General features: G+C 69.5%; 54 protein-coding genes. 21 read left to right on the forward strand and 33 right to left on the reverse strand.

Going from position 1 to position 53,743, the window contains the following annotated elements; translation table 11 throughout:
* The coding region (locus tag K6T84_RS20440; protein WP_526025543.1) for a DUF7159 family protein at positions 1–766 on the reverse strand (766 nt) is incomplete at its 3' end.
* Positions 767–883: 117 nt separating this feature from the next.
* On the opposite strand from K6T84_RS20440, the gene K6T84_RS20445 reads away from it, so the two are divergent.
* A complete protein-coding gene (locus tag K6T84_RS20445; RefSeq protein WP_225401316.1) occupies positions 884–2,323 on the forward strand; it encodes a DUF7937 domain-containing protein in 1,440 nt (479 codons plus the stop codon).
* Here K6T84_RS20445 and K6T84_RS20450 read toward each other — a convergent pair.
* The gene (locus K6T84_RS20450; RefSeq protein ID WP_225401954.1) at positions 2,299–3,075 is read right to left on the reverse strand and encodes an S-methyl-5'-thioadenosine phosphorylase; all 777 of its coding nucleotides are present in this window, start codon (positions 3,073–3,075) and stop codon (positions 2,299–2,301) included. The two genes, K6T84_RS20445 and K6T84_RS20450, sit on opposite strands and share 25 nt — an antisense overlap.
* A gap of 119 nt (positions 3,076–3,194) precedes the next feature.
* On the opposite strand from K6T84_RS20450, the gene K6T84_RS20455 reads away from it, so the two are divergent.
* Positions 3,195–4,073 carry a 1,4-dihydroxy-2-naphthoate polyprenyltransferase gene (locus tag K6T84_RS20455; protein WP_225401315.1) on the forward strand — a complete coding sequence of 293 codons (879 nt, stop codon included), beginning with the start codon at positions 3,195–3,197 and terminating at the stop codon, positions 4,071–4,073.
* A gap of 45 nt (positions 4,074–4,118) precedes the next feature.
* Here the strand turns inward: K6T84_RS20455 and K6T84_RS20460 are convergent, their stop codons facing one another.
* Positions 4,119–4,415: a DUF4229 domain-containing protein gene (locus K6T84_RS20460; RefSeq protein ID WP_225401314.1), complete on the reverse strand. Its 297-nt coding sequence runs from the start codon at positions 4,413–4,415 to the stop codon at positions 4,119–4,121.
* Between the two features lie 79 nt (positions 4,416–4,494).
* Here K6T84_RS20460 and K6T84_RS20465 point away from each other — a divergent pair, with 79 nt between their 5' ends.
* A complete protein-coding gene (locus tag K6T84_RS20465) occupies positions 4,495–4,647 on the forward strand; it encodes a hypothetical protein (RefSeq protein WP_225398370.1) in 153 nt (50 codons plus the stop codon).
* Positions 4,648–4,653: 6 nt separating this feature from the next.
* Here K6T84_RS20465 and K6T84_RS20470 read toward each other — a convergent pair whose 3' ends face one another.
* The 7 genes from K6T84_RS20470 to hemL all read right to left on the reverse strand — a co-directional run bounded on the left by K6T84_RS20470 (position 4,654) and on the right by hemL (position 11,850).
* The gene (locus K6T84_RS20470) at positions 4,654–5,964 is read right to left on the reverse strand and encodes a MinD/ParA family ATP-binding protein (RefSeq protein ID WP_225401313.1); all 1,311 of its coding nucleotides are present in this window, start codon (positions 5,962–5,964) and stop codon (positions 4,654–4,656) included.
* A 91-nt stretch (positions 5,965–6,055) separates the two neighbouring features.
* On the reverse strand, positions 6,056–7,027 hold the full coding sequence (ccsB, locus tag K6T84_RS20475) for a c-type cytochrome biogenesis protein CcsB (protein ID WP_224864362.1): 972 nt from the start codon (positions 7,025–7,027) through the stop codon (positions 6,056–6,058).
* A complete protein-coding gene (resB, locus tag K6T84_RS20480) occupies positions 7,028–8,578 on the reverse strand; it encodes a cytochrome c biogenesis protein ResB (protein WP_225401312.1) in 1,551 nt (516 codons plus the stop codon).
* On the reverse strand, positions 8,578–9,345 hold the full coding sequence (locus K6T84_RS20485) for a cytochrome c biogenesis CcdA family protein (protein WP_224864360.1): 768 nt from the start codon (positions 9,343–9,345) through the stop codon (positions 8,578–8,580). The genes resB and K6T84_RS20485 overlap by 1 nt, the downstream gene beginning before the upstream one ends.
* The gene (locus tag K6T84_RS20490; RefSeq protein ID WP_224864359.1) at positions 9,342–9,926 is read right to left on the reverse strand and encodes a TlpA disulfide reductase family protein; all 585 of its coding nucleotides are present in this window, start codon (positions 9,924–9,926) and stop codon (positions 9,342–9,344) included. The genes K6T84_RS20485 and K6T84_RS20490 overlap by 4 nt, the downstream gene beginning before the upstream one ends.
* A 2-nt stretch (positions 9,927–9,928) precedes the next feature.
* Positions 9,929–10,537, reverse strand: coding sequence for a histidine phosphatase family protein (locus tag K6T84_RS20495; RefSeq protein WP_225401311.1), 609 nt, complete (start codon positions 10,535–10,537; stop codon positions 9,929–9,931).
* Positions 10,537–11,850 carry a glutamate-1-semialdehyde 2,1-aminomutase gene (gene hemL, locus K6T84_RS20500; protein ID WP_225401310.1) on the reverse strand — a complete coding sequence of 438 codons (1,314 nt, stop codon included), beginning with the start codon at positions 11,848–11,850 and terminating at the stop codon, positions 10,537–10,539. The genes K6T84_RS20495 and hemL overlap by 1 nt, the downstream gene beginning before the upstream one ends.
* A 97-nt stretch (positions 11,851–11,947) precedes the next feature.
* Between hemL and K6T84_RS20505 the strand changes: the two genes are divergently transcribed.
* Positions 11,948–12,331, forward strand: coding sequence for a nitroreductase family deazaflavin-dependent oxidoreductase (locus K6T84_RS20505; protein WP_224864356.1), 384 nt, complete (start codon positions 11,948–11,950; stop codon positions 12,329–12,331).
* A gap of 3 nt (positions 12,332–12,334) precedes the next feature.
* On the forward strand, positions 12,335–12,727 hold the full coding sequence (locus K6T84_RS20510) for a nitroreductase family deazaflavin-dependent oxidoreductase (protein ID WP_224864355.1): 393 nt from the start codon (positions 12,335–12,337) through the stop codon (positions 12,725–12,727).
* Here the strand turns inward: K6T84_RS20510 and K6T84_RS20515 are convergent.
* Entirely contained in the window at positions 12,724–14,256 is a 1,533-nt protein-coding gene (locus K6T84_RS20515) for a PGRS repeat-containing protein (protein WP_225402096.1), read from the reverse strand. The two genes, K6T84_RS20510 and K6T84_RS20515, sit on opposite strands and share 4 nt — an antisense overlap.
* Before the next feature lie 142 nt (positions 14,257–14,398).
* Between K6T84_RS20515 and K6T84_RS20520 the strand changes: the two genes are divergently transcribed.
* Positions 14,399–15,607, forward strand: a complete 1,209-nt coding sequence (locus K6T84_RS20520) for a JmjC domain-containing protein (RefSeq protein ID WP_225401309.1) — start codon at positions 14,399–14,401, stop codon at positions 15,605–15,607.
* A gap of 89 nt (positions 15,608–15,696) precedes the next feature.
* The gene (locus K6T84_RS20525) at positions 15,697–17,130 is read left to right on the forward strand and encodes a PPE domain-containing protein (RefSeq protein WP_225401308.1); all 1,434 of its coding nucleotides are present in this window, start codon (positions 15,697–15,699) and stop codon (positions 17,128–17,130) included.
* On the opposite strand, the gene K6T84_RS20530 is transcribed toward K6T84_RS20525, so the two are convergent.
* Both K6T84_RS20530 and K6T84_RS20535 read right to left on the reverse strand, forming a co-directional pair.
* Positions 17,127–18,635 (reverse strand): PGRS repeat-containing protein, encoded by a 1,509-nt coding sequence (locus K6T84_RS20530; protein ID WP_304621319.1) that lies wholly within the window; start codon positions 18,633–18,635, stop codon positions 17,127–17,129. The two genes, K6T84_RS20525 and K6T84_RS20530, sit on opposite strands and share 4 nt — an antisense overlap.
* Positions 18,636–18,746: 111 nt before the next feature.
* Positions 18,747–20,123 (reverse strand): PPE family protein, SVP subgroup, encoded by a 1,377-nt coding sequence (locus K6T84_RS20535; protein ID WP_225401307.1) that lies wholly within the window; start codon positions 20,121–20,123, stop codon positions 18,747–18,749.
* Positions 20,124–20,296: 173 nt separating this feature from the next.
* Here K6T84_RS20535 and K6T84_RS20540 point away from each other — a divergent pair, with 173 nt between their 5' ends.
* The 3 genes from K6T84_RS20540 (at position 20,297) to K6T84_RS20550 (ending at position 23,217) form a co-directional block, all read left to right on the forward strand.
* Complete coding sequence (locus tag K6T84_RS20540; RefSeq protein ID WP_224865661.1) at positions 20,297–21,340, forward strand: ABC transporter permease; 1,044 nt, start codon at positions 20,297–20,299, stop codon at positions 21,338–21,340.
* A 3-nt stretch (positions 21,341–21,343) separates the two neighbouring features.
* A complete protein-coding gene (locus K6T84_RS20545) occupies positions 21,344–22,330 on the forward strand; it encodes an ABC transporter ATP-binding protein (protein WP_224864351.1) in 987 nt (328 codons plus the stop codon).
* 65 nt (positions 22,331–22,395) lie between these two features.
* Positions 22,396–23,217 carry an alpha/beta hydrolase gene (locus K6T84_RS20550; protein ID WP_304621318.1) on the forward strand — a complete coding sequence of 274 codons (822 nt, stop codon included), beginning with the start codon at positions 22,396–22,398 and terminating at the stop codon, positions 23,215–23,217.
* A 20-nt stretch (positions 23,218–23,237) separates the two neighbouring features.
* Here K6T84_RS20550 and K6T84_RS20555 read toward each other — a convergent pair whose 3' ends face one another.
* From K6T84_RS20555 to mce1N, 4 genes are read right to left on the reverse strand one after another with little or no spacing between them, the layout of a single operon-like run.
* The gene (locus K6T84_RS20555; protein WP_224864349.1) at positions 23,238–23,564 is read right to left on the reverse strand and encodes a hypothetical protein; all 327 of its coding nucleotides are present in this window, start codon (positions 23,562–23,564) and stop codon (positions 23,238–23,240) included.
* Positions 23,565–23,600: 36 nt separating this feature from the next.
* Positions 23,601–25,676 carry a heavy metal translocating P-type ATPase gene (locus tag K6T84_RS20560; protein ID WP_225401953.1) on the reverse strand — a complete coding sequence of 692 codons (2,076 nt, stop codon included), beginning with the start codon at positions 25,674–25,676 and terminating at the stop codon, positions 23,601–23,603.
* A 26-nt stretch (positions 25,677–25,702) separates the two neighbouring features.
* On the reverse strand, positions 25,703–25,975 hold the full coding sequence (locus K6T84_RS20565; protein WP_224864348.1) for a hypothetical protein: 273 nt from the start codon (positions 25,973–25,975) through the stop codon (positions 25,703–25,705).
* Complete coding sequence (mce1N, locus tag K6T84_RS20570) at positions 25,972–26,514, reverse strand: transport-regulating membrane protein Mce1N (RefSeq protein ID WP_224864347.1); 543 nt, start codon at positions 26,512–26,514, stop codon at positions 25,972–25,974. The genes K6T84_RS20565 and mce1N overlap by 4 nt, the downstream gene beginning before the upstream one ends.
* A gap of 161 nt (positions 26,515–26,675) precedes the next feature.
* Between mce1N and K6T84_RS20575 the strand changes: the two genes are divergently transcribed.
* Complete coding sequence (locus K6T84_RS20575; protein WP_304621317.1) at positions 26,676–28,829, forward strand: cellulase family glycosylhydrolase; 2,154 nt, start codon at positions 26,676–26,678, stop codon at positions 28,827–28,829.
* A gap of 6 nt (positions 28,830–28,835) precedes the next feature.
* On the opposite strand, the gene K6T84_RS20580 is transcribed toward K6T84_RS20575, so the two are convergent.
* The 6 genes from K6T84_RS20580 to K6T84_RS20605 all read right to left on the reverse strand — a co-directional run bounded on the left by K6T84_RS20580 (position 28,836) and on the right by K6T84_RS20605 (position 34,649).
* Positions 28,836–29,252 (reverse strand): hypothetical protein, encoded by a 417-nt coding sequence (locus tag K6T84_RS20580; protein ID WP_224864346.1) that lies wholly within the window; start codon positions 29,250–29,252, stop codon positions 28,836–28,838.
* A complete protein-coding gene (hemB, locus tag K6T84_RS20585) occupies positions 29,249–30,232 on the reverse strand; it encodes a porphobilinogen synthase (protein ID WP_225401306.1) in 984 nt (327 codons plus the stop codon). The genes K6T84_RS20580 and hemB overlap by 4 nt, the downstream gene beginning before the upstream one ends.
* A gap of 7 nt (positions 30,233–30,239) precedes the next feature.
* Positions 30,240–31,964: a bifunctional uroporphyrinogen-III C-methyltransferase/uroporphyrinogen-III synthase gene (locus tag K6T84_RS20590; protein WP_224864344.1), complete on the reverse strand. Its 1,725-nt coding sequence runs from the start codon at positions 31,962–31,964 to the stop codon at positions 30,240–30,242.
* A gap of 21 nt (positions 31,965–31,985) precedes the next feature.
* Positions 31,986–32,915, reverse strand: coding sequence for a hydroxymethylbilane synthase (hemC, locus tag K6T84_RS20595; protein ID WP_224865658.1), 930 nt, complete (start codon positions 32,913–32,915; stop codon positions 31,986–31,988).
* 15 nt (positions 32,916–32,930) lie between these two features.
* Positions 32,931–34,310, reverse strand: a complete 1,380-nt coding sequence (locus tag K6T84_RS20600) for a glutamyl-tRNA reductase (protein ID WP_224864343.1) — start codon at positions 34,308–34,310, stop codon at positions 32,931–32,933.
* Between the two features lie 63 nt (positions 34,311–34,373).
* Complete coding sequence (locus K6T84_RS20605) at positions 34,374–34,649, reverse strand: glutaredoxin family protein (RefSeq protein ID WP_225401305.1); 276 nt, start codon at positions 34,647–34,649, stop codon at positions 34,374–34,376.
* Between the two features lie 16 nt (positions 34,650–34,665).
* Here K6T84_RS20605 and K6T84_RS20610 point away from each other — a divergent pair, with 16 nt between their 5' ends.
* The 5 genes from K6T84_RS20610 (at position 34,666) to K6T84_RS20630 (ending at position 38,268) form a co-directional block, all read left to right on the forward strand.
* Positions 34,666–35,691 carry a DUF4226 domain-containing protein gene (locus K6T84_RS20610; RefSeq protein ID WP_329786817.1) on the forward strand — a complete coding sequence of 342 codons (1,026 nt, stop codon included), beginning with the start codon at positions 34,666–34,668 and terminating at the stop codon, positions 35,689–35,691.
* Between the two features lie 11 nt (positions 35,692–35,702).
* Positions 35,703–36,230 (forward strand): hypothetical protein, encoded by a 528-nt coding sequence (locus K6T84_RS20615; RefSeq protein WP_225401303.1) that lies wholly within the window; start codon positions 35,703–35,705, stop codon positions 36,228–36,230.
* Positions 36,227–36,682 (forward strand): nuclear transport factor 2 family protein, encoded by a 456-nt coding sequence (locus K6T84_RS20620; protein ID WP_224864339.1) that lies wholly within the window; start codon positions 36,227–36,229, stop codon positions 36,680–36,682. The genes K6T84_RS20615 and K6T84_RS20620 overlap by 4 nt, the downstream gene beginning before the upstream one ends.
* A gap of 54 nt (positions 36,683–36,736) precedes the next feature.
* On the forward strand, positions 36,737–37,612 hold the full coding sequence (locus K6T84_RS20625; protein WP_408066155.1) for an HAD family hydrolase: 876 nt from the start codon (positions 36,737–36,739) through the stop codon (positions 37,610–37,612).
* Between the two features lie 128 nt (positions 37,613–37,740).
* Positions 37,741–38,268 carry an FAS1-like dehydratase domain-containing protein gene (locus K6T84_RS20630; protein ID WP_224864338.1) on the forward strand — a complete coding sequence of 176 codons (528 nt, stop codon included), beginning with the start codon at positions 37,741–37,743 and terminating at the stop codon, positions 38,266–38,268.
* 90 nt (positions 38,269–38,358) lie between these two features.
* On the opposite strand, the gene K6T84_RS20635 is transcribed toward K6T84_RS20630, so the two are convergent.
* From K6T84_RS20635 to K6T84_RS20675, 9 genes are all read right to left on the reverse strand, one after another.
* Positions 38,359–39,384 (reverse strand): lysophospholipid acyltransferase family protein, encoded by a 1,026-nt coding sequence (locus tag K6T84_RS20635; RefSeq protein ID WP_224864337.1) that lies wholly within the window; start codon positions 39,382–39,384, stop codon positions 38,359–38,361.
* A complete protein-coding gene (locus K6T84_RS20640; protein WP_224864336.1) occupies positions 39,374–40,504 on the reverse strand; it encodes an SDR family oxidoreductase in 1,131 nt (376 codons plus the stop codon). Before K6T84_RS20640 ends, K6T84_RS20635 begins: the two co-directional genes overlap by 11 nt.
* 60 nt (positions 40,505–40,564) lie before the next feature.
* Positions 40,565–40,666, reverse strand: a complete 102-nt coding sequence (locus K6T84_RS20645) for a 30S ribosomal protein bS22 (protein WP_003402602.1) — start codon at positions 40,664–40,666, stop codon at positions 40,565–40,567.
* 188 nt (positions 40,667–40,854) lie between these two features.
* A complete protein-coding gene (locus tag K6T84_RS20650) occupies positions 40,855–41,064 on the reverse strand; it encodes a helix-turn-helix domain-containing protein (RefSeq protein ID WP_224864335.1) in 210 nt (69 codons plus the stop codon).
* A 140-nt stretch (positions 41,065–41,204) separates the two neighbouring features.
* On the reverse strand, positions 41,205–42,065 hold the full coding sequence (proC, locus tag K6T84_RS20655) for a pyrroline-5-carboxylate reductase (protein WP_224864334.1): 861 nt from the start codon (positions 42,063–42,065) through the stop codon (positions 41,205–41,207).
* A 24-nt stretch (positions 42,066–42,089) separates the two neighbouring features.
* The gene (locus tag K6T84_RS20660; protein ID WP_224864333.1) at positions 42,090–42,911 is read right to left on the reverse strand and encodes a thioesterase family protein; all 822 of its coding nucleotides are present in this window, start codon (positions 42,909–42,911) and stop codon (positions 42,090–42,092) included.
* 16 nt (positions 42,912–42,927) lie between these two features.
* Positions 42,928–43,770 (reverse strand): sugar phosphate isomerase/epimerase family protein, encoded by an 843-nt coding sequence (locus tag K6T84_RS20665; protein ID WP_224864332.1) that lies wholly within the window; start codon positions 43,768–43,770, stop codon positions 42,928–42,930.
* 17 nt (positions 43,771–43,787) lie between these two features.
* Complete coding sequence (locus K6T84_RS20670) at positions 43,788–44,948, reverse strand: Rv0497 family membrane protein (protein WP_225401302.1); 1,161 nt, start codon at positions 44,946–44,948, stop codon at positions 43,788–43,790.
* Entirely contained in the window at positions 44,945–45,937 is a 993-nt protein-coding gene (locus tag K6T84_RS20675; RefSeq protein ID WP_224864330.1) for a Ppx/GppA family phosphatase, read from the reverse strand. Before K6T84_RS20675 ends, K6T84_RS20670 begins: the two co-directional genes overlap by 4 nt.
* A 61-nt stretch (positions 45,938–45,998) precedes the next feature.
* On the opposite strand from K6T84_RS20675, the gene K6T84_RS20680 reads away from it, so the two are divergent.
* The 5 genes from K6T84_RS20680 (at position 45,999) to K6T84_RS20700 (ending at position 53,287) form a co-directional block, all read left to right on the forward strand.
* A complete protein-coding gene (locus K6T84_RS20680; protein ID WP_225401301.1) occupies positions 45,999–46,799 on the forward strand; it encodes a DUF3109 family protein in 801 nt (266 codons plus the stop codon).
* A gap of 247 nt (positions 46,800–47,046) precedes the next feature.
* Entirely contained in the window at positions 47,047–47,844 is a 798-nt protein-coding gene (locus K6T84_RS20685) for an ABC transporter ATP-binding protein (RefSeq protein ID WP_224864328.1), read from the forward strand.
* Positions 47,826–50,357, forward strand: a complete 2,532-nt coding sequence (locus K6T84_RS20690) for an FtsX-like permease family protein (protein ID WP_225401300.1) — start codon at positions 47,826–47,828, stop codon at positions 50,355–50,357. The genes K6T84_RS20685 and K6T84_RS20690 overlap by 19 nt, the downstream gene beginning before the upstream one ends.
* 36 nt (positions 50,358–50,393) lie before the next feature.
* Positions 50,394–51,758, forward strand: a complete 1,365-nt coding sequence (locus K6T84_RS20695) for an FAD-binding oxidoreductase (RefSeq protein WP_225401299.1) — start codon at positions 50,394–50,396, stop codon at positions 51,756–51,758.
* Between the two features lie 83 nt (positions 51,759–51,841).
* Complete coding sequence (locus K6T84_RS20700; RefSeq protein ID WP_225401298.1) at positions 51,842–53,287, forward strand: amidase family protein; 1,446 nt, start codon at positions 51,842–51,844, stop codon at positions 53,285–53,287.
* A 68-nt stretch (positions 53,288–53,355) separates the two neighbouring features.
* Here the strand turns inward: K6T84_RS20700 and K6T84_RS20705 are convergent.
* Positions 53,356–53,743: hypothetical protein (locus K6T84_RS20705; RefSeq protein ID WP_329786816.1), on the reverse strand; the 388-nt coding region annotated here is incomplete at its 5' end.

Here is a 53,743-nt window from a genome sequence, read left to right on the forward strand (position 1 = left end):
CCCCCCCCCCCCCCCCCCCCCCCCCCCCCCCCCCCCCCCCCCCCCCCCCCCCCACCGCCGGCTCGGACTGGGTGACCGCGGCCGTCGGGCGAATGCCGATCGTCACCGCCACCGCCAGCGCCGCGCATCCGGCGACCAGGATGCCGCCGACCGAGCTTCCCACCAGCAGGACACGACCCACCGGCGGCGGCAGCACCTCAGGTTCGCCGGCCACCTCGGTTTCGTCGTATTCGTCGTAGTCGTAGTCCTCGTCGGCGTACTCCACCGGCAGCGGCTCCGAGTCGTCGCCGGTCAAGGAGTAGGCCAGTTGCTGATCGGGTTCCACACTCTCGGCGGTGGGCGCCGCCGCGGTGGCCGTCGCGTCCGCCGGCTCCACTCCGACCGCCACTGGCGCCGCCATGGTCGCGTCGGCAGTCGGCAGAAACGCCGTCTCACCGTCCTCGCCAGAGACATTGCGCGCCAGCGCCACTGCCGAGCGCGCCTGATCCGACTCGGACACGTTCTCCACACCGGCTTCGTCGAGCGCCTGCCGAAGCCGGCTCAGCAGGTCCGCATCTGACCAGCACAGCCGGGTGGCCGCAAGCCGGTGCCCCTCGTCGGCCAGCATCCGGTCGGTGCCGGTAATGGTCTCGATGAGGGTTGCGACCGGATCCTGGGTCAGGTCGAGCATCGACTCGTCAAGCACGGCATCGCCGTAGGCATCGGATTCGACCAGAGCCAGACGGGCGAGCGCGCCGGTTACCGACACACCGAGCGCAACGTCCATGCGAAAACTCCTCCTTACGCCCACTGATTTGCCAGTCTAACCGCGCACACCGACAGCCGACCGGCACGATCTTCGCTGTTCAGCGGCGTAGCCGGGCCACGCTGTTATGGTGAGCAAATGACCGGCGAGTCGACCAGAAGCTGGAATATCGGCCGCGATGTGACCGCAGCGGTACTGCTGTGCGCCGCGTCGGTGTTGCCGTGGAACCTGTTTTTCGGTGTCGGGATTCCCACCGCCGACCCCCGACTGCAGGCGGCCGGCACGACGGCTACCGTCCTGGCACTCGGTTCGCTGGCCGCCACCTATGTAGGACCCTGGCGGATCACCGGCGCGCACCCCAATCCGCGCCTTCTCGGACTACTCCGGTTGACGCTCGCCGCGCCCTATCTGGCGCTGGTTCTCGGCGTGGTCGCCTTCGACGCGGTGCAGACCATCCGCTACGGAGGCAGCGCGCAGCCGCCCGGCGGGGTTGGCCCCGGAGCCTGGCTGGGGGCCGCCGGGGCGCTGCTGGCCGCGCAGCCTGTGCTGGCCGGCCCGGCCCGATACTGGAAGCGTGCGGTGCGCGCCGTGGGCTACGCCTCGATCATCGGCGCTGCACTCAGTGTGGGGTTCAACCTCTACTGGCGGGTGCACTACGCGCTACCCGACGGAGCCGGTGAGTACCGTAGCCAGCAGGTCGCGATCATCGTCACCGCAGTCGTCTACGGGGCGGTGGCATGGATCACCCTCGTCGTGGCGTCGCGCTGGATCCTGCGACGAGACAAGGCATCCCAGCTCGCAGTCGTCATAGTCGGCGGCGCGACGCTGGTGGCCGGAGCGTTGGTCTGGGTGATGCCGGCGGGCCGGTTCGTCGACGGGTTTCACGGCATCGCCCAGAACACCTCCACCATGGGCGTCGGATTCGAGGGCTATTTGGCGTGGGTTGCCGCCGCGGCGATCTTCGCCGTGGTCGCACTGCGTGACGCCCCGGGCGCAACCTGGCTGCTCGCCACGCGAAACATCTTGCTGCTCATCATCGTCTGGTGTGTGGGTTCGGCCATCATGCGTCTCGACGACATCGTGGTGGCCGCGACATTGGGCTTGCCCTATTCGCCGTACGACAGCGCGGCGATGGCGGCCTTCGACGTGGTGACCGCGGTGGTCGCGATCTGGCTGCGGATCAACCTGGGCAATCGGTCGCTACCGGTGGCCGCCGTCTGGTCGGTGGCCGCGGTGTTGTTCGGGTTCACCATCGCGCGCCTGGTGGTCGGTGTCGGCCTGGCGCCACGGCTGGCGCAGGCCCAGCAGGAGGCAGCGCTGGCCAATCCGGTCTACGGCAATGGCCTGGCGCAGCAGATCACCAGCACCTTCGATCTGGTGCTGTGCGGATTGGCTTGGTGCGCAATGGTGGTCGCGATAATCTCCGCCCGATTCGCCCGGGCGGAGCGTCCCCGCCCAGGTGACCCCGGTTCACCGAGCATCTTCCGGTCACAGAACGCCACTGCGAAGGCGCCCGGAGACGGGCCGAAGATCTATCGGGGAACCGACGAGCCTCAGGGCAGCTCGAACGGCAACTGAACGCCCTCGTGCGGCAGGCAGTGCGTACAGCTGCGGCGCTCGTCGATCTGCTCGATACCCTGCAACACCAGCTTCTTGAACGGCTCGATGTTCCTCTTGAACTCCGCGAACACATCGACTGTCCGCACGCCGCTGCCGACGTCGATGCCGGCATCCAGGTCGGTGACCAACGCCACTGCGGCGTAACAGATCTCAAGCTCGCGCGCCAGCACCGCCTCGGGATAACCGGTCATGTTGATCAGCCGGAAGCCTGCTGAGGCGAACCATTGGCTCTCGGCACGGGTGGAGAACCGCGGGCCCTGGATCACCACCATCGTGCTGCCGTCGACGATGTCGGGCAGACTGGTCATCACTGCCCGCAGCGTCGGGCAGTACGGGTCGGCGAACTCGACGTGCACACCGCCGTCGTCGAAGTAGGTGTCGGCGCGGGCCCGGGTGCGGTCCACCAGCTGATCGGGCACCACCACCGTTCCCGGCGGCAGCTCCGGAGTCAGGCTGCCCACCGCACACGGCGCCAGGATGCGCCGCACCCCCAGCGCCCGCAGCGCCCACATATTGGCCCGATAGGGCACGGTGTGCGCGGAGAATTCGTGCTGCTCGCCGTGCCGTGGCAGGAACGCGACCTCGTGGCCGCCGACGGTGCCCACGGTGATCTCCGCGCTGGGCCGCCCATAGGGGGTGTCACATTCCAGCCGGCGCGCGTTGTCGCCGAACAACGAGTAGAACCCGCTGCCACCGATCACTCCGAGCATGTCGCGCCTCTTCCTCCTCATCGCTTCGTCCCCCTCGCCGCTGCGCGGCTGGGGCACCCCCACTGCATCGTCATCGCCGGGCAAGGTGAGCTTCCCTCTGGCGTGTAAGGATCGTGCCCATGTCGCAGAAGGCCAGCTTTGCACAATGGATCTCCGGGGCCCGGCCCCGTACCCTGCCCAACGCGATTGCCCCGGTGATCGCCGGAACCGGCGCGGCGGCCTGGCTCGGCGCGGCCGTGTGGTGGAGGGCACTGCTGGCGCTGACGGTCGCGGTGGCGCTGATCATCGGGGTGAACTTCGCCAACGACTACTCCGACGGCATCCGCGGCACCGACGACGTCCGAACCGGGCCGCTGCGGCTGGTGGGCTCACGGCTGGCCTCCCCACGGGCGGTGCTGAGCGCAGCGGTGGTGGCGCTGTCGATCGGTGCGCTGGCCGGACTGGCGCTGGCCCTGGTCAGCGCCCCGTGGCTGGTGGCCGTCGGGGCGGCCTGCATCGCCGGGGCGTGGCTGTACACCGGCGGGGCCAAGCCGTACGGCTACTCCGGGTTCGGCGAGGTGGCGGTGTTCGTGTTCTTCGGCCTGGTGGCCGTCCTGGGCACCCAGTACACCCAGGCGCTGCGGGTGGACTGGGTCGGGGCGGCGTTGGCCGTCGGTGTCGGGGCGCTGTCGTCGGCGGTGCTGGTGGCCAACAATCTGCGCGACATCGACACCGACGAGCCGGCGGGCAAGATCACCCTGGCGGTGCGACTCGGCGACGCCCGCACCCGGGTGCTGTTTCAGCTGCTGGTGGCGCTGACCGGGGCGATGACGCTGGCGCTGATGCGGGCCACCCCGTGGGCTGCGATCGGCCTGATCGCCACCCCGCTGGCGGTGCGGGCGATAGCGCCGGTGCGGTCGCGGCGGGGCGGGGCGCAGTTGATTCCGGTGCTGCGCGACACCGGGCTGACCATGCTGGTGTGGGCCGCCGTGGAGGCGGTCGCGCTGGCCTACGCTTGATTTCGGCGCGGTTTTACCCGCTGAGCGGTAAGTATCGCGCCGAAATCACTGCTCCCCGCGCAGCTTGGCCTGCAACTCCGCGCGTTCGCGCCGACGCCGCTCACCGGCCACCGACAGGCTTTCGTTGGCGCGCTTGCGCAGCGGCGTGAAGACCCACATGCCCAGCGGCAGCGCCACGATCAGCGCCAGCAGCATCGCCATGATGGGCGGGAAGTCGCTGAGTCCGAGCAGCCGCGCCACCCCGTAGACCACCGCACTGAGCACGACCACCAGCCCCAGCCGGGCGAGCGTGTACGCCACAACATCCAAAACCGCACGCCCCAACGGGGCTCGACCTGCCATCACGGTCGCCCAGCCTACTGCCGGGCCTGACCTGCCCAGACGGCGCTAGCGGTATATTCGGCCCCAGGAGGTGTCCGCCGTGCCGCTCTACGTGCTCCTCGCAGTGACCTTGGGGGCCTTGATCTATATCGCGCTGCGAACCGCGCGCAGCCGGCCGAGGACCCGCGTCATCGGCCCGGACGACGACCCGGATTTCCTGCGTCGGATCGGCCAGGGCGACAACAAGCCGTAGGGCCCGCTAGACGAAGTGCTGATTGGAGCGGTCGTCGCCCGGGAACGCTTCGGCGACGACGGCGGCCAGCTCGACCAGCGCCTCCTTGGTCTCGCGCTTAAGCCGCATCAGATCGATCTCGGCGCCCTCTTCCAGATGCGGGTCGAACGGCACCAGACGCACCGCACGGCAGCGCCGGGAGAAGTGGTCGACCACCTTCTGCATGTCGACCTTGCCCGAGCGGGGACGCACCGCGTTGATCACCGCGATGGAGTTGCGCACCAACTCCTCGTGACCGTGCGCGTCCAGCCAGTCCAGCGTCGCCGAGGCACTGCGCGCGCCATCAACTGAGCCCGAGCTCACCACGATCATGGTGTCGGCCTTGGACAGCACCGCCGACATCGCCGAGTGCATCAGGCCGGTGCCGCAGTCGGTGAGCACCAGGCTGTAGAACCGCTCCAGCACCTGCAGGGTGCGGGCGTAGTCCTCGGCGCTGAACGCCTCCGACACCGCCGGGTCGCTCTCCGAGGCCAGCACCTCAAGCCGGCTGGGGCCCTGGTTGGTGTAGCTGCGGACGTCGCTGTAGCGCTGGATGCCGTCGGCGTCGCGCAGCAGGTGGCGCACCGTCGCCGGTGTCTCCATCGGCACCTTCTGGCTCAACGTGCCCCGGTCCGGGTTCGCGTCGACGGCCACCACCCGGTCGCCGCGGATCGAGGCGAACGTGGCACCCAGAGTCGCGGTGATGGTGGTCTTGCCGACGCCGCCCTTCAGTGACAGCACCGCGATCCGGTGACAGCCCTGCAGCGGGCGGTTGACCTGCACCACCAGGTCGTTGTAGCGGGTGGTGCGGGGGCTCTCGCCGACGTTGATCAGCTGGCCGGAGATCACATACAGCAGGCGGCGCCAGCCCGCGGTGGGCGGCGGCTTGACCTGCCGCAGCAGCGACGTGGTCGACAGGTCCGAGAACGGCGCGATGGTGCCGGCCGGCCGGTACGGGGCGCTGGCGCCCTGGGGGATGCCGTTGGGGGCACCACCGTGGTAGACCGGCGGCGGGCTGTCCATCGGCTGCGGAACCCAGGTCGCCTGACCGGGGTTCCAGCTCTGCTGGGCCGCGACATCTACGGGTGGCGTCGGCCACGGGTCCAGCGGCTCGGAGAACCGGCGCTCGGTGCGAAATCCGCCGAACGACCTCGTCTCACTGTCCTCGGACGGCTCCGCGAAGCCTCCGGTGGCCGGGTCGGAATCGCCCTCGACCTGCTGATACGGCCGAAATTGCGTGGTGGGGTGATCGGTCACCTCATTGCGCTCAGTCGAATCACCCGGTGCATGGTCGGACACTGGAATCTCTCCCGTCACAGTGGTTACGTCAGCCGATTGGCCTGTGTCCGCAGGGTAGCGCAGCAGCCCTAAGGCCAGCTGACAACTCCCATCAGCCGACCCCGGCATAAGAGTGCAGACCCACGGTCACCAGGTTGACGAAGAACAGGTTGAAGATCATCGCCACGAATCCCGCGACGTTGATCCACGCGGCCTTGTAGTCGCGCCATCCGGCCGTCGATCTGGCGTGCAGATAGGCGGCGTAGATGATCCAGGCGACGAAGGAGACCGTCTCCTTGGGGTCCCAGCCCCAATAGCGTCCCCACGCCCCTTCGGCCCAGATCGCGCCGAAGATCACGCCGAAGCCGAAGATCGGGAACGCGAAGATCGTCGTCCGGTAGGCGATCCGGTCCAGGGTCTGCGCGTCGGGCAGCCGGCGGACCATGCGCGCCAGTGCGCCCGGGGCGTCGGCGTCGCTCAACGGCGAGGAGCGCAGCAGAAACAGGATGCTGGCCACCCCGGCCACCAGGAACACCCCGGAGCCGATGCTGACCACCGAGACGTGAATCGGCAGCCAGTAGGACTGCAACGCGGGCATCACCGGGGCCGCGGTGGCATACAGCCAGCGCTGCGAGATCGTCAGCAGGATCAGCAGCGGCAGCAGCACGAACACCCACAGGCTGCGGTGCTGCGGCCGGCGCAGCGCCAGCGCGGCGGCCACCATCCCGGAGAAGCAGGTCAGGTTGATGAACTCGTACATGTTGCCCCACGGCGGGCGCAGGGTGGCGGCGCCGCGGAACACGATGCAGGCCAGCAGCAGCGCGATGCCCAGGTAGACCAGGGCCAGACCGGCGCGACCGGCCCGCTCGCCCAGGGAGCGTCGTTGCGCGGGGAGCACCACCCCCGGCGTCGCACTGTCGGCGCGCACCCCGCCGGCCGCCACCAGCTCGGACTCGACGGGCGCGCGGCCGGCGGCCAGTTCGACGGCCAGCAGCAGCAGGGCGATCACCAGCACGATCAGCGCCGAGGTGAACGCCCAGTCGGAGTAGCGGGCCAAGCCGATGTCGATGTGGCTCGTATTCATTCAGGCCTCCTTGCCGAGCAGACGCTTGGTCAACCGTTCGAACTCGTCACCCCAGCCGGAGTTGTCGGTGCGGGCCAGCCCGCCCAGCTCGACGTTCACCGTACCGCTGGACTGCCCGGGCTCCGCAGGCGTGATCCGGATCCAGACCCGACGACGACGCACCGCCAGCGACACGACCAGGCCCGCCATCATCGTCATCGCAAACACCAGCACCCACAGGGCGGCCGGATCATGCGAGACCTGGACGTTGATGAACGGCACCGCCCCGTCGAATCGCACCCGGGTTCCGTCGTCGAGGCGGATCTCCTCACCGAGCTTGAGGTTGGACCGGGCCACCTTGGCCAGCCGGCCCTGGTGGATCAGCCGGGAATCCAGGGTGAACAGGCCCTGCGGCCGGCCGGTGTCCAGGCCGGTGTCACCCCGGTAGACGTCGATGGCCACAGCCGGGTCGTGCAGCGCCGGGAACGACGAGGACAGCAGCTGGTCGTCGAGCTGCTCGGTCGGGGCGAACAATCCCTGGATACCGATCTGGTGTTTGCGGCGCTCGTCGGCGTCCGGATAGACCCCGGCCGGCGGGTCGATGCGCACCGCACCCGAGGACAACAGGGTCAGCGGATTGTCCGGGCGGAACTGCACTGTCTGACTGCGGGTCTGGCCGTCGGGGAAGATCACCGTGAAAGTGGGCGCGTAACCGTGGCCCTGCAGGTAGGCGCGCACGCCCTCGATCCGCAGCGGGTGGTTCACCTCCAGCAGGTAGGGGCGCCAGTGGTCGGCGGCCAGATCCTCGCCGCTCTGGTAGTCGATGTGCGCGGCAAAGGAGGTGGCCAGCCCGGAGTCCAGGTAGTTCGCGGTGAAGTCGTTGACCCGGATACACATCGGGTGCAGCCGGGTGCCGTCCACGGTGGCTCCGGCGCGAAACGAGTCGAAGGCGGCCGGCGAGGCGGAGCAGAATCCGGGCCCGCCGTCGGCGATCACCATCACGTTGCCCTCATAGCCGAACAGCCGACCGACCGCGACCGACGCCAGCAGCCCCAACAGCGCGAAATGGAAGACCAGGTTGCCGAATTCGCGCAGATACCCCTTTTCCGCCGACACCTCGACGACGCCGCCCTGCGCGCGGACGGTCCGCCGCCAGCCGCGTAGCCGGTCGCTGAGTTCGTTTCCGAGTTGCGTTGCGTCACCAGTCAACTCGCCCTCGGCGTGCTTGGGCAGCCGGCTCAGGTTGCGGGGAGCGGCGACCGGGACGGCCCGCAGGTTGCGCAGGTGCTCGACGGTCCGCGGGGTCAGGCAGCCGATCAGTGACACGCACAGCAGCACGTAGATGGCGGTGAACCAGAAGCTGGAGAAGACGTCAAAACCCTGGAGCCGCTCCAATATCGGGCCGAGCACCGGGTGCAGTGCCTGGTACTCCTCGACCTTGGCGGCGTTGAGATTTCGTTGCGGCAGCAGGGCACCGGGGATGGCGGCCAGAGCGAGCAGCACCAGCAGAACCAGCGCGGTGCCCATCGACGTCAGCGCCCGCCAGGCGTTACGGATCTTCGCGATCAGCATCAGATCGGCAGCCTGACATCGGAGACCAGGGTGTCGCGCACGGCGGCCACGAAGTGGCCCCACACGCCGGTCACCAGCGCAAGACCGACGGCAATCAGCAGCACCCCGCCCAGGATCTGAATGGTCCGGGTGTGGCGGCGCAGCCAGCCGAGCCCAGCCACCGCACTGGCCGACCCGAAGGCCAGCGCCACGAACGGGACGCCCAGACCCAGACAGTAGGCGATCACCAGCAGCACACCGCGGGCCACGCTCGAACCGTCGGTGGCCGAGGCGACGGCGATCACCCCGGTCAGGGTGGGCCCCAGGCACGGAGTCCAGCCCAGCGCGAACACCGCACCCAGCAACGGGGCGCCCAGCACGCTCGACAGCTGCTGCGGAGTGAACCGCAGCGAACGTTGCATCACCGGAACGAATCCCACGAAAACCAGTCCCATCACGATGGTGATCGCACCGCCGACCCGCTGCAGCAGAACCTGATTGGTGATCAAGGTGGTGGTCATGCCGAGCACCGCGATCGAGCCGAGCAGGAACACCGCGGTGAACCCGGCCACGAACAGCAGCGCCGAGAACGCCACCCGCCACCGGGCACCGGAGGCGGGTCGCTCGGCACGCTCCTCGACACCCACCACGGCCGCCAGATACGACAGGTAGCCCGGCACCAGGGGAACCACGCACGGCGAGGCGAACGACACCATCCCGGCCAGCGCCGAGACCGCAACGGCCAGCAGCAGCGGGCCGGTGGCGGCGGTGGCGGTCAGGCCGCTCATGGCCCCTCCTCGGCCGCCAGTCGCTGCACGACGGGCTGCAGGTCCCCGGCGAGCACCTCCCGCAGGAACACCGCCGCCACCCGGTGCTGCCGGTCGAGCACCATGGTCGCCGGGATCACCGACGACGGGTAGCGGCCGCCGAACGCGATCATGGTGCGCATCGCCGGGTCGTAGATCGACGGGTAGCTGATGCGCCGGTCTTTGACGAAGTCCCGGGACGCCTGCGGTTCGGGGTCGCGCACGTCGATGCCCAGAAATGCCACACCCTCGGCCTTGGTGTCGTCGTAAACCTTTTGCAGTTCCGTGATTTCGCTGCGGCACGGCCCGCACCACTGCCCCCACACGTTGAGTACGACGACCTTGCCGGCGAAGTCATCGACGCCGATGGTGCGCGACGGGTCCATCAGGTCGGGCCCGGAGATCGGGCCGGGCCGGCCACGCTCGGCCGGCGGGTCATAGGTGATGTCGGTCTTGCCGCCGGGCGAGACGAACTCGAAGGTGCCACCCTGGGTTACCGCGTCGTCGCCGACCGAGCAGCCGCCGATCAGGGCGGCCGCCAGGACGATCAGCACCGCCCGCATGTTCAGCCGCCGGCCGGGACGCGGTATTCGACGTCGGCCAGCTGGTCACCGTCGTAGACCAGGGTGGTGACCGAGCCGACGTCGCACTGGCGGCGACGCGGGTCGTGCCAGAGCTTCTCGCCGCTGAGGTACTGCCGCACCGTCCACACCGGCAGCTGGTGACTGACGCACACCACCTCGTGGCCGGCGGCGCGGGCGCGGGCCTTGTCGACCGCGGTGACCATCCGGGCAGCGATCTGGTCGTAGGGCTCACCCCAGGACGGGCGAATCGGGTTACGCAGATGCCACCATAACCGCGGGCTGCGCCAGACGCCGTCACCGGGCGAAACTCGTTTGCCCTCAAAAATATTGGTCGATTCGATTAGATTGTCATCGACGTCGACCGGCAGGTCGTGGCGCGCGGCGATGGGCGCCGCGGTCTCCTGCGCGCGCTGCAGCGGCGAGGCGATCACCGCGACGATGTCACGGTCGGCCAGCATCTCCGCGGCGGCGAATGCCTGCCCGCGACCGGTCTCGGAGAGCCGGAAGCCCGGGATGCGGCCGTAGAGGATGCCGTCGGGGTTGTAGACCTCACCGTGGCGGACCAGGTGCACGCGGGTGGTTTCGGCCATCAGGGTTTCGACTCCTCGGTTGCGTCGCGGGCCGCTCGAGCCGCCCTGGGCAGGGCATCGGCAATACGCTCGAAGGCTTCGTCGGTCAGTGCCGCCGAGACGAACCAGGCTTCGAACGGGCTGCACGGCAGGTAGACGCCGGCGTCGAGCAGCGCGTGGAAGAACGGCGGGAAACGCCAGGTGTCACTGGCGCGAGCGGCGGCGAAGTCGGTGACGGGCTGGTCGGTGAAGAAGACGCTGAACATGCTGCCGGCTCGCGGAATCTGGTGGGCCACACCGGCTTCGGAAAGCGCATCGGACACCCATGCGGTCAGCCGGTCAGCGTTGGCGTCCAGGGCGGCGTAGACCCCGGCGTCGGCGGCGCGCAGCGTGGCCAGCCCGGCGGCGGTGGCCACCGGATTGCCCGACAGTGTGCCGGCCTGATACACCGGCCCCAGCGGCGCGAGCCGGTCCATCACCTCGGCGCGGCCGCCGAAGGCCGCCGCGGGCAGCCCGCCGCTCATCACCTTGCCGAAGGTGAACAGGTCGGCGTCGACGGGATCGATGCCGTACCAACCGCTTGCGCTGACCCGGAAGCCGGTCATCACCTCGTCGATGATCAGCAGCGCCCCGTGTGCGCTCGTGATCGCCCGCAGTTCGGCGTTGAAGCCCGCCGCCGGCGGAACCACACCCATGTTGCCGGGGCTGGCCTCGGTGATGACGGCCGCGATCTGGTCGCCGGATTCGGCGAAGGCCGCGCGTACCGCAGCGATGTCGTTGTAGGGCAACACGATCGTGTCCGCGGCGGTGGCGCCGGTGACCCCCGGCGAGGACGGCAGCGCCAGGGTCGCCACCCCGGAGCCGGCGTCGGCGAGCAGCGCGTCGACGTGACCGTGGTAGCAGCCGGAGAACTTGACCACCTTGGCCCGGCCGGTGAAGCCGCGGGCCAGCCGCAGCGCACTCATGGTGGCCTCGGTGCCGGAGTTGACCAGCCGGACCTTGTCCACCGCGGGCACCCGGTCGATGATCTCGACCGCCAGGTCGGTCTCGGTGCTCGTCGGCGCCCCGAACGACAGCCCGTCGACGACCGCCTCGCGGACGGCGGCGACCACCGCCGGGTGGGCGTGGCCGAGGATCATCGGGCCCCACGAGCAGACCAGGTCCACGTACCGGTGGCCGTCGGCGTCGGTAAGCCAGCAGCCCTGGGCACTGGTGATGAAGCGGGGCGTGCCGCCCACCGAGGCGAACGCGCGGGCCGGCGAGTTGACCCCGCCGGGTATCACCGCGCAGGCGTCGTCGAAGAGTTTCGCCGAGGCGGGCACGGAGCTGGGCATAGCGTTCAGTGTCCCAGCTCGCGCGATACAGCCGACTACAGGGTGTAGTTGTTTGAGGGGTTGAGGTGACCTACGTCTGGAGAGTTGGATGGCAGGCATGCAACTACCGCAACGGCTGGCCCGCTTCAACCGGCACGTCACCAACCCGATCCAACGGCTCTGGGCGGGCTGGGCACCGTCCTTCGGCATCCTCGAACACGTCGGCCGGCGCTCCGGCAAGGCGTATCGCACGCCGCTGAGCGTGTTCAGCACGGACGACGGCGTGGCGATCCTGCTCACCTACGGCCCGGACCGGGACTGGCTGAAGAACATCACCGCCACCGGCCGCGCCACCATGCGCCGGCACGGCAAGACCTTCACCGTCACCGACCCGCGGGTGGTGAGCAGAGACGAGGCCGCGGCGCACGTGACCGGTGCGGCCCGCCGCGCGTTCGGGCGGCTGCCGTTCGAGCAGGCGGTCCTGCTGCGCCGGGCGAGCTGAGCGATGCAGTTCTCCGACCGCCGCGCCCGGTTCAACCGGGTGGTGACCAATCCGCTGTTTCGGCCGGTCTCCGGGTGGGTGCCGCTGTGGTCGATAGTCGAGCACACCGGCCGGCGCTCCGGGAAGCTCTACCGCACCCCGGTCTCGGTGTTCCACACCGCCGACGGCGTGGCCGTGCTGCTGCCCTACGGCACTGACCGGGACTGGGTGCGCAACGTGCTGTCGGCCGGCGGAGGCCGGGTCAAGGTGGGCGGCAAGACATTCGATGTCACCAGCCCGCGGGTGGTGCCGACCGGCGAGGCCGTCGGGCTGCTGCGGGCGCCCTGGGACCGGCTGCTCGGGCATGCCGGCGTGGCGCACACCCTGCTGCTGGACCGCGCCGGCCGAGCTACCTAGCGCGTCTCCGTGCCGGCCGTGCCGGCCTTGCCCGGCGTTCCGGTCGGCGTGCCCGCGCCGCCGGCTCCGGCCGCACCCGCCTTGCCGGCCTCGGCACCGTCACCGCCGTCACCGCCATTGCCACCCCCGCCGCCGGGGCCGGTCGATCCGCCCGCGGCCGCCGCACCACCGGCACCGCCGGAACCGCCGGCACCACCGGCCGCTGCCGCGGCGCCGTCCCCGGCGTCACCGCCGTTGCCCCCGGCGCCCCCGACGCCGCCGTCGGGATGGGCCGCCGTACCGGCACCACCGGCACCACCGGTGCCGCCCTTGCCGCCGCCACCGCTCTCGCCGCTGTCCGGGTGCCCGACCATGCCGTCCTTGCCGTTCCCGCCGTCACCACCGTTGCCGGCGGTGCCGGCCCACGACCCCGCCGCCCCACCGTTGCCGCCGGCGCCGGCCGCCCGGCCGTGGCTGGGGACGCCCCCATAGCCGCCCGACCCGCCGTCGCCGCCGCGGCCGCCGTTGCCGCCGTTGCCATCCGAACCAGCGAAGGCGTTGCCGCCGTTACCGCCCGGGGCGCTGAACCCGCCGGGCCCGGCGTTGCCCATGAACACCAGGTCGCCGGCGTTGCCGGCCGCACCGGCATCCCCGCCGTTGCCGCCGTCCGGGTGCTCGGCGGTGCCGTCACCGCCGTTGCCGCCGTAGCCCGCCGAACCGCCCGGGCCGCCGAAGCCGGCCACCGCGTGACCGCCGTCGCCGGCGTTGCCACCGTTGCCGCCGTCACCGCCGGCGTTGCCCCAGCCGCCGTCGCCACCGTCACCGCCGCGACCGCCCGCACCGAACAGCGAGATGGCGTCGCCGCCCAGCCCACCGTTGCCGCCGTCGCCCGCGACGCCGGAGATGCTGTCCAGGCCGTCGCCGCCCCAGCCGCCCTCGCCGCCGTTGCCCAGCAGCCAGCCGCCGGTCCCGCCGTCACCGCCGTCGCCGCTGGATCCGCCGTCGCCGCCCCAGCCGCCGTTGCCGATCATCTTGGCGTCGCCGCCGTGGCCGCCGGTCACGCCCGCCGCGATGTTCTCGTCGACACCCGAGCCGTAGCCGTTGCCGCCGTCACCGAACAACCAGCCGCCGTCGCCGCCGTCGGGGTGATCCACGGTGCCGTCGACGCCGTCACAGATCAGCCCGCACGATCCATCAAAGGCGAAGAGCGGGTTGATGATCGGGTCGATGAGGACACCCGGTCCCATCATCCACAGGTTGCCCAGGTCGTGCAGGGTGGCGTAGAGCTGGTTCTGGACCAGCCCGGCGAAGACCACCTCGGCCACCGACGTCCAGGTGTAGATGTCGGTGCCCACCTGCGACAGGTCCAGGGCGTCGCCGTCGGCCGAGCCGGGTCCGGCCGGCGTCGCGGCGTCGAAGAACTGGTCGAGCGAGAACATGTCGTCGAAGTCGGCCTGCGCCGGCGCGGCGGACAACGGGCTCAACCCGATTGCCAGGAACGCCCCGACGGAAGTGAGTTGGACCGGTTTCACAGCGCGGCGACCAGACATTCACCGAACCTAAACCAGTTGAATGCCGATCCACAACTACGGGCGTTTAGGCGCAGTCACTCATCATCTGCGGGTTTCAGGACCGATAACACCCGCACATGGCAACAATTCCGGGCGCCCGGGCCGGGTGTATTTTGTGCCGATGCCGGCCAGCAGCGACACCCCCGCGTCCTCGCTCGCCTGGCTGCTGGCCCCGGTGACGGTGCCGACCTTCCTCGACCGGCTGTGGGGCACCGCGCCGCATCACATCGCCCGGGACCGCGGCGACTACTTCGACCGGCTGGCCGGACCGGACGCGGCCGAGCAGATCCTGGCGGCGCTGCGCGTCGACCCGTCTGCGGTGAAGCTGGTGCGCGGGCCCGACCACCTGCCGCCCGAGCAGTACACCCTGGCCGACGGCACAGTGGACCTGGCCCGGGTCCGCGCCGAACTGGACAACGGCTACACGATCATCTGCAACAACATCGAGAAGTACCTGCGCTCCTACTCGACGCTGACCCAGGGCATCGAAGTCGAACTGAACTTCCCGACCCACGTCAACGCCTACATCACCCCGCCCGGGTCGACGGGATTCCTGCCGCACTACGACCACCACGACGTGCTGGTGCTGCAGACCCACGGCGCCAAGACCTGGTACTTCTACGGCGACGAAGTACCGGCGCATCTGATGCAGCAGATGCACGACGTGGACCCGGCCGGCCTGCCCGAACCGACCAGCCTGCATCTGGCCGCCGGCGACACGCTCTACCTGCCCCGGGGCCGGGTGCACTCGGCCGAGACCACCGAGCAGACGTCGATGCACCTGACCGTCGGGATCCACGTGCCGACGGTGCTGACCCTGCTGACCCACAGCCTGCACATGCTGAGCCTGCGCGACGATGTCGTGCACACCCGGCTTCCCGCAAGACATCTCGACGACCCGGCGGTGCGGGAAAGCCTCGGCGCGTTGATCCACGACGGCCTGGCCGCCATCGCGGATCCCGATTCGCTCGCCGAGGGCCTCGACGCCATGCAGGACTTCCTGGTACGACGGGGCCGCGGCCCGATCGTCGGGCAGGTCTGCGACACCGTCGGGATCGGCGCCGACACGCTGGTGTGCAAGCAGCAGCCGCTGTACTCGCGGGTGGCCGCGACGGCCGACGGTGTCGGTCTGCAGTTCGCCCAGTTGGTGGTCAGCGCACGCCCCGATCACGAAGCCGCGATGCGTTTCCTGTCGGGCAGCACCGAGTCGTTCCGGGTCGGCGACCTACCCGGCCTGACCGCCCCGCAGCAGATCGAGCTGACCCGAAGTCTGATCATCAGCGGCTTCCTGACCCTCGCCGACACAGATATACGGACGAATACGTCCTAGAACTCCGTATTCCCAGGAGTCTTCCAGCTATACCCCTGATTTTGAGGATAAGCTACGTCCTTTCATCGTCCGTTCATCGGAAGGCGGCAATGACGGAGCCGATCTGGATGGCCTCACCACCGGAAGTGCACTCGACATTGCTGAGCGCCGGACCGGGAGCCGGGCCGCTGTTGGCGGCCGCTGGCATGTGGGCCGCACTCAGCACCGAATACGCCGCGATCGCCGAAGAACTGTCCGGCCTGCTCTCCACCGTGCAGGCCGGCGCCTGGCAGGGCCCGAGCGCGGAATCCTATGTGGCGGCCAATGTTCCGTACCTGGCCTGGCTGACCCAAGCCGGCGCTGACAGCACCACGCTGGCCACCGGACACCAGACCGCGGCGGCCGCCTACACCGCCGCACTCGCGGCGATGCCCACCCTGGCCGAGCTGGCCGCCAACCACACCATTCACGGGATTCTGGAGGCGACGAACTTCTTCGGGGTCAACGCCATTCCGATCGCCGTCAACGAAGCCGACTACACCCGGATGTGGGTGCAGGCGGCGACGACGATGGCGACCTACCAGGCGGTGGCCGGCGCCGCGGTGGCGTCCTCGCCGGCCGCGTCGACGGCGCCCACGGTGCTCAACCCCGACACCCCGACGCACCGCGATCACGAACACCGGACCGATCAGGCGCCCACCCAGGACTTCGGCAACATCTACCAGGAGAGTTGGTGGACCACCCGGATCGCCGAGATCAACGAAGCGCTCCAGGCCGATCTTTCCGGCAATAATCCGCTCACCAGCATCATCAGCGACCCGATCCTGATGACGATCGCCCCGCACTACGCCGGTGAGATCGTGCTCGGGATGGCACCGGCCGTGACGGGGCTGACCGAGGCGATGATCGCCTTGGTGGCACCCACCACGCCGCTGGCGGGGTTCGCCGGCGTCACCGGCCTGGCCGGATTGGGCGCCATCGACATTCCGGCCGCACCCCCTGCGCTGCCCAACCCGGTTCCGGCGCCCGCGCCGGCCGCGGCTGCCGCCTCGGTTCCCACCGCGGCCCCGCCGGCTCCCGCTGCGGCGGCACCCCCGGCGATGGCCCCGCCCGCTCTGACACCGACCCCGACCGTGGCAGGTGGTGTCTCGGTGATGCCACCGGTGATCACCGGCGTGGAAGCTGCGGCCTTCCCGTACCTGATCGGGGGCGGTCCGGCCGCGGGTATGCGGGCGAAGGCGACTGCGTCGGCACCGGCCGAAGCCCGGCGCAGTTCGGCGCCCGCCGCCGCAGCTGCCGTGGGCACCGCGACCAAGCAGGCCCGCCGACGCCGGCACCGCGACAGCCTGGTCGACCCCGGCTATCGCTACGAGTACCTCGACGCCACGGCCACGGCCTCTGCCAGCGGCGCCGGTCCGGTGGGCTTTCCGGGAACTGGACCACATGAAACGCGTTCTGCGGTAACGGGATTGACAAGCCTTTCCGACGATTCGGCCGTCCCGATGCTGCCCCAGACCTGGGACAGTCCGGAGCCCCCCGGCTAGCCGGACGTGCCCGGCGCCCCAGCAGTGCCGGCGCCACCGGCCGGGTCACCGGCCCCGCCGCTGCCGGCCTTGCCCCCCGCACCCGGCGTAGGCGCCTGACCGCCGGTACCACCATTTCCGCCGTGCCCGCCGGGTCCCACCGACCCGCCGGGCCCGGCCGCGCCCCCGGCACCGCCGGTGCCACCGGCCCCGGCCGCGTCGGCGATCGCACCGTTGCCCGCGTTTCCGCCGTTACCGCCGGTTCCCCCGGTGCCGCCGGTGGGCGCAGCGACCGTTCCGGCGCCACCGGCACCACCCGTGCCGCCCTTACCTCCGCCGCCGCTCTCACCGCTGCCCGGCGCACCGACCATGCCGTTGCCGCCACTGCCACCGTCGCCGCCGTTGCCGGCCGTGCCGGCGGGCGAACCGGCCGCACCGCCGTTGCCACCGGCGCCGCCGGCCCGGCCGTGGCTGGGGTCGCCGCCGAAGCCGCCGGATCCGCCCACGCCGCCGTGCCCGCCGTTGCCGCCGCTGCCGTCGGAACCGGCCAGCGCGTCACCGCCGTTACCGCCCGGAGCGCTGAAACCACCGGCGCCGGGGTCGCCCATGAACTGCAGCGTGCCGCCGTTGCCGGCCGCTCCGCCGTCACCGCCGTTGCCGCCGCTCGGGTGGTCCGCGGTGCCGGCCCCGCCGTTGCCGCCGTAGCCGCCCGAACCACCGGCACCGCTGAAGCCCAGCACCCCGTCGCCGCCGTCGGCCGCGTTACCGCCGTTGCCGCCGTCACCGCCGTCGTTGCCCCAGCCGCCGTCACCGCCGTCACCGCCGCGCCCGCCCGCACCGAACAGCGAGATGGCGTTGCCGCCGAGCGCGCCGTCACCGCCGTTGCCCGCCGGACCCGAGACGCTGTCCAGTCCGTCACCGCCCCAGCCGCCGTCGCCGCCGTTGCCCATCAGCCAGCCGCCGACACCGCCGACACCGCCGTCGGCGCTGGCACCGCCGTCGCCGCCGAAGCCGCCGTTGCCGACCATCTCGGCGTCACCGCCCGCGCCGCCCACGACACCCACTGCGGCGTCTTCGTCAGATCCCGGGTCATAACCGTTGCCGCCGTCGCCGAACAGCCAGCCGCCGTTGCCGCCGTCGGGGTCGGTTGCGGTGCCGTCGACGCCGTTGCAGATCAGGCCACACGAGCCGTCAAAAGCGAAGAGCGGGTTGATGATCGGGTCGATCAAGGCACCCGGGCCCTGGATCCACAACTCACCGAGGTCGTGGATCGAGGCATAGACCTGGTCCTGGAATAGTCCGGCGACCACCGATTCCCCCGCCGAGGTCCAGGCGTAGATGTCCGCGGCTATCTGCGAGAAGTCCATCGTGTCGGTGGCCGCGGCCGGGTCGGGCAACGCCGTCGCGCCCAGTCCGTCGAGAAGCTGATCGAACAGGTCGTCGACCTCGGCGTACGCCGGTGCGGCGGGAACCATCCCTAGTGCCAGCAATGCTCCGATCGTGATACGACTCCCGCGTCCGGTCACTGCCCGCCCCTTCATGAATCACTGTTGACTGGGCTCGCAGGCTATCCACCGAGTCTTGGATCCACAAGAGCGGAATTCTGGGATCAGATCAGACGCAGATGCGGCATGGCATCACCTGCCCAGCAGGCGCATCTTCTGCTCGTTGTACTCGTCGTTGGTGATCAGGCCGCGGTCCCGCAGATCGGCGAATTCGCGGATCTCCGCGGCGATTCCGGTGACCGTGGGACCGAGCGCACCGTCGCCGCCGTCACTGCCGTCACCCGTCGGGGAACTCGCAGCAACCGGGCGTTGCGGCTGCTGCACCTTCGGATCGTCGGCGGCCCCGCGCCCGCGGCTGACCGACCCCGCCAGCGCGCTGCCGCCCATCCCGGCCAGCGCCATCTGGCTGAACGCGCTGCCCGCCCCGCTGAGCGAGGCGGCCGGCGCCGCACCGACGCTCGGCCCGGCCAAAGGTGTTGTGTAGGAAAGCGATCGGATCTCCGGAGCGTTGGCAGCCCAGCTGATCGGGACCGACAGCCGCCCAGCGGTGACCGCGTCGCCGATCGCTGCCGTCGGAAACGCGGAGGTCAGCGGAATCGCGCCGGCCGGCCGCGACGGGGTCAACGGGGAGAACAGATCGATGTTGTGCAGGATCTGGTACTCCACCTCCCGCAACTGGTCCTGTTCGGACAGGATCTCCCGGGTGCTGGCGTCGGCCGCCGTCCAGGCACCGGCCGATACCCCGACACCGACCGCCGAAGCGCCCAGGGAAGTCACCGCGATCAGGTTCAATCCGATCAGGTCGGGTATCACCGGGGCGTCCTGGGCCACCCCTGCCGCGGCCACTCCCGCCTGCAGGGCGGTGTTCTGCGGCGCGCCGAAGATCCCCGAGGCCAACTGCCCCAGCAATGACTGGACGTTCGACGACGACGAGGTGGCCTGGGCCGCGCCCGCGGCGGCGGTCTGGCTGGCGGGCCCGGCCGGATTGGCGGCCTGCGGCGGCGCCTGGAACGGCGTCAACCCCGTTGCGGCCGCCGAGGCTCCGGCGTAGGTGTACATGGCGACGGCGTCCTGCGCCCACATCTCGGCGTAGACGGCCTCGTTGGCGGCGATCGCAGCGGTGTTCTGCCCCAGCACGTTCGTGGCGACCAGCAGCTGCAACTGGGTCCGGTTGGCGGTCACCACCGACGGCGGGACCGTGGCGGTGAACGCCGCCTCGTAGGCGCCCGCCGCCGCGTTGGCCTGCGCGGTGGTCTGATCCACCAGCCCCGCGGTCGTCGCCATCCAGGACGCATACAGGCTCGCCGCCCGGGTCAGCGCCACTGACGCCGGCCCGCGAAACGCCTGAGCGGTCAGCTCACTGATCACCGATTCGTACGACGCGACCGCCGAGTGCAGTTCCGCCGACAGCGCGCCCCAGGCCGCCGCGGCCGCCCGCATGGGCGCCGAACCCGGGCCGGTGTAGATGCGCACCGAATTGACCTCCGGAGGCAGCGCAGCGTAGTTCATCGGCTGACCCCCTCCCCGGGTGTGACGACCGGCCCGCAGCAAACGGGTACCCGTGTATTTGTAGCCGAAAAGAGCTCCACCGGCCGTGTATTCCGTATTTGCGGAGTCGCGTCCGTCCCCGCCACCGAGAGCGCCGCCACACCGGCACGCTGCGATAACATGCGGCCGTGCGGATGCTCATCACTGCTTTTCGTGATCTGCAGTGGCGGTTGCGCCGATTCATCGTGGCCGCGGTCGGCACCGGCCTGGTCTTTGCACTCACGCTGGTCCTGGCCGGCCTGACCCACGGCTTCCGGGTCGAGGCCGAGCATGTGGTCGACTCCCTCGACATCGACGGCTACGTGATCCAGACCGCCGCCGTCGGCCCGTTCATGGGCTCGTCACGCTTCCCGCAGAAGGAAGCCGGCGATGTCGGCAAGATCGCCGGCGTCGATGCGGCACTGCCGGTGGTCTACGGCAACACGATCCTGCAGGACGGCGAATCACCGCTGAACGTCAACGTCTACGGCGTACCCAAAGAGGCGATGCCGCCGATCGCCTCGGGACGTGCACCCACCGAGCCGAACGAGATGTTGGCGTCGACCACCCTGAAGCGCGCCATCGGCGACGACGTCGAGCTGGGCGCCGACAAGCTGCGGGTGGTGGGGTTGGTGACGAAGTCGACGACGCTGGCCGGCCAGCCGAATGCCTTCTTGACGGTGTCCGGGGCGCAGCGGCTGATGTATTCCGGGCAGCCGGTGGTCTCGGCGATCGGCGTGCGCGGCACCCCGGCAAAGGCGCCGGAGGGCTTTCGGGTGGTGGACCGGGCCGCCGCGGTGGACGACATGGTGCGGCCGCTGGCCGGGGCGCAGCTGGCACTGTCGTACATGTCGGTGCTGCTGTGGGGCGTCGCGGGGCTGATCGTCGGGTCGCTGATCTATCTGTCGGCACTCGAGCGCACCCGCGACTTCGCGGTGTTCAAAGCGCTGGGGGTCACCACCTGGATGGTGTTGACGGGGCTGGCGCTGCAGTCGGTGATCGTCGCGGTGGCCGCGGCGGTGCTCGGCGGGGTGCTGGCGGTGGCGATCGGTCCGGCGTTCCCGATGCTGGTGGCGGTGACCGGCTCATCCTTCGCGCTGCTGGGGCTGACCGCGGTGGTTATCGGCCTGCTGGCCAGCCTGGCCGGCGTGCGGCACGCGGTGGCCGTCGACCCGGTGATGGCGTTCGGGGGGCCCTAAAACATGGGCGACCTGCGGATCAGCGACCTGGTCATCGAATACGCCACCGGCAGCGGGGAGCCGGTGCGTCCCATCCACGGCCTGAGCCTGGAGATCCCGGCCGGCTCGCTGGTGGTGGTCCTGGGCCCCAGCGGGTGCGGCAAGACCACGTTGTTGTCGTGCCTGGGCGGCATCCTGAGCCCCACCAGCGGCCAGATCCTGTTCGGGGGCACCGACGTCACCGCGCTGAACCGCCGCGACATCACCTCGTATCGGCGGCGCACCGTCGGCATCGTGTTCCAGGCGTTCAACCTGGTGCCGAGCCTGACCGCGCTGGAGAACGTGATGGTGCCGCTGTGGGCGGCCGACTGGACGCAGTGGCAGGCGCAAGAGCGCGCCCGGGATCTGCTGACCCGCGTCGGCCTGGCCGACCGCACCCACCACCGGCCGGGACAGCTGTCCGGTGGTCAGCAGCAGCGGGTGGCCGTGGCACGCGCGCTGGCCCTGGACCCGCCGCTGATCCTGGCCGACGAGCCCACCGCACAGCTGGACTTCGTCCGCGCCGACGAGGTGGTGCAACTGCTGCGGGGCCTGGCCGCCGGTGACCGCGTGGTGGTGGTGGCCACCCACGACACCCGGATCGTGCCGCTGGCCGACATCGTCATCCAGCTGACGCCGACCGCCGCGCCAACCCCGGCCCGCCCGGAGCAGACGCCGGTGCGGCTGGGGCCCGGTGCGGTGCTGCTGGAACAGGGCACCGTCGAGGATCTGATGTATGTGGTCACCGACGGTGAGGTGGAGATCGCCCCGGGTTCGGCCGGCGCCGGCGAAGGGCTGCTCAAGATCGGCAAACCCGACAACTACGCGGGTCAGCTGGGGCCGATGGTCCGCATTCCGCGCAACGCGACGGTCCGGGCGCCCCGCGAGGCAACCGTTGTGAGCTACACCGTGGAGGCGTTCCGGGAGCAGTTCGGCCAACCGCCGGCACCCGAGGTCCCGGAATCAACCTGACCGTTGCCGCAGTGTGACCGTCAGCGCGGCGTGCCTTTCCGGCCCCGCCCCGCCGGCGCGAGATGATGGCCGGCATGGCTGAGTTGACCCGCCGGGCTGCACTGCGCCTCGGGGTCGGTGCAGCAGGCCTGCTGGGGTCGGGTGCGTGGCTGAACCCGCCATCGTCATACGCCACCGGAAACGCCTTTCCGACGCGGGAGTCCGGGTCGTTCGTGTCCGCGGCGCGCGGCGGGCTGGAGACCAACTGGATCATCGCCCGGCCGCCGGGCCAGACCGCCCCGCTGCGGCCGGTGATCGCCCTGCACTGCAAGGACGGCGACGCGGCCTGGGTGATGGACCTGGGCGTCGAGGAGGAACTGGCGAAGCTGACCGCCGCCGGGCATCCGCCGTTCGCGGTGGTTGCCGTCGACGGCGGCAACACCTACTGGCGGCCGCACGCCTCCGGTGGGGATTCCGGGGCCATGGTGCTGGGTGAGCTGATCCCGATGCTGGCCGACAAGGGCATCGACACCTCACGGGTCGGGTTCATGGGCTGGTCGATGGGCGGCTACGGCGCGATGCTGCTGGGCACCCGACTGGGCGCGGCGCGCACCGCGGGGATCTGCGCGATCAGCCCGGCGATCTATATGACCTACTTCGGCGCTCCCGCAGGCGCTTTCGACAGCGTCGACGACTGGCGGACGAACTCGGTGTTCAACCTGGCGCCGAAGCTGGCGCCGATCCCGCTGCGGGTCGACTGCGGCACCTCGGACAGCTTCTTCTACGCGACCAAGAGTTTCGTCGGCCAGCTGAACCCCCGGCCGGCGGGCGAGTTCAGCCCCGGGGGTCACGACGTGTCGTACTGGCGCGGGCAGCTGCCGGCCGAGCTGGGCTGGATGGATTCCTGAGCTCGGCAGGCCTGCGGTCCCTAGGGCATGTTCATCGGATTCATCGGGCTGTTGATGTTCGCCGGATTCATCGGATTCATCGGGCTGTTGATGTTCGCCGGGTTCATCGGGTCCATCGGGCTGGCGGGATTGGCCGGGTTGTCCAAGTTAATCGGGCTGTTGATGTTCGCCGGGTTCGTCAGGCTGTCGGGCCCGTACGGCCCAGCATTGCAGACCGCGTTCGCGTTCGCCGTACAGTCGGCCGGGTTGAACGGATCCGGGTTAGCCGGGTCGGCGCTTGCAGCGCCGGCAGAGGCCAGGGCCGCCAAAGCGAGACCGGCGGCAGCAGAAAACTTCACTGACTTCATGTGCATTTCCCCCTTCATTCGAACGATTTCCGGACCCTACCCCGCGAACCGGCGAAGCCGCAGGCTATTCGTCACCACCAGCACCGAGGACGCTGCCATCGCCGCGCCGGCAATCATCGGGTTGAGCATTCCGGCCGCCGCCAGCGGGATCGCCGCGACGTTGTAGCCGAACGCCCACACCAGGTTCTGCCGGATGATGCTCAGCGTGCGCGCCGACAGGCGCAGCGCGGCCGGGACCACCCCCAGATCAGCCCGCACCAGCGTCAGGTCACCGGCCTCGATGGCGGCGTCACTGCCGCTGCCCATCGCCATCCCGATGTCGGCGGTGGCCAGCGCCGCCGAGTCGTTGACGCCGTCACCGACCATCGCCACCCGGGCACCTCGGGCCTGCAGCTTGGTGATGGCCTCAGCCTTGTCGGTCGGCAGCACGTCGGCGATGACGTCGGCCGGATCGATCCCGACCTCGGCGGCCACCTTGCGCGCCACGGCGGCGCCGTCGCCGGTGAGCAGCACCGGGGTGATGCCCATGGCCTTGAGTTCGGCCACCGCCGCTGCACTGGTGGGCCGGATGGTGTCGGTCAGCGTGATCGTCCCGCGCGCCCGACCGTCCCAGGAGACCTCGACGGCCGTCCCGGTCTGGTGCGCGGCAGGCGATCGGGTGACCTCGACCCGCACGCCGTCGACCACGCCACTCACGCCGTGGCCGGGAGCGCTGGCGAACTCGCTCACCGGGCCGATCGTCAGGCCGGCGGCCCCGGCGACGATGGCCGCCGCGATCGGGTGCTGCGAGCCGGATTCGACGGCGGCAGCCCGCGCCAGCACGGTGTTCGGGTCCTCCCCGTGGGCGACGGCCAGGCCGCCGAGGGTCATGACGCCGGTGGTGACCGTTCCGGTCTTGTCGAGCACGACCGTGTCGATGTCCTTGACGGCCTCCAGGACCTGCGGGTTCTTGATGACGATGCCGAGCTGGGCGCCCCGGCCGGTGCCGACCAGGATCGCCGTCGGGGTGGCCAGCCCCAGCGCACAGGGGCAGGCGATGATCAGCACGGCGACGGCCGCGGTGAACGCCGCAGCAGCCGAATGCCCGGTCGCCAACCAGCCGGCCAGCGTGACCGCGGCGATCACCAGCACCGCGGGCACGAACACCGCCGACACCCGGTCGGCCAGCCGTTGGATGGACGCCTTGCCGGCCTGGGCGTCGGTGACCAGCTTGGCGATCCGGGCGAGTTGGGTGTCGGCGCCGACCTTGGTGGCACGCACCAGCACCAGACCGGTGGTGTTGAGGACGCCACCCAGCACCGCGTCCCCCTCACCGACGTCGACGGGCAGCGACTCACCCGTCATCGCCGCAGTGTCCAGTGCGGTGCTGCCGTCGATGACCACGCCGTCGGTGGCGATGCGCTCACCGGGCCGGACCACCAGGACGTCGCCCACCCGCAGGTCGGCGATCGGCACCCGGATCTCTTTGAGCCCGTCCTCGCCGCGTCGCATCACGGCGGCGTCCTTGGCGCCGAGTTCCAGTAGTTCGCGCAGCGCTGCACCGGCCGATCGTTTGGCGTGCGCCTCGGCGAAGCGGCCGGCCAGCAGGAACACCGTGACCACGGCCGCCACTTCGAAGTAGAGGTGTCCGGATCCGGCGATGACCGCGACCATCGACCACAGATAGGCCGCCAACGTCCCCAGCGACACCAGGGTGTCCATGGTGGCGGCACCGTGCGCGGCGGTGCGGAGGGCGGCACTGTGGAACGGGTAGCCGCCCCACACCACGATCGGGGTCGTCAGGGCGAGCGCCAGCTGATGCCAGCCGTCGAACTGCCAGGCCGGCACCATCGACAGCACCACCACCGGAACGGCCAGCAGCGCCGAGCCGATCAGCCGGGCGCGCAGTTGACCGGCCGGCACATCGGAGTGTTCGGAGGGATGCTCGTGGCCCGCGCCGATCACCGCGGCCTGATAGCCGGCCGACTCCACCGCCCGCACCAGATCCTCGCCGGAAACGCTCGGCGGGTGCTCGACGCGGGCGCGTTCGACGGCGAGGTTGACCGTGGCGTGCACTCCGTCGAGCGCGTTGAGGCCGCGCTCCACCCGGGCCGCGCAGGACGCACAGGTCATGCCGCGCAGTTCCAGGTCGGTTGTGATCACCCCGCCACCTTCCGCAGCCTGCGCAGCCTTTTCAGCCGGGCGGCACCGACCACCGCCAGCACTCCCGCTGCGGTCGCCAACGCCCACGCCAACAGCAGCATCGGCGGTTGGTAGGCCATCGAGGTGGTGGCCGGCTCGCCGTCGAGCACCGGGGCCACCAGCACCGGATGACGAACGTGGCCCCAGCTCACCGCGCATCCCACCGCCGCGGCACCGGCCAGGGTCAACTCGACGACCGCCCGGACCAGCGCTGCCCGCGCCGATCTCATTCCTGCGGCCCGTCCAGGTCCGGGACGACGAGCCCGCCGGGTGGAACGGCATCCGGAACCAGTTCGGCCAGTGCTGCGCGAAGCCTGCGGTGATCGCGCGCCCAGGCCTGAACGGTGCGGCGCCCGGTCACCCGCAGCCCGATGCCCACCCGACGGCGCGGCACCCCGCTGAGCTCGCCTAGCGCCCGGGCTTCCTGCCACTTCTCCGGCTGCGGCTTGCGCCAGCCGGTGGGCCGTCCGGGCTCGGGAAAGATCATCACGATCTCGGACAACCGCAGGGTTTCGGTGCCCTGCCGAAGAGCATCCGCGGTGAGTTCGACCGAGGTGTGGATGCGAGCCGCCTTCACCTGAACGGCCAGCATGGCCGAGACCAGCAGCGCCAGCAGCACCGGAAACAGTGGCTGGACGCCGTAGCCGCCGGAGTTCTGGATCGCCACCAACAGTGCGGCGGCGACCGGGCCGAACAGCACCCAGTACCAGCTGGCGCCGTGTTCGAAGAACAACGGTGCCGGGTGCGCGGTGGGTTCGGATTCAGACATGTGGGGTCAGCCTAACGCGAGGCCGCGAGCGCGACCCTGGGCCGCAACCTGATAACCAAATTACGTCATTTTATTTACACATAAGCAAATACTCAGCTAGATTTCCATCTGCGTAGACGCGCATCGCGATTTCCCCAGCCAATAGGGATGGACAGTCCACCATGGCGAGTCGCCGAGTTCTCGGATCTGTCGCTGCCGCCGGTGCATTCCTGACGTTCGGGATGGCACCGGCCGCCCAGGCGGATTTCGACGCCGTTGCCGACGACTTCCTGGCACCGTTCCTGGACGGCACGACCGGCAACCTCGACTGGGATGCGGTGGCCTCGCCCGCGGCCTGGGACACCTTCCTGTCCCCCGGTCACTGGGATGCCGTCCTGGCCGAACTCGCCGGCTCCGCCCTGGCCGGACCGGCACTCGCCGACCCGAACACCTGGCTGCTGCAGTACTTCTACACCCCGATCCACACCGGCATCGAAGGCTGGATCAACAGCGATCTGGGCGAACAGGTGAACAACCTGATCAACCAGCCGTTCCTGGCACTGACCGGGCGCGCCCTGATCGGCGACGGCGTCGACGGCACGGCTGACAATCCCGATGGCGGCGACGGCGGCTGGTTGTTCGGCGACGGCGGCAACGGCTGGCACAACACCCAATCCAGCGGCACCGGCATCGGTGGCACCGGGGGCGACGCCGGCATGTTCGGCAACGGCGGCACCGGTGGCAACGGCGCAGACGGCAGTCTCGGTGGCAATGGTGGCGACGGCGGCAACGGCGGCTGGCTGATGGGCATCGGCGGAACCGGCGGAGACGCCGGCGACGGCACCTACACCGGCGCACACGACCTGCCCGGCCTCGGCGGAGCCGGCGGCAACGCCGGCCTGCTGCTCGGCGCTCACGGCGACCACGGCCACGCCGGCACCCTCGACGGCGCCCCGGCAGCCGTCGCCGGCATCACTACGGCCGGCACCTGGATCACCGACGCCGACGGCCGAGTCGTGGTCTTGCACGGGTTCAACGAGGTCTACAAGATTCCGCCGTATGAGCCCTCCGCCGGTGGGTTCAGCGACGACGACGCGGCGTTCCTGGCCGCCAACGGCTTCAACTCGATACGGCTGGGCGTCATCTGGGCGGGTGTGGAACCCGAGCCCGGCGTCATCGACTACAACTACCTGGCCTCGATCAACCAGACCGTGCAGATCCTGGCCAACCACGGCATCGCCAGCATCATCGACTTCCACCAGGACGACTTCAGCCCGGTGTTCGGCGGCGAAGGCGCACCGGAGTGGGCCACCCAGACCGGCGGCCTGCCGAACCCCGACATCGGCTTCGGCCTCAACTACCCGCTCAACCCGGCGCAGAATCACGCCTGGGACATGTTGTGGTCCAACGCCAAAGGACCCGACGGCGTGGGGCTGCTGAATCACTACGCGCGGATGACCCAAGCCGTCGCGGACTACTTCAAGGACGACCCCAACATCGCCGGGTACGAGATCATCAACGAACCTTGGGCCGGATCATCCTGGCTGTCAACGATATTCGGCAACTCCTACTACGAGGCGCAACAGCTGACCCCGTTCTACAATCAGGTGAGCGCGGCGATCCGGTCCGTCGACCCGACGACTCCGTTGATCTACGAGCCGAACACCCTCTTCAACGAGGCGGTACCGACTCAGCTGGGTGAGGTCGACGACCCGCACGGCGTCTTCGCATTCCACGACTACTGCATGCTGACCAGCATCAGCATGGCCCTGAACCCGCTGTGCCCGGGCTACATCGAGCTCTTGGCCGAGAATGGCGAGGCGTACACCAGCAAGTACGGCGTGCCGGGATTCATCTCGGAGTTCGGATCCGGAAACGGCGCAGAGGAAGCCACCATGGTGATGAACGCCGCCGACCAGCGCATGTGGGGCTGGTCGCAGTGGGCCTACAACGGGGTACCCGCCATCACCGGCACCGCCCCGGGGAATGCACTGGTCTTCGACCCGAGCAAGCCGCCCGTCGGCGACAACGTCGACTGGCCCAGATTGGAAGCCACGTCGGCGCCGTACGCGCAGGCGGTGGCCGGCACCCCGACCTCCTGGTCGTTCACCGACGGCACGTTCCACCTGAGCTACTCCACCGCAATAGCCGGCGGGACAGGACATTTCGCGTCCGGATCGCAGAGCCAGATCTCGGTGCCGCCCATCCAGTACCCGGACGGCTACCAGGTCAGCGTCACCGGCGGACACGTCGTCTCGGCTGCGGGCGCACCCGTCCTGATCATCGCCTCGGACGGCACCGGGACCGTCGACGTGGTAGTCAAAGCCGCCGGGTAGCCCCGGCTAACGGACGAAGTACTCCTGGGACTGCGCTCGGTGCAGTAGGAAGGTGCCCGCCGCGATCAGCACCGACCCGACGATGCCGGTGACGGCCAGCGGCACCGCTACCGACGGCCGGGCGTCGGCGTGGGCCAATCCACTGACCGAATACACCACCGAGGCGATCCCGCCACCGGTCAACAGGGTTCGGGCCCAACGGTATCCGGAGCGCATCAACACCAGGAAGGTGGTCACCATCACCAGCACCACCACCGTCGTCAGCCCGACGATCGTGTAGGTGACCGCCGATGCGGTGACCTCGGGGGCGGTCAGGAGGCTGATCGCGTATCCGGTCGTCATCAACGGCAGTGCGGCCAGCCACAGCCAGAACCCGGTGTCGACGTCAGCCGGTCGGGCCGTCACGTCCGGTTGCCCGGTCACATCAGCCAGCCGGAGACTTCGGCAGCCCAATACGTCAGCACGATGTCGGCACCCGCTCGCCGGATGCCGATCAGCGATTCGCACACGGCCGAACGCAGGTCGATCCAGCCGTTGGCGGCCGCCGCGGCGATCATCGAGTACTCGCCCGAAACCTGGTAGGCGGCAACCGGAACGCTGGACACCTCGGCCGCGGCCGCGATCACGTCCAGGTATCCCATCGCCGGTTTGACCATCACCATGTCCGCGCCCTCGGCGAGGTCGAGGGTGATCTCCCGCACCGCCTCGCGGGCATTGCCGGGCTCCTGCTGGTAGGTGCGGCGGTCTCCGGACAGCGTGGAGGCCACCGCGTCACGGAACGGGCCGTAGAACGCCGAGGCGAACTTCGCCGCGTAGGCCAGGATCACCGTGTCGTGGAATCCGGCGGAGTCCAGACCGTCGCGGATTGCGGCGACCTGGCCGTCCATCATTCCGCTGGGGCTCACCACGTGGGCGCCCGATTCCGCTTGTGCGACAGCAAGTTCGACGTAGCCGGCCACCGTCGCGTCGTTGTCGATCCGGCCGCGGTGATCGAGCACACCGCAATGGCCGTGATCGGTGAACTCATCCAGGCAGGTGTCGGCCATCAGCACGGTGGCATCGCCCAGATCGGCGGCCAAGTCGCGCAGCGCGACGTTGAGCACCCCGTCGGGAGCGGCCCCGACCGAGCCGGTGGCGTCCTTGTCGGCCTGCTGGGGCACCCCGAACAACATCAGCCCGCCCACCCCGGCGGCCACCGCATCGGCGGCGGCGGCGCGCAGCGAGTCGCGGGTGTGCTGGTAGACACCGGGCATAGAAGAGATGGGCCGCGGTTCCGATATACCGTCGGCGACGAACATAGGCAGCACCAGATGCCTGGGCTCCAACGAGGTCTGAGCCACCAGTCGGCGTAACGCCGGCGTGGATCGCAGCCGGCGCGGACGCTGCCGCGGGAAGCCGGTCATCGGGTGGTTAACGCCTGCGGCTCTTCTTACGCGGCGGCGGCAGTGCACCCTCGGCGCGCAGCCGGGCGGCGTGCTCGGCCAGCGCGTCCACCAGCGGCCCCACCGCAGCAGTCTCCGGCTGCACGTCGACCCGCAGCCCGAATTCGGCTGCTGTCTCGGCGGTCTTGGGTCCGATGCAGGCCACGATGGTCCGGGCGTGCGGCTTGCCGGCGATCCCGACCAGGTTGCGCACCGTGGAGCTCGAGGTGAAGCACACCGCGTCGAACCCACCGGTCTTGATCATCTCCCGGATGTGGGCGGGCGGCGGTGCGGCACGCACCGTGCGGTAGGCGGTGACGTCCTCGATCTCCCAGCCCCGATCCCGCAGGCCCTCGGCCAGCGTCTCGGTGGCGATGTCGGCACGCGGCAGCAGCACCCGGTTGACCGGGTCGAAAATGTCGTCGTAGGGCGGGAACTCGTCGAGCAGGCCCAGCGAGGACTGCTCGCCGGACGGCACCAGCTCCGGGCTGATTCCGAACGCCCGGACCCGCTCCGCGGTGGCCTCGCCGACGCAGGCGATCTTGACCCCGGAGAACGCGCGGGCGTCCAGACCGAACTCGCCGAATTTCTCCCACACCGCACGCACCGCGTTGGTGGAGGTGAACACCACCCACTGGTAGCGGCCGTCCACCAATCCCTTGACGGCCCTTTCCATCTGCGCGGGGCTGCGCGGCGGCTCTACGGCGATGGTGGGCACCTCGACGGGCAGTGCGCCGTGGCTGACCAGCCGGTCGCTCATCTCGCCGGCCTGGTCCTTGGTGCGCGGCACCAGCACGGTCCAGCTGTACAGTGCGCGACTCTCCCACCAGTTCAGCTTCGCTCGGTTGTTCACCGTCTTGCCGATGGTCACCACCAGCGGCCCCGCCGAGGTCTCCTGACCGTTGGGCAGAACGACCGGATCGATGCTGGCCAGCGCGGCGGGGTCGGTCAGCCCGATGAGGCTGGCCTCGACCGAGCGCTGCGCACAGGTGGTGCCCGAACTGGTGACCACGCACGGCGTGGACTCCGACAGGCCGTACTCGATGAGGGTGCGGGCCGCTTCGGGCAGATGCGAGGTGGTGGCCTGCAGGATCAGCGGACCCGGCGCGGCGGCCAGCGCCGCCCAGTCCACGTCACCGCGGACGTCGGCCACGGTGTGCGACGAGCCGAGCGGCAGGCCGGCGTAGGTGGGCACCGCGCTGGTGGCGGGCAGGCCCGGCACGATCTCGAACTGCACAGTGGTGCGGGCCACCGCGTTCACCTCGGTGATCACGGAGTCGATCGACAGCGGGTCTCCGGCGACCAGGCGCACCACGTCGGCACCGGCTCGGGCCTCGGCGACCAGGATCTTGGCCACGTCGGCCGGCTCGCCCAGCGCGGGGCGCACGTCGGCTCCACCGGCAACCGTGGCGGCGGTGTCCGCAGAGTTCTCGGCGCTGTCGGCACCGTCGGCGTCGGCCGGGCCGTCTGTGCCATTTGCGGCCGTCTCGGTCCGGGCCTCCGGCGGCACCGGGCCGACGATCGGAGGCAGATCGATGCCGACCAGCGCCAGCACCGCCTCGGGAACGTCGGGATCGATGAACACCAGAGCGGCGTTCGTCAGCGCCGTTCGCGCTCGCGCCGTCAGCAGGCCCGGGTCACCAGGACCCGAGCCGACGAAGACGATGCGGCCCGGCTTGGGCTTCTGCCCACGCACGCTCACTTGGCGAGCCATTTCCCACTCCCAGTCACTTCTTCAGTACTTCCCGTCCGCCATCAGCTCGCGCGCACCCAACTCGAACAGCTCCGTGGCCACCGAGACCCCCAGTTCCCGGGCCCGATCGGGGCTGCCGATGCCGGATGCGCGGATCACGTCGGACCCATCCAGCGCCGCCACGCAACCGCGCAGCGACAGCTCGTCGAAGACACGGCCGTCCTCATCGATCGACTCGACCACCTCAGCGATCGCGCCGACCGGTGCGGAACAACCCGCCTCCAGCTCGGCGAGCAGGGTGCGCTCCGCAGTGACCGCGACGCGGGTGTCGGTGTCGTCCAACTGCGCCAGCAACGCCGCAAGTGCGGTGTCGCCGGCCCGACACTCGATCGCCAGCGCACCTTGAGCCGGCGCCGGCAACATCTGTACCGGCTCCAGCGTCTCGGTGATGACCTCGAGGCGTCCCACTCGGGCCAGACCCGCCCGGGCTACCACGATGGCATCGAGTTCGCCGCTGCTTACCCTGTTCAACCTGGTGTCTAGGTTGCCTCGTAGGGGGCGGATTTCCAAACCGAGACCCAGTGCTCTAAGCTGCGCGGCCCGTCGCGGCGAGGACGTGCCGATCACCGCGCCCGCCGGCAACTCCCCGAGCACCAGGCCGTCGCGGGCCACCAGCGCGTCCCGAGGGTCTTCGCGGCGCGGAATCGCGGCCAGCACGAATCGGGGATCTTGCGCGGTCGGCAGGTCTTTGTGCGAGTGCACCGCGGCGTCCACCCGGTCATCGGCGATGGCCTCGCGCAGCTCTGCGGTGAACACCCCCACGCCGAGGTCGGCGACCGGCCCCGAGGCACGATCGCCGACGGTGCTGATCACCACCAGTTCCGCGGGATGACCGGCGGCCACCAACGCGTCGCGCACGGTCCCGGCCTGGGTGGTGGCCAACAGAGAGCCCCGCGTGCCGATCCGGATCACTTCACCCAAGAGGCGCTACCCGGCCGAGCCTGGTTCGGCGCCGACGCCCATGCCGTCGGCAACCACGGGCAGTTCGCCGGCGGTCGCGACCGCGTCCACGGCGGTCGGGTCCAGTTCGAACAACTCTCGCAGCGCCTCGGCGTAGCTGTCGCCACCGGGTGAGCTGGCCAGCTGTTTGACCCGCACGGTGGGGGCGTGCAGTAGCTTGTCGACCACCCGGCGCACGGTGCGCGCCACTTCCTCGCGGTGTGCGGTGTCCAGATCCGGCAGCCGGTGGTCGAGCCGCAGCAATTCGGCGGTGACGACGTCGGCGGCCCGCTGCCGCAGCGCGGTGACGGTCGGCGTTACCTCGGCCATCCGCTGACCGGCCAGGTAGGTGGCAACCTCACGCGCGACGATGCCGTGCGCGGCGTCGGTGTCGGAGGCGGCCACCCGCGCCGAGGGTTCGCGCTGGATCCGGTCCATGTCGATCACCCGGATCCCGGGCAGCCCGGCGACCGCGGCGTCGACGTCGCGCGGCATGCCCAGGTCGCAGATCACCAGGGGCTGGGTGGCCTCGTCGCGATTGCCGGCGGCCAGCGCGTGGTGCACGTCGGCCAGCGACACCACCGGGCTGACCGCGCCGGTGCAGCACACGGCGATGTCCACGCCGGTCAGCGCGGCCGGCACGCTATCCAGGGTGAGCGCGTCGGCGCCGACGCCGCTCTCGCGGATCTTGCGGGCCAGGCGCTTGGCGCGCGGCAGCGACCGGTTGACGACGTGAATGTGCTCGACTCCGGCACGCACCAGATGCGCCGCGGACAGTGCGCCCATCGAGCCGGCGCCGATCACCGCCGCGGTGCGGCCGCGTAATTCGTTGTCGCCCAACTGGGTTCCGGCGATGTCCAGCGCAACTGAGACCACCGACGCACCCGCGGCGTCGATCCCGGTTTCGGCGTGCACCCGCTTGCCCACCGACAGGGCCCGCTGCGCCAGCTCATGCAGCACCCGGCCGACGCTGCTGTTGGCCTCGGCTGAGGCGTAGGAGCGGCGCACCTGCCCGAGCACCTGCTGCTCGCCCACGACCGCCGAATCCAGACCGCTGGCCACCGAGAAAAGGTGCTCGACGGCGGCCTCGCTGTAGCGGACGTAGGCGTACTTGGTCAGGTCGGTCATCGACATGCCGGAATGCTCGGACAGCACCTGGCCGATCGCGGACAGCCCGGCGTGGAAAGCCTCGACGACGGCGTAGATCTCGACCCGGTTGCAGGTCGACAGAATCATCGCCTCGGTGACGAGCGGCGACTGCAACACCTGCTCGACGATCTTGATCTGATCGGATTCGGCGGTGCTGAGCTGCTCGAGTACCGAGACCGGGGCACTGCGATGGGAGACCCCAAAGAGCAGGACGCTCACGGCGGATTCACCTGGCCCGCTCCTTGCTGTCACCAGTGAACAAACTTCACTCCACGGTAGATGCTAAGGCGCTAGCCCACCAAATTCGGCGAGATCGGCGCGCAGCCGCGGCTCGTCGACCTCCCAGTAGCTGTGCTCGGCGCCGTCGAGCAGCACCACCGGCAGCCGGTCACCGAATTCGGCCCGCAGCGCGCTGTCCCCGGCCGCCGCGGCGGCGTCGACGTCGGTGGTCAGCAGGTCGAAGTCCAGCTCGTCGGCCAGGCGAGTGAGCTGGGCATGCACCTTTTCGCAGACCTGGCAGCCGTCGCGGGTCAGCAGCTGCACCTGGTGGCGAGTCATGGGATCAGTGTGGCGCATGGATCGGAGTGACTACCCAGCACTGCGCGCGGTCGCTACGTTTGTCGCTATGCCCGACGAGCTTGGCGCTTTCGCCGATGCCGCGCGGGCACGCGAGGCGCTCTTGGCGCAGCGACTGGCGGAGTCCGTTGTCGCAGACCACGAGTTCGAGGCGGTGCTGCGTGGCGCCTACCAGCACAATATGTTCTGCCGCCAGCGCCTTGACGTGGTCGAAGCCGAGATCAGGCAGTCCGCCGCCCGCTGGCCGGCCCTGGATACCCCGGCGGGGTCCCGTCAGTTTCAGCAGTATCTGGCCGTCAAGACCAGGGAGATCCACCAGGTGGTCGCCGACGCGGCCGCCGACAGCCTGGCCAGGGCCGCGGCGGTGCAGGCGCTGACCGGCCGCTATGCGATCGCCCATCCGCTGGACAAGATCGCCCCCTGGCCCTGGGATGACAAGACCGTGCCGGGTGACCCGAAACCCGGCGATCTGCCGATCAACGACGAGGCGTGGAAGATCGCGTCGAAGTCACCGACCCTGCTCGACGAGTGGGGAAAACTCAAGGCCGACGGGTGGGAATTCACCTTCAAACCCGACGAGGGAACCTATACGCGGTACGGCACGCCCGGCGAACCGGGGAAGGTGATCAATATCGACCCGAACCTGAAAAATGATCCAGCACAGTTGGTCAACGCAATTTCTCACGAAATCGGCCACGCACGATACGGAGCGCCCACAATAGACCGAAGCTCACGCGAATCATGCATTCAGTCGCAGCTCGACAACGAGGGCGCCGCAACCATGAACATGATCAAGGTGGAGCGTGAGATTCTGGCGAACGGCGGCCCGGACATTGTTCGCCCAGGCGGATCGGACGACAAGTTCGAACAGATCTACGACAACTACCTCCAGGCGGGCAGCACTCAAGGCGCCTACCAGACCGCGATCACCGCGATCGGCAAGGAGTTCGGCTCGCTGCATCCTTCGACGGAGCCCGCCAGTACGTATCACGACTACTACGGCCAGGGATGCCCGGCCAAATGAGGTGGCTCGCAGTGCTACTCGCCATCGCCTGCTTCACCGTTGGCTGCACAGAGCTGGAGAAGGGGACTGCCGTGACCAGATCAGAACCACCTCAGGACGTGTGGCAGTTGGTGGAGCGCGCCGTGAGCCTGGTTCCACTGACCGTGGAGAGAATGGAGGCGCTCCTCGGGACATCCATGACGCAGAGTGACCAAAGCCCGGCTCGATGGAATGGCGGTCCAGTGCAATTCAGCGACGCGCTGACGGTGCCCTCCTCCACCATCACCATTAGAGATGGTGCGTGGACCTACGCGGGATTCGGCACTCAATCGGATCAGTGCATCACAGCCGACATGGTCAAGACACATTATCCGACGGTTGAGCTGACGTACGGCGTCACCGGCCATTCGATACATGAATCATTCGGCTGGACGGTGTCCTATGACTGGGGAGAGCTGGGATTCGGAATTCGTGTCAAAGACGACTGCCTGGCAGGAATCAGTCTGGTACCGGCGGTGGAATTGAAGCACCAGGAAGAGCAGCGAAAGCAACGGCCATGAATCCCAGTGCGGTGTCGATCACCAACCTGCTGTACCGCTACGCCGAGCTGATGGACGCCGGTGACCTGGACGGCGTCGCCGCGCTGTTCACCCACGCCCGGATCAAGGCCGACCCGGACGGCAACGTCATCCTCGATCACGCCGGAATCCTGGAACTGTGGCGCGGTCTGGTCAGGATTCACGCCGACGGCACTCCGCGCACCAAGCATGTGGTCACCAATCCGATCCTGGACATCGACGAGGCGGCCGGGACCGCGACCTGCCGGTCCTACTACACGGTGCTGCAGCAGACCGAACAGATTGCGCTGCAGGTGATCGCGGCCGGTCGCTACCACGACGAGTTCGAGCGAGTCGACGGCGTCTGGCGGTTCAGCTTCCGGGATTATTCGATGTTCGACCTCAAAGGTGATCTGCGCGATCACCTGGGAGTCATCGGCGGTGCAGCCGGTTAGGGTTGATGGCGGCCGGACGACCGGTCGCCGGCAATCACGCGGAAGGAGTCGGGGATGGCTCTACCGGGCCCGGCCGACGGGGACTTCGCCGCCACCGACGCCATCGCCGACACAGCCGACGTCAAAGTCGATGTCGATGTCGATGTCGCCGCCCCGGTGGATCTGACCGCCGCCGCGTTCTTCGACGTCGACAACACCCTGGTCCAGGGCTCGTCGATGGTGCATTTCGGCCGCGGACTGGCGTCCCGCAACTACTTCACCTACCGCGATGTCGTCGGATTCGTCTACGCCCAGGCCAAGTTCCAGCTCACCGGCCGCGAGAACAGCGAAGACGTCGCCGCCGGGAGGCGCAAGGCGCTGGCGTTCATCGAGGGACGCCCGGTCTCGGAGCTGGTCGAGCTCGGCGAAGAGATCTACGACGAGATCATCGCCGACAAGATCTGGCCCGGCACCCGCGAGCTGGCGCAGATGCATCTCGACGCCGGCCAACAGGTGTGGCTGGTCACCGCCACCCCCCATGAGCTGGCCGACACCATCGCCCGCCGGTTGGGCCTGACCGGCGCGCTGGGCACCGTCGCCGAGTCGGTCGACGGGGTGTTCACCGGCCGCCTGGTCGGCGAGATCCTGCACGGGCCCGGCAAGGCGCATGCGGTGCGGGCGCTGGCGATCCGCGAAGGCCTGAACCTGCGGCGCTGCACGGCCTACTCGGACAGTTTCAACGACGTCCCGATGTTGTCGCTGGTGGGCACGGCCGTGGCGATCAACCCGGACGCCGCGCTGCGTGCGACGGCCCGCGCGCGGGGCTGGGAGATCCGTGACTTCCGCACCGCACGGCGGGCGGCGCGCATCGGGGTGCCGTCGGCGCTGGCACTGGGGGCCGTCGGCGGGGCCCTGGCCGCGGCCGTGGCGCACCGGAACGAGCGTCCGTAGCCTGCGAAGGACGCGAGGCCGGGGCGACCGCATCAAGCACCGTGGCGCACCGGAACGAGCGCAGCTGACCCGCTCGCTGATAGGCTTCCGCCGCCGAGCACCACGGCGAGCGGAGGGGTAAACCGGCCATGTCAGTACACACCGAGTCGCAGCGGATGATCGGAGCCCACTACCGGTTCCCGGACTACTTCGAGGTCGGCCGGGAGAAGATCCGGGAGTTCGCCCGCGCGGTCAAGGACGACCACCCTGCACACTTCGACGAGGCCGCTGCCGCCGAAGCCGGGCATCCGGGGCTGATGGCATCGCTGACGTTCCTGGCGGTTGCCGGGCGCCAGGTACAGCTGGAGATCTTCGACAAGTTCGACCTCCCGATCAATATCGCCCGGGTGCTGCACCGCGACCAGAAGTTCACGTTCCACCGGCCGATCGTGGCCGGTGACAAGCTGTTCTTCGACACCTACCTGGACTCGGTCATCGAGTCGCACGGCACGGTGGTCAGCGAGGTCCGCAGCGAGGTCACCGACGAGAACGGCGAGCCGGTGGTGACCAGTGTGGTCACCATGCTCGGCGAGTCGGTCAATCAGGACGCCGACACCGAGGCCAAGACAATCGCGGCCCTCGAGGCGATGCGCGAGCGGGCATTGGGCAAGAAGTAGCCCCCGCCCCCTTTCGGCGAGCGTGCAGAAGTGTCCGCTAAAAGCCCAGGTGGGGCCGGGCCATTCTGCACGCTCGGCGCATGAGGAACGTCAGCCCAGGAACACGTTGCGGCGGGCGGCCAGCAGCCGATACAGCGTCTGCTGGATGGTCTCGCGCACCTGGTCTGTCAGCTCGAAGGTGACCATCGGATCCTCGGCGGCTCCGGGCTCGTAGTCGGCTGTCTCGATCGGCTCGCCGAACGCGATGTGCCACTTGGACGGCAACGGCACCAGCCCGGCCGGGCCGGCCAGCGGGAACAGCGGGGTGATCGGGAAGTACGGCACCCCGAGCAGCCGGGCCAGCAGCTTGACGTCGGCGAGCATCGGGTAGATCTCCTCGGACCCGACGATCGAGCACGGCACGATAGGCGCTTTGGTGCGCAGCGCCGCCGACACGAAACCACCGCGACCGAACCGCTGCAGCTTGTAGCGGTCCTTGAAGCGCTTGCCCAGGCCCTTGTAGCCCTCGGGGAACACCGCGGTCAGCTCGCCGGCGGCCAGCAGCCGGTTGGCGTCGGCGTTGCAGGCCACGGTGTGACCGGCCTTGCGTGCGGCCGGTCCGATCACCGGCAGGTCGAACACCAGGTCGGCGGCCAGCATCCGCAGGTTGCGCTGCGCGGGGTGGTGATCACGCACCGCCACCGAGAGCATCAGGGCGTCCATCGGCAGCACCCCCGCGTGGTTGGCCACAAGCAGCGCGGGCCCGTCAACGGGCAGGTTCTCGATTCCACTCACCTCGACGCGAAACCAGTCGTTGAAGAAGAACCGCAGCAGCGGAAGCGCGATGGCCTCGTTGAAGTGCGGGTCGAATCCGAACTCGTCGACCTGGTAGTCGCCGGTGATCCGCTCACGCAGGAACGCGGCGGCCGCGGTCACCGCCCGGGCGAACTCGCCCGGCGTCGCGTCCGCGGCGGGCGAGCCCTCCGGGTCGCCGCGATGCTCATCGATGTCGCGAACGGCGGCCGAGTGATCAGTCGATACCCGACCCATCCGACGGGACACCGTCGACGGGTGCCGACGAGCGGATCCCGAATTCTTGTGCAGCGGAATTACTTTGGCCTCTGATTCATTGGCCATTGGGTTGACCTCCCAGTCCCCTGTTGCCATTGATGCGACCCAGGCGTTGCGCCACGCTGACTGTTCGTCGCTCCACCGAACGGACCCATTCGGGATCGATGATCGGGTTGAGATCCCGCCCCCGGATGTAATCGTCGAATGCCTCAGCGGTCGTCCACTTGGCGCTGTACCCGAGATCACTACGCATCCTAGTCGTATCCATCACCCGGCCAAAGCTGAGATAGTCGAGCTGCCCTCGATTGATCTCGGTGGCGTTTCCGACCCGCCGCAGCGAGTCCATGGCCCACAATCCGAACCCGGGCAGCGGCAGCGTGACGCGGCCCGCCCGGCGGATCGCCTGCGACATCATGATGATGCCGTCGGCGCCGACGTTGAAGGTCCCGGCTCGGCCCGCCATGGTCGCCCGCTCCAGCGCGCCCAGCGCGTCCTGCTCGTGCAGCAGCTGGAGCCGCGCGTCGCGGCCCAGCACCATCGGCACCAGCGGCCCGCTCAGGTAGCGCGAGAGGGCGGTGTCCATGGCCGGGCCGATCATGTTGGCCATCCGCAGGATGGTCACCGCGATATCGGGCCGGCGCCGACCCAGCCCGCGCACGTAGCCCTCGATGTCCACGCTGTCCCGGGCGAAGCCGCCACTGGGCGGCCGGTGCCCCGTGCTGTCCTCGGTGAACAGCACCGGATCTCGCGAGCCGGACCCGTAGACCTCCGACGTCGACTTGAGCACCACGCGGCGCACCGAGGGCGCCTTCTGACAGGCGGCGAACAGCTGCATGGCGCCCATCACGTTGAGTTCCTTGAGCGTCGCGCCGCCGCCGGACCGCGGCACATAGGAGGCCGCCGCCGCGTGCACCACGGTGTCCACTTCGCTGTTGCGAATCACCTTGGCGATGAACGGATTACGGATGTCGGCGCGAACGAATTCGGCGCGCCCCATCCGGCGCAGCATGTCCTTGCTGGGCATGACCGCGTCGACTGCGATCACCCGGTTGATCAACGGATTCTGGGTGAGCCTGGCGGTCAGGTAGCCGCCCAGGAACCGGCACGCGCCGGTGACCAACACAACCTTGGGGTAGTGCCGGACGTCGCTTCGCGTGCTGCCGCCAGCCGGCCCGACCTCATCCACCCCGCCAGCCTAACGGCCTTGCCGTCAAAGCCGTAGCGGCGATCAAGACGCCAAGCGGGCTTACTTACCGAGTTTTCTGCGCTGGACCCGGGTACGGCGAAGCAGCTTGCGGTGCTTCTTCTTCGACATGCGCTTGCGCCGCTTCTTGATGACTGAACCCATGAACTCCGCTATCTGCTTCTGCTCGCACCGCTGTCGCTGCGGCGCCGCTGAACGTGATCGACCCGGTCACCTTACCCGTAGACAGGCGCGCAGCAGAAAACCGGCACCTGACCCGGACCGACGACGAGGCCGACCCCGGGCGTCGCCGTGCGGCGACGCCCGGGGGGCGCTTACCTGTCGACGGACTTTCAGCCCGCGTCGAAGAAGGAGGTCTCCAAGAGGTCGTGCACAGCCTTGGCGTGCACCCGGAAGGACCGTCCAACCCGTACCGCGGGCAACTCGCCGTTGTGCACCAGGCGGTACACCGTCATCTTGCTGACCCGCATCAGCGCGGCCACCTCGGCCACCGTGAGAAATTGTGCCGTGTCCCGCGCCGAAGGCCCGTTCGCAGACGTCATCGCTACCCATTTCGATCAGGCACGTGCAGTCTCAGCGGCTTCCCCTCCGCTGCACCCCACACGCACAGACATAGAGGAGGATAGCGGGACGAATGGGGTTTCTGCGACTGGTGAGAGCCAAAATGTGAAAAATAAGTGAACTACTCGGATGTAATTCTTAGCTGCTCAGAGCGGTTTTTCGCAGCTTGTACCGCCCTGTCCACTGCCGTCCGGAACCCGCCGGCCTCGAGTTCGCGAATTCCGGCCGCAGTGGTGCCACCGGGCGAGGTCACCATGGCCCTGAGCCCCGTCGCGGCGGTGTCGATGACCACACCGGCCTCGCCCGACGCCGCACTGCGCTCCTCAGCCAGCATCTGTGCCGATCCGGCCATGGTCTGCACCGCCAGATCGGTCGCCGTACGCCGGCTCAGGCCGACCGCAACCCCGGCGTCCACCAGGGCCTCCACCATCAAGAAGAAGTAGGCCGGCCCGGAGCCCGACACCGCGGTCAGCGCATCGAGCTGTTCCTCCGGCACGATCGCCACGGTGCCGACGGCCTCGAACAGCGCGGCCACCTCGTCGACCTGTTCGTCGCCGGCGAACCGGCCCCTGGCCAGCCCGCTGGCCCCGGCACGGACCTTGACCGGAGTGTTGGGCATCACCCGGATCACCGCGGCACCGGCGGGCAGCTTGGACTCGACGTACCCGGTGGTGACACCGGCGACGATGGTCACCAGCACCTGGTCGGCGCTGTCGCCCGAGGACGCGGTGACGTTCTTGGCGAATTCCGCGACGACGCTGTCCACGTCCTGCGGCTTCACCGCGACGATCACGATCGGGGCGTTCTCCATGGCGTCGGCGACCGTGGTCACCAGCACCGAATACTTCTCGGAGAGTTGCCGGGCCCGATCCGCGAAGCGTTCGGCCACCACCAGGTCCTTGACCGGGTGGCCCGCTGCCAGCAGGCCTCCCAGCAGGGCCTCACCCATGTTGCCGCCGCCGATGATCGCGATTCTGGACATTGCGACAGCATAGGCAGAACGGCGCTAGCGGGCCGGGACCATCGCCAACTGGCGCGACTGCACCACGATCCGGCCCGCCGAGTCGACAACGGTGTGGTCCTCGTCGAACCAGTCCTGGCCGATCTGCACGCAGCTGCAGATCACCCGCAGCCAGCCGTCGGCCGGGATGGCCCGCAGGTAGGCGGTGAGCTGCACGGTGGGCGCCCAACCGGCGCGTTCGACGGCGTGCGTCACCGGCGCGGACACGTCGCCGCACAGCAGCGCGAACAGCACGTCGGGTGGGTCGTCCTTGGGCCGCACCCACATCTCGATCACCGGCGGGCCGCCATCCGAACGCGGGCCGAGCGTGGTCAGCGCCGGCCTGATGTCGCAACCATGCGCCAGGTGCACGATGTGCTCCATCGGATGTCCCGGACCGATCGGCTCCAGGCCGGGCGGCGGCTCTGGCGTCATCAACGGCACCACCGGGTTGAACGACAGCAGGGGCGGCGCCTGGTGTTCGGGCTCACCCAGGGTGACGACGGTGCGCACCGCGGTGCGATCACCCTGGTTGAGTTCGACGTCGACGAGGCTGACCCGGCGACCGCGCTTGCGGATCGTGGCCACCAGCCGCATCGGGCCGGGGTCGGGCGCCCACAGATAGCTGGCGGACACCGCCACCGGCTGCGGCCCGCCACCAAGGGTGGTGCGGGCGGCGTTGGCGCACAACGCCAGCATCGCCCCACCGTGCACCTTCGGACCGATCGTCCAGTGCTCGTTGAGCTCACCGGTAAACGACGCGACATCGCCGTCTTCGGCGATCCGGGTCAGCCGCATCGCGTCGGCAAACGAGGTCGACTGGTTCATCGGCATCCTTGAAGTCTCAGCGCAGCAGATGCGTCCGGGCGAATTGCAGCGACTCGGTCAGCAGCGCCTCGCGCTCATGGGGCGAGCGGGCCTGCGAGGTGGTCACCTCCAGCACCACGTGGCCGACGAAGTCACCCGCGGCCAGCAGCTGGCACACCTCGGCGGCGGGCTGATCGCCGCGGCCCGGCACCAGATGCTCGTCGGCCGGCAAACCGGTGCCGTCGCACAGGTGCAGGTGGGTCAGGCCCGAGCCCATCCGCCGGGCCATCTCCAGCGCGTCGGTGCCGGCGGTGGAGGTGTGCGAGAGGTCCAGGGTGTAGTGGGTGTGGTTGCCGTCCAGCGGGTCGTGCGACGGCGCGAACGCAGAAACGCCCACGCCCGGCCCGCCGCCCCGGCGGCGCATCCGTTCGCGGGACTGCTCGCTGCCGAAGAACCGGTCGGCCCGGAACGGGAACATGTTCTCCACCGCCACGGCCACATCGCCGGCGGCCTCCAGCTCGGCAACCTGGTCGCTGAAGCCGTCGGCGTAGCGCCGCTGCCAGCGGAACGGCGGATGCACCACGACGGTCTGGGCACCGAGCTGCTCGGCTGCCCGAACGCTGCGCTCCAGCTTGGGAATTGGGTTCGCGCCCCACACCCGCTGCGAGATCAGCAGGCACGGCGCGTGCACCGAGAGCACCGGCATCCGGTACTTGCGCGACAGCCGCCGCACGGCACCGACGTCCTGACTGACCGACTCCCCCCACACCATCAGCTCGACGCCGTCGTAGCCCAAGCGCGCCGCGTACTCGAAGGCGGCCTCGGTCTTCAGCGGGTAGACCGATGCCGTCGAAAGTCCGACCTTGATGGCTGGGCGCACGAGCTAATAGTGAACGGCTAACCAGCGTGCAGCGCCAGCGGCCCCAAAGTCACCAGCAGGCCGACCGCAACCGCGATCAGAGTGCTGACGACGTCGGGGGTCTTGCGGACGACCTGCACCGCTGTCACCAACCCGAGCGTGACCAAGACTGTGAGCACCAGCGCGACGATGCTGTTCCACCGCCACAACTGGTCGAATGCGATGAACAGCCCACCGCCGAATGCGACCGCCAGGATCGACTGGAACACCACCAGGGCTCCGCCGACCACTCCCGCCGGCCCGACGGGGGCGTCGTCGTAATCCTCGTCGCGGCCGTAATCGTCGCGGTCGTCGCCGGCTTCCGCCCGGACGGAATCGTCGAGATCACCCGCGATTTCATCGTCGAGGTCATCGCCGCGGCCCGCTCTGCGCAACGGCCGGATCGACCGGTCCAGGCTGACGCCGGACGGGTTCAGGTAGGAGCGGATGAACGCCGAATCCTCAACGGGCGGATCAGCGTCGCGGGCACCGGCGTCGATAGCCTTGATGGCCTCGATGTCTAGGTCGACGCCCAGGTCATAGGTGTCGACCGGATCCGGCCGCATCTGCTCGGCTCCGGAGCCGGGCGGTTCAGCGAGCCCCGACGCAGGAGAGGCGAAGCTGGGACCGCCCAATGAGCCGGGCGGTTCAGCGAGCCCCGACGCAGGAGAGGCGAAGCTGGGATCCGGCTCCTTCGCCTCCGCCGCGGCTCGGGTGTCCTCCTGCACCGGACCCGCCTGTTCGGGGACCGGCTGCTCGGAACGCCGCAACGGCCGCGGGTACGCGCTCTGCTGCGGCCCGGAGCTGCGCGCGGGCTGCTGCGGCGACTTGGGCCAGCGCGGCTCGGCGGGTCGCTCGACCAGTCTTTCGACCGGCCGGGGCCCGGTCGGCGGCCGATCGTCGTCGGCGAACCCGGGTGCGGCAACGACCGGCAGCGCCCCGCTGGCGGGAGCATCGGGTTCGGGAGGCGCGTCGTCGTCGCGGATGATCGGGATCTCGCCGGTCAGCTCGGCGACGGTGACCGCGTCGGCGTTGCCCCGCCTGCGCCGACGGCGTCCGGAGGGCGGCGGGGCACCGATGTTGCCGTTCTTGGCCAGCAGTTCGGCGACTGAGATCGGCCGCGTCTCGATGTCGCGGGGGTCGGGTTTGGGTCCGGTCATCGCCGGTGTCCCTCCGTCCCGCGGGCCGCCATCTCCATCGACGACGACTCCAGCAGGGTGGCGTCGTCTTCGCTGTCGAGCCAGCGCATGATCAAGCCCTCCCGCAGTGCCCACGGGCAAATCTCAACCGCTTCGATCGACAGCGCTCGCATACTCGCTTCCGCCACCAGCGCGCCCGCCACGATCTGCGGTGCCCGGTCGGCACTGACCCCTTCCAATTCGGCACGATCTGCCGTGGTCATCCTAGAGATGAATGATATGAGCTGCCTAAGGCCTGTGGCGGTCAAAGTGCGCCGTACCCGCGGCCCGGCAGCCGACGGCGCCGCTCCGGTGAGCCGGGCCAGCGAACGAAATGTCTTGGAGCTGGCCACCGCCAGATCGGGGACGCCGGCGTCGAGGACGACCGCGGCAGCCCCCGCCAACTCGGTGTCCAGCCAGTCCCGCAGCATGCCCACCCGGCGTCGGCCGGGCGGGTCCTCGCCCAGCCACTCCCGGGTGAGCCGACCGGCCCCCAGCGGCAGCGACAGCGCCACGTCCGGCTCCTCGTCGACACCGTTGGTCATCTCCAGCGAACCGCCGCCGATATCGAGGTTGATGATCCGCCCGGCGCTCCAGCCGAACCAGCGCCGCACCGCCAGGAAGGTGAGTCGGGATTCGTCCTCCCCCGCCAGCACCTGCAGGCCGACCCCGGTCTCCGAGCGCACCCGGGTCAGCACCTCCTCGGAGTTGGACGCATCACGCACCGCCGAGGTGGCGAACGCCATCAGTTCGGCGCAGCCCGAGCTGGCGGCGATCTTGGCGAATTCGCCGACCGTCGACACCAGCTTGTCGGCACCGCGCCGGGTGATCTTGCCTGAGCTGTCGGTTGCCTCCGCCAGCCGCAGGGTGGCCTTGGTCGAACTCATCGGGGTCGGGTGACCGCCCCGGTGGGCATCGACCACCAACAGGTGGACGGTATTGCTGCCGACGTCGAGCACGCCTAATCGCACGCACCCAACTTAGTGGGGCGACGCGCCGTCGTCGCGAATTTCTGGTCTAGCGTGGAGTTTTGTGACCCCAGCGCAACCCAGCCCCCGCCCCGGTGAGGTCGGCCTGGACTTCGCCCGCGAATGGGTGGAGTTCTACGACCCGGACAACCCCGAACACCTGATCGCGGCCGATCTGACCTGGCTGCTTTCACGCTGGACGTGCGTTTTCGGCACCGCGGCCTGCAAGGGCATCGTGTCCGGGCGCCCCGACGACGGATGCTGTTCGCACGGTGCGTTCCTGTGCGACGACGACGATCGCGCCAACCTCGACGACGCGGTGTCGAAACTCACTGACGCCGACTGGCAGCTGCGCGACAAGGGCCTGGGCAAAAAGGGCTATCTGGAACTCGACGAGAACGACGGCGAGCAGCAGCTGCGCACCCGAACCGTCAAGGGCGCCTGCATCTTCTTGAACCGGCCCGGATTCGCCGGCGGCGCCGGCTGCGCCCTGCACATCAAGGCGGTGCGGCTGGGGGTGGAGCCGCTGACCATGAAGCCGGAGGTGTGCTGGCAGCTGCCGATCCGGCGCAGCCAGGAGTCGGTGACCCGCCCCGACGACACCGAGATCCTCAAGACCACGATCACCGAGTTCGACCGGCGCGGCTGGGGCCCCGGCGGCGCCGACCTGCACTGGTACTGCTCGGGCGACCCGGCTGCGCACGTCGGCAGCAGGCAGGTCTGGCAGAGCCTGGCACCGGAGCTCACCGAACTGTTGGGCGAGAAGGCCTACGGCGAGCTGGCCACGATATGTGCGCGCCGAAACGAGCTGGGGCTGGTGGCCGAGCATCCTGCAACCCGGGCCGCACGAGACCTACCGGACTGACCGACGCCGGAGATGTCCATTTCTGTGGCTATCGGTTCGTCACCAGCAGGAAAGCGGGCTGAACGGCCGCTTTTCCCACCCGAGCGTGTGCGGAGTCACGCAGAAATGATTTTTGGCCGAGCGCTCAGATCGGTATGATCAGGTTTGACCATCGCGTAGCGCAGGACCGTCGGGGTCGGGCTGTGGATATTGAGGAACTCGCCCTACGCAGGCATGGCCCTGTCCTACACACGCCCGATGGAGATTCATGATCAGGACCGAGATGCACACCATCGATATAGATCTGGACCATAACGGACACACCGCGCCGGTTCTTCTTCGGCCCCCGGTGGTTCTGGAGGCGCGCGGCCTGAACAAGCAGTTCGGTGAAGGCGATTCGGCGACACCGGTATTGCGCAACATCGATCTTCAGATCACCCGCGGCGAATTCGTCGCCCTGGTCGGCCCCTCGGGATCGGGCAAGTCGACGCTGCTCAGCATCCTCGGCCTGCTGGACCTGCCGACCTCCGGCGACGTCATGATCAACGGTCAGAGCGTCTCGCAGCTGTCCCGCAAGCAGCTGGCCACCGTGCGATGCCAGACCCTCGGCTACGTCTTCCAGGCCTTCAACCTGCTGGCCGGCCTGACGGTCGCGGAGAACGTCATGCTGCCGGGCCTGCTGGCCGGCCGATCCGGCCGCGAACAGCACGCCCACGCCATGAACCTGCTCGACCAGGTCGGCCTGGCCGCGAAGTCCAAGCGCACCCCATCAGAGCTGTCCGGTGGCGAACAGCAGCGCGTGGCCGTGGCCCGGGCATTGTTCATGAAGCCCGATGTCATTCTCGCCGACGAGCCGACCGGTAATCTCGACACCAATAACGGACAGCGCGTCATGGACGCGCTATATAACCTCAATGCGGCTGGCCAGACAATTGTTCTGGTAACCCACGACCGGAAGATCGCCGACGACGCCCCGCGTTTGGTTTCGCTACTCGACGGCGAAATTGAAACCGACAGCGGAATGGCACACACGCCCAATAATGTGACATGGCTCGCGGAACATTAGCCGCGACTTTCGGCCTGCTCCGGATTATCAATTTTCGGGCCGTTCGTAAACACGCATTCCGGGCCGCACTGGCGGCATTCTCGCTCGGCGGCGGCGTCGCCGTGGTGGTGGCCGTCATGATCGAGGTCACCAGCGTCTCCAAGGCCGTCGACGACGTCGGCTACCAGATCGCCGGACCCGCACCGGTGCGCGTGGTGGGCGCCGCGACACGTGGTGGCATCAGCCCGTCCGTCATCGAGAACGCCCGTACGGTTCCCGGCGTCGCCGCCGTGGTGCCCGTGATCCGCGGTGTGACGATGATCCGCAACGACGGCAAGGAGACCTTCGGGCTCGCCCTGGGCGCCGACTGCTCGGCGCAGTGGATCGTCAACCCCAAGGTCTGCCAGTCCGGCCAGCACGAGCCGCCCCCGGCGATCTCGCAGGTCCTGGGCGACAAGCTGGACTCGTCGGCCAACCTGGTCACCGACGTCGGACAGCTCTCGCTGGAGAAGTTCCAGCGGGTCTCCGACCTCGACGACGTCAACAACGGCCTGGTCGCGGTGCTGCCGCTGAGCATGGCCAAGACCCAGTTCGCCCGCGGCGACCGGGTCGACATGATCTACGTGACGCTGACCAAGGACGCCGACGCCGACGCGGTCCAGCGGGACCTGAAGACCACCCTGGGACCCACCTACAACGTGCAGCCCCGCAGCGAGCCGGCCCGCGGCTACAACGTCAACGACGTCCTGCTGCCGCTGCTGGGCATCTTCGCCCTGATCTCGGTGGGCGTCGGCGTCATCCTGATCACCCAGATCACCCGGCTGTCCGTCGAGGAACGCCGCCGCGAGATCGCCATCGCCTCCGCGCTGGGCGCGTCACCGGCGTCGATCATGACCGGATTCCTCAGCGAGGCAGGCCTGTTGGGCGCGGTCGGCTCGGCGATGGGCGTGGCGACCGGCGTCGTGATCTCCGAACCCATCGTGGCCAGCGCCAGCGAACTCACCGAGCGATTCGTCGGCGTCACCGTCCCGGTCGTCCTCAAACCGGCGATCCTGGTGGCCGGCATCATCGCCGGCATCCTGCTGGCGATCGGGGCCGCACTGGGCCCGGCGCTGTCGGCGTCGAACACCCCGATCGCGGCCGAACTGTCCGGGCGGGCGGCTCAGGAGCAGACCACCCAGCGCAAGATCTGGTTCAAGGCGCTGCTGCTGCTGGCCATCGGGCTCGGCGGAGTCATCGCCGCCCGACTGGCGACGCTGTCCGGGGCCCTGGCGGCCTGGCAGGCCATCATCGCCGACCTCGGCGCCGTCGTCGCCCTGATCGGCCTGCTGCTGGCCACCGCCTATCTGAGCGCGCAGGCCATCACCAGCTTGCGGCCCAAGTCGAACAAGTCGCACGGGGCCTCGGTCACGATTGCGCTCAACGCGCTGCGCTCCGACCGATCGCGTACCGCGGCCATCTCCGGCGCGATCGCGGTACCCGTCGTGGTGGCCATCCTGCTGTCCGGTTTTCTGGTCGCGATCCACATGGGCGCCACCAAGGTCGCCGAGTCACAGGCCGACGGACGCGTCGCCATCACCACCACGCAGTTCGCCGACTACGGGCCCATTGACGCCCGATTCGCCCCGCAGACGGTCAACAAACTCAACGCGCTGGCCGGCGTGGCGAAAACCGAGCGGATGGCCGAAATCGAGATCAGTCTCAAGGACGGGTCGCTGGCGCATATTCAGGCTCAGGACCGGCCGACATTTCCATTCGGATTACTCGCCGGTCAATCCCCGGAGGCGAGCCAGAAAGCCAATGAAGTCGTCATCGGCAGCGTGCTTGCACGCGAGAAGGGTCTCCACATCGGTGACACACTCGTATTCGGAAGTGGACTCGACGCCCAGGCGATGAGTATCGGCACCATTGTTGCCACCCCCGAATACGGCGGCCGGCGCATCTATATGCCGTACTCGATCGCCGAGCAGATCTACGGCCCGCAGCCCGCCGGGCTGATCTTCGCGACCCCGGCGGACGGATTCAGCTCCGACGAGGTCATCGACAGCATCAGCGGAGCGCAGTTCGACCAACCCGTGAAAGCGGTCGACACCGCCGGCTACGCCTCGGACATCGCCACCTCGATCGGCCGCTACCTGACTCCGCTGAACACCCTGAAGTTCGGTCTGCTGGCCATCGCCTTCGTCTCGGTGCTCTCGACGCTGCTGCTGGTCGGCATGAGACGCAAGCGCGAGGTCGCGCTGATCCAGGCGCTGGGCGCCACCCGGTTGAGGGTGTTTTCCATCACCACCATCGAGGCCGTCATCGCCGGTGCCGCCGGCGGGCTGTTCGGCGGGGTGCTCTCGATCGCGATCTCCGAAGCGGTGCGCCGCGCGGCCGTCGTCAATGTCGGACTGGTCACGCCGCTGGTGTTCCCCTGGACCGACGCGCTGATGTACGCGGCGCTGGCCACCGTCGCCGCGGTCTTCGCGGCCATCATCCCGGCCTGGAAGAGCACCCGGGCCACCCCGGCCACCGAGCTTCGCGACGAGTGAGCAACGCCTAACCCCACCGCCGACACGAAGGATGCAATGACAGCGAACGCCCCGACCGTGCCCGGCTTCACCGGCGATGCCATCTACCCGGGCGATCGCCTGTACGAGAAGGTGCGCCAGGTCTTCAACGGCATGATCGACAAGCGGCCACAGGTGGTGCTGCAGTGCCGCTCGCAGGACGACATCGTCGCCGCTGTGCGCTACGCGGTGGACTCCGGCGCCGAGATCGCGGTGCGCAGCGGCGGTCACAGCGTCGCCGGCCACTCGACCACCGATGGCGGGATCGTGATCGACCTGTCGCTGATGCGCGAGGTGCGGGTCGACATCGAGGCGCGGGTCGCCTACGTCGACGCCGGTGCCAACTGGGGTGACGTGGACAGGGTCACCAGCGTCCACGGTCTGGCCACCCCCGGCGGGGTGGTCTCGACGACGGGTGTCGGCGGCTTCGGTCTCGGTGGCGGCATCGGATGGCTGTCCCGCGCCCACGGCATGACCTGCGACAACCTGATCGGCGCCACGCTGGTGACGGCTTCCGGCGAGGTCATGACGGTCAGTGAGACCGAGAACGCCGACGTGCTGTGGGGCCTGCGGGGCGGTGGCGGCAACTTCGGCGTGGTGGCGCAGTTCGTACTGCGGCTGCACCCGATCGACGGGGTGATCGCCGGCGTGCAGTCCTACCCCGACACCGACGCCGAGGCGGCGCTCAAGCACTTCCGGGCCCAGATGGACAACGCACCCGATCACCTGGCGTCCATCCTCGACTTCTCCTCCGACCTCACCACGGGGCAGTCACTGGTCAACGTGCTGGCCTGTTCGACGCGGACCGACCAGGTCGGCAGCGACGACGTCAGTGCCCTGCTGAACGTTCGCGGGGTGGCCGCCAAGCCGGTGGTGGCGGTGCAGCACAAGCTGGACTACTCGACGTGGCAGCAGGCCCTGGACTACACGGCGCCGTACGGCTGGCTGAACTACTGGAAGTCGCTGTTCGTCACCGAGCTCACCGATGAGGCGATCCGGCGTATCGCGCTGCTGGGCCGGTCGCGGCCCTCGGCGCAGACCCGGCTGCACCTGATCCGGCTCGGCGGGTTCGCCAGCCGGGTTCCGCCGGAGTCGACGGCCATCGTGGCCCGCGAGCACCCGTACATCATTCATCTGATGACGACCTGGACCGATCCCGCCGACAGCGCGCGCTGCACGGCATGGGCCAAGCAGGCCTTCGAGATCCTGCGGCCACTCGGCCCCGCCGGTGCCTACCTGAACTTCGTCGGCGACGAAGGCCAGGACCGCATCCGGGCCACCTTCGGTGACGACGGCTACCGCCGCCTGGCCGAACTCAAAGCCCGTCTGGACCCGACCAACCGGTTCACCCGCAACCACAACATCGAGCCCGCGAACAGCTGACGAATTTGGTGTGTCGCCACCGCGCACACATCTAGGGGCAACGCAGGCTAGGTATTGTGGCCCAAGGGGGAAAGGACGCAAGGATGCCTGCCGCGCACGATGACGATTTAGCGTTCGCCGGTGTGGCGCGCCTCGCGCAGTTGGTGCAGCAGAGGGAAGTGGCACCGCGCGAGCTGGTGACGCTGTACCTGGACCGGATCGCCCGACTCGACCCGGTTCTCAACGTGTTCCGCACGGTGTTGGGCGACCGGGCGATGACCGAGGCCGCGCAGGTCGAGCAGCGACTGGCCGCCGGGGAGCAGCTTCCGCTGGCGGGCGTACCGATCGCGGTCAAGGACGACACCGACGTCGCGGGCGTTTCGTCGATGTGCGGCACCGGAATTGACGTCGGCCCGGCCAGCACCGACAGCGCCGCGGTGCGCCGGCTGCGCGCCGCCGGCGCGGTGATCATCGGCAAGACCCACCTCTCGGAGTTCGGCGCCTACCCGGTCTGTGAATCGGCGACCTGGGGCGTGACGCGCAACCCATGGGACCTGTACCGCACACCCGGCGGCTCCAGCGGCGGTTCGGCCGCGGCGGTCGCGGCCGGGATGGTGCCGGGCGCCACCGGTAGCGACAGCGGCGGTTCGGTGCGGATCCCGGCGGCGTGCTGCGGGATCGTCGGGCTCAAGGGGCAGCGCGGACGGATCAGCACCAAGGAGTCGCCCGAGCGCGCCTACCGCTTCCACGGCCTCAACCACATCGGGCCGCTGACCCGTAGCGTCTACGACGCGGCACTACTGCACGACATGATGACCGGGCCCGAGCCGGACGACGAAATCCCTTCTCCCCCACCGGCGCCGCCGCTCATGGACGCGCTGCGGGCGCCCACGCGGCCGCTGCGGATCGCGATGTCGTTCAAGCCGGTGGTCCCGGTGAACGTGAGTGACGAGGTGCGCCGGCCGGTGCTGGAGACCGCGGAGCTGCTGCGTTCACTGGGCCACGAGGTCGTCGAACGTGACCCGGTCTATCCGGTGATCGCGATCCCGGCGGTGCTGGCCATGTTCATGAACGGGTTCGCGCACGAGATCGCACGGCTGCCGAGAACCGAACTGCTGGAACGGCGGATGCAGGCCGAGGCCCGCACCAGCCGGCTGGTCCCGGACTGGGTTGCGCGGCGCGCGGTCGCCGCCGAGCCGCGCATCACCGCCCGCTCGCAGCGTCGGATCGCCGACTTCGACATCCTGATGACCCCGGTGGTGGCGATGCCGCCGGTGCAGGTGGGCTATTTCGAGGGCTACGGACCGACCCGCGCCATGCTGCGGATGCTGAAGTTCATCCCGTTCACCTTCCCGCAGTGCTACAGCGGCCAGCCGGCGATGTCGGTCCCGGTCGGCATCGATGCGGCCGGTATACCCGAGGCGGTCCATCTGGTGTCCCGGGCCAACGACGAGGCCACGCTGATTTCCCTTGCGGCACAGATCGAATCGGTGCAGCCGTGGATTGCGCGCCGGCCCCCGACGGAGTTGCTGCTGAGTCAGGTCGGCTAGCCGGAGTCCTGCCCCGGAAACAAGAAATGCCCCTTGGCGGGGCATTTCTCGTCTGTTGCGGTCGGCCGTTACCCGTCGGCGCCGCGCGCACCCGAGTTGCCGGGGGTGCCGTCCGGGCCGCCGTTGCCGCCGACGCCGCCGGCACCACCGGTACCCCCGTCGCCGGAGTTGACGCCGTCACCCCCGGCGCCGCCCACACCGCCGTCACCGCCGTCGGTGCCGTTGACCAGGGTGGCGCCATCCGGACGGGTGGTGCCGCCGTCGACGCCCTCGCCGCCGCCGCCGCCGGTGCCGCCGTTGCCGCCGGTGCCGGTCTGGCTGGCACCGCCGGCGCCTCCGGCGCCGCCGTTGCCGCCGACGGCGTTGACGCTGCCGTTCTGGCTGGAGCCGCCGTCGCCGCCGTTACCGCCGAGACCGCCGGTGCCGGATTCGCTGGTGCCACCGGCACCGCCGTCA

It is taken from the genome of Mycobacterium zoologicum, from assembly GCF_020181635.2.
GTDB lineage: Bacteria > Actinomycetota > Actinomycetes > Mycobacteriales > Mycobacteriaceae > Mycobacterium > Mycobacterium zoologicum.

What these genes read in the sequence shown, in the direction of transcription:
- K6T84_RS20550 (WP_304621318.1), top strand. Translation starts at nt 22,396, where the DNA reads ATGGCCGGCATGGCTGAGTTGACCCGCCGGGCTGCACTGCGCCTCGGG.
- K6T84_RS20545 (WP_224864351.1), top strand. Translation starts at nt 21,344, where the DNA reads ATGGGCGACCTGCGGATCAGCGACCTGGTCATCGAATACGCCACCGGC.
- K6T84_RS20620 (WP_224864339.1), top strand. Translation starts at nt 36,227, where the DNA reads ATGAATCCCAGTGCGGTGTCGATCACCAACCTGCTGTACCGCTACGCC.
- K6T84_RS20650 (WP_224864335.1), bottom strand. Translation starts at nt 41,064, where the DNA reads ATGACGTCTGCGAACGGGCCTTCGGCGCGGGACACGGCACAATTTCTC.
- K6T84_RS20460 (WP_225401314.1), bottom strand. Translation starts at nt 4,415, where the DNA reads ATGGCAGGTCGAGCCCCGTTGGGGCGTGCGGTTTTGGATGTTGTGGCG.
- K6T84_RS20670 (WP_225401302.1), bottom strand. Translation starts at nt 44,948, where the DNA reads ATGACCGGACCCAAACCCGACCCCCGCGACATCGAGACGCGGCCGATC.
- K6T84_RS20540 (WP_224865661.1), top strand. Translation starts at nt 20,297, where the DNA reads ATGCTCATCACTGCTTTTCGTGATCTGCAGTGGCGGTTGCGCCGATTC.
- hemL (WP_225401310.1), bottom strand. Translation starts at nt 11,850, where the DNA reads ATGCCCAGCTCCGTGCCCGCCTCGGCGAAACTCTTCGACGACGCCTGC.
- K6T84_RS20445 (WP_225401316.1), top strand. Translation starts at nt 884, where the DNA reads ATGACCGGCGAGTCGACCAGAAGCTGGAATATCGGCCGCGATGTGACC.
- K6T84_RS20700 (WP_225401298.1), top strand. Translation starts at nt 51,842, where the DNA reads ATGCCTGCCGCGCACGATGACGATTTAGCGTTCGCCGGTGTGGCGCGC.
- hemB (WP_225401306.1), bottom strand. Translation starts at nt 30,232, where the DNA reads ATGACCGGCTTCCCGCGGCAGCGTCCGCGCCGGCTGCGATCCACGCCG.
- ccsB (WP_224864362.1), bottom strand. Translation starts at nt 7,027, where the DNA reads ATGAATACGAGCCACATCGACATCGGCTTGGCCCGCTACTCCGACTGG.
- K6T84_RS20535 (WP_225401307.1), bottom strand. Translation starts at nt 20,123, where the DNA reads ATGAACTACGCTGCGCTGCCTCCGGAGGTCAATTCGGTGCGCATCTAC.
- K6T84_RS20520 (WP_225401309.1), top strand. Translation starts at nt 14,399, where the DNA reads ATGCCGGCCAGCAGCGACACCCCCGCGTCCTCGCTCGCCTGGCTGCTG.
- K6T84_RS20455 (WP_225401315.1), top strand. Translation starts at nt 3,195, where the DNA reads ATGTCGCAGAAGGCCAGCTTTGCACAATGGATCTCCGGGGCCCGGCCC.
- K6T84_RS20555 (WP_224864349.1), bottom strand. Translation starts at nt 23,564, where the DNA reads ATGAAGTCAGTGAAGTTTTCTGCTGCCGCCGGTCTCGCTTTGGCGGCC.
- K6T84_RS20510 (WP_224864355.1), top strand. Translation starts at nt 12,335, where the DNA reads ATGCAGTTCTCCGACCGCCGCGCCCGGTTCAACCGGGTGGTGACCAAT.
- K6T84_RS20610 (WP_329786817.1), top strand. Translation starts at nt 34,666, where the DNA reads ATGGATCGGAGTGACTACCCAGCACTGCGCGCGGTCGCTACGTTTGTC.
- K6T84_RS20695 (WP_225401299.1), top strand. Translation starts at nt 50,394, where the DNA reads ATGACAGCGAACGCCCCGACCGTGCCCGGCTTCACCGGCGATGCCATC.
- K6T84_RS20685 (WP_224864328.1), top strand. Translation starts at nt 47,047, where the DNA reads ATGATCAGGACCGAGATGCACACCATCGATATAGATCTGGACCATAAC.
- K6T84_RS20505 (WP_224864356.1), top strand. Translation starts at nt 11,948, where the DNA reads ATGCAACTACCGCAACGGCTGGCCCGCTTCAACCGGCACGTCACCAAC.
- K6T84_RS20590 (WP_224864344.1), bottom strand. Translation starts at nt 31,964, where the DNA reads ATGGCTCGCCAAGTGAGCGTGCGTGGGCAGAAGCCCAAGCCGGGCCGC.
- K6T84_RS20575 (WP_304621317.1), top strand. Translation starts at nt 26,676, where the DNA reads ATGGCGAGTCGCCGAGTTCTCGGATCTGTCGCTGCCGCCGGTGCATTC.
- K6T84_RS20490 (WP_224864359.1), bottom strand. Translation starts at nt 9,926, where the DNA reads ATGCGGGCGGTGCTGATCGTCCTGGCGGCCGCCCTGATCGGCGGCTGC.
- K6T84_RS20660 (WP_224864333.1), bottom strand. Translation starts at nt 42,911, where the DNA reads ATGAACCAGTCGACCTCGTTTGCCGACGCGATGCGGCTGACCCGGATC.
- K6T84_RS20630 (WP_224864338.1), top strand. Translation starts at nt 37,741, where the DNA reads ATGTCAGTACACACCGAGTCGCAGCGGATGATCGGAGCCCACTACCGG.
- mce1N (WP_224864347.1), bottom strand. Translation starts at nt 26,514, where the DNA reads ATGTCTGAATCCGAACCCACCGCGCACCCGGCACCGTTGTTCTTCGAA.
- K6T84_RS20565 (WP_224864348.1), bottom strand. Translation starts at nt 25,975, where the DNA reads ATGAGATCGGCGCGGGCAGCGCTGGTCCGGGCGGTCGTCGAGTTGACC.
- K6T84_RS20635 (WP_224864337.1), bottom strand. Translation starts at nt 39,384, where the DNA reads ATGGCCAATGAATCAGAGGCCAAAGTAATTCCGCTGCACAAGAATTCG.
- K6T84_RS20690 (WP_225401300.1), top strand. Translation starts at nt 47,826, where the DNA reads ATGGCTCGCGGAACATTAGCCGCGACTTTCGGCCTGCTCCGGATTATC.
- proC (WP_224864334.1), bottom strand. Translation starts at nt 42,065, where the DNA reads ATGTCCAGAATCGCGATCATCGGCGGCGGCAACATGGGTGAGGCCCTG.
- K6T84_RS20525 (WP_225401308.1), top strand. Translation starts at nt 15,697, where the DNA reads ATGACGGAGCCGATCTGGATGGCCTCACCACCGGAAGTGCACTCGACA.
- K6T84_RS20515 (WP_225402096.1), bottom strand. Translation starts at nt 14,256, where the DNA reads ATGTCTGGTCGCCGCGCTGTGAAACCGGTCCAACTCACTTCCGTCGGG.
- K6T84_RS20645 (WP_003402602.1), bottom strand. Translation starts at nt 40,666, where the DNA reads ATGGGTTCAGTCATCAAGAAGCGGCGCAAGCGCATGTCGAAGAAGAAG.
- K6T84_RS20625 (WP_408066155.1), top strand. Translation starts at nt 36,737, where the DNA reads ATGGCTCTACCGGGCCCGGCCGACGGGGACTTCGCCGCCACCGACGCC.
- K6T84_RS20560 (WP_225401953.1), bottom strand. Translation starts at nt 25,676, where the DNA reads ATGACCTGTGCGTCCTGCGCGGCCCGGGTGGAGCGCGGCCTCAACGCG.
- K6T84_RS20605 (WP_225401305.1), bottom strand. Translation starts at nt 34,649, where the DNA reads ATGACTCGCCACCAGGTGCAGCTGCTGACCCGCGACGGCTGCCAGGTC.
- K6T84_RS20485 (WP_224864360.1), bottom strand. Translation starts at nt 9,345, where the DNA reads ATGAGCGGCCTGACCGCCACCGCCGCCACCGGCCCGCTGCTGCTGGCC.
- K6T84_RS20450 (WP_225401954.1), bottom strand. Translation starts at nt 3,075, where the DNA reads ATGCTCGGAGTGATCGGTGGCAGCGGGTTCTACTCGTTGTTCGGCGAC.
- K6T84_RS20495 (WP_225401311.1), bottom strand. Translation starts at nt 10,537, where the DNA reads ATGGCCGAAACCACCCGCGTGCACCTGGTCCGCCACGGTGAGGTCTAC.
- resB (WP_225401312.1), bottom strand. Translation starts at nt 8,578, where the DNA reads ATGCTGATCGCGAAGATCCGTAACGCCTGGCGGGCGCTGACGTCGATG.